Below are 56,188 nucleotides of genomic sequence, written 5' to 3' on the forward strand. Positions count from 1 at the left end.
CCACTCCCGGCAGAAGACGTAGTTGCGCCCGGCGTACAGCTTCCCGCCGTGATCGCGCCCGGTGGCCGTGGCGAAGGTGTTCATCCAGAGTTTGTCGGAGCCGCCGCCCCCGCCGGCGCCACCGCCCCCGCCGCCGCCTCCACCGCCTCCGCCGCCGTTCAGCGGCTGGCTCTTGGGCACGGGGCTGACGTAGCCGTCGATCGCCTCGGTGTTTCCGAACATCGTGCCCGGTGCGGAGTTGAGCGTGTCCTCACGGACCTTCGCAGTGTGCGCGTAGTGCGCCTCTTCGTTGCCCTCGGGGCCCGTGGTGTTCTCCTCGCCGCCCACGTCACCGCTGACGATGGTCACCGAACCGCCGTCGACCGCGACCACGACGGCCACGTGGTGGACCACGCCCTTGGCGTTTCCGTAGACGTCGTGGAACAGGGCCGCGTCACCGACCTGCGGCGCGGAGTGCTCACCGCCGTATCTGGCCCGCTGTTCCTTGAAGCTGCGCGCGCGGGGGTCGAGATACTCGGTGTGGAAGCCGGCCTTGTCCCACACCCAACGGGCGAAGTCGGCGCACCAGTACTCGCCTCTTCCCTTGTTGCCGCTGCAGCTCGTCAGATATCCGGGATCGCAGACGCGTCCCGGCTCGCCGAGGCTCTCGAAGCGGTGGGTCTGGCCGCGCGCGATGTCGGCGATGGTCTGGACGTCTCCCAGCACGATGTCCGCGTGTGCCGGCGGAGCCGGTGCGGCGACGTAGAAGGTCAGGGCGAGCAGCGCGGTCACTGCGATGCCCCAACGGCGCAGGGGCAGGCTTATGTGTGCGAAGTGCATGGCGTCCTCTGTGGGGAGTGGCATCTCCGTCGCAGGTTACGAACGCGCCGCTTGCACCGTCTTGAACGAATCCGATGTGTCCCTGCCCGGCTGCCCGGACCGGGCCGGGGGCTTGGGCGCCGCGTCCAGGCAACCGCACGGCCGGAGCCGGGAGATGTATTGCGAGGGCGACATGCCGGTGAACTCCCGCATGTCCCGGTTGAGATGCGACTGGTCGCTGTACCCGTGCTCGGCCGCGAGTTCGGGCCAGCGCGTCCGGTCCGCGTCGACGCACGCGAGCAGGTTCATCAGCCGCATCAGCCGCGCCGCCGTCTTGGGCGGCAGCCCCACCTGCCGGCGGAACACCCGTCCGAGGTGGTCGCCGCTCCACCCCACGTCCGCCGCGAGCTCCACGATCCGAGCCCGACCGGCGGAGCGGGAGAGCAACTGCCATGACCGTACGATCTCCGCACTGGGCCGAAGGCCTTCGGCGGAGCGGCGCAGCAGGAACGCGTCGAGCAGGGCGAACCGCTCCTGATGGCTGCGCGCGGCCCGGCACCGCTCGGCCAGCACACGCCCCCCAGTCCCGAACACGTCGGCCACGTCGACGACATGCCCGGCCAGGTCGGACGGCGGCATGCCGAGGAGCTGGTAGGCGCCGAGCGGCGTGAGCCGCAGACCGATCCACGCCAACTGCACCGAAGATGTTTCGCGCCCGCCGTACCGGTAGAGAAGACCGGGGCCGGCCGCGTAGGCGGCGGGCAGGCCCGCCAGGCGCTCGCCGAAGTTCAGGTTCAACGACACCGACAGACTCGCCGGCACCGTGACGACCTCCCCGGGAGAAAGGGTCTCCACTCCCACGTGGTAAGCGCCTTGAACCAGTCCTCGCAACGCCGGATGAGGCTGTGCGTACACGTCCACCGTCAGGTCCCCCGTCTTGGCCCGGCCAGCGACTTTAGGGCCGGGGAGAGGAGGAGGGGCGACGGCGGACTCCCCTTTGCGGATACCTGGTCGATTCTTTGATCTGAGCATGCCCATTCGGGGTGCCTGGCGGAGCCCCGGCCAGTGCCGACTTGCCGCCAGCGGCAGGTCGGGGACCACGAGGCAACCGCCGAGAGCGCCGCCGCTCCTGTGTTGACAACCCTCGCGCCGTCGGCTTCCACAGCGCCGCCGACGTGCCTGCCGGGTGCGCGTTCGTGGACGTCAGCAGACACGCACACCCCGCGTCTCCTCCGGGCCGGATCCACGGCATGATCGGTGGGTGGACGGCGATGCCGTGGAGGACCGGACGGGTGGTGGGCTGTGGGTGAGGGGCCGGAGATTTCGTCTGCGAAGGAGGCCGCGGACAACGAGCTGGTGCTCGCGTTCGGGCGGTTGCAGGGGGCGGCGAGCCGGCTGGAGTACATCCTCGGCCGCTCGCTGGAGCGGGAGTGCGGCATCAGCCACCTCATGTACGAGGTGCTGCTCATCCTGGGCCGGGCGGGCGGGCCGGGCCTGTCGATGCGGACCATCGCCCAGGAGCAGGTTCTCACCACGGGCGGGGCGACCCGCCTGGTGGACCGGATGGAGGCGGCCGGGCTGGTCGAGCGGGTAGAGGATCCCGACGACCGTCGTGGCCGGCTGGTGCGTCTGACGCCGGACGGCGAGGAGACCACCGTGCGCGCGTCGCGGCTGCACGTGGAGAACATCCGCCGTTACTTCCTGGCACCCCTGCCGCCGGAGGACCGCGAGCGGTTCGCCGAGGATCTGCGCATACTCAGCCACTCCGCTCGGGACGAGCTGCCCCGCCTGCCCTGACGTAAGCGAGGAGCGTTGCGGTCGGCGTCACACGAGCAGCGAAATATCTGACGAGTCAGTTACTGTTCTGTCAGGTGAAGCGCTCGCAGTGGGCGGGCGCAGCAACCGTTGTCGAGGTACCGATGAAGCTGGTCTACGTCTTCGACGCCTACTGCGGCTGGTCGCACGGGTTCTCCCCGACCCTGCGCGAGGTCGCCTCACGGCACCCCGGCCTGCCGGTCGAGGTGGTCTCCGGCGGGCTGTTCACCGGCTCCCGCCGGGTCCCGATCCGGGAATTCGGCCACGTCCAGGGCGCGAATGCCGCCATCGCCGAGCTGACCGGTGCCCGGTTCGGCGAGGCGTACGAGCGGCTGACAGCCGACGGGTCGTTCGTGATGGACTCCGAGGCCGCCGCCCGCGGCGTGGCCGCCCTGCGCCAGGTCGCCCCCGAGCGGGCGGCGGAGCTGGCCACGGCACTGCAGGACGTCTTCTACGTCGACCGGCTGAGCCTGTCCGACCCGGCCACCTACCGGAAGGTCGCCGAGGACGCCGGGCTGGACGCCGACGCCGCCGTCGCCGCCTTCGAGTCCCCCGAGGCGCAGCAGGCCGCCGAGGCCGACTTCCGCCGCTCGGCCGTACTGGGCGTCCGCGGCTTTCCCACCCTGCTCGCCGTCGACGGTGACCGTGTCACGCCCCTGGCGCAGGGTCGAGCCACGGCCGACGAGATCGACCGACAGTTGACCGCCCTCGGCGCCCGCTGATCACCACCCCTGCCCCCACCCCATACTCACGCCGCCAACTCCCCCTCAAGGAGCCATCGATGAGCACCCTGTCCTTCAAGGTCCTCGACCTCGACTTCCCCGTCGGCAGCGAGAACAAGACCGCCACGCTCGTCACCGGCGAGAGGGAGGCGTTGCTGGTGGACGCCGCGTTCACCCGCGCCGACGGCCACCGGCTGGCCGCCGAGATCCTCGACTCCGGCAAGCGCCTCACCACCGTGTTCATCAGTCACGGCGACCCCGACTTCTACTTCGGCGCCGAAGTCCTCGCCGACGCCTTCCCCGAGGCCAGGTTCGTCGCCACGCCGATCGTCATCGAGCACATCCGGCACTCGTACGAGGGCAAGCTCAAGGCCTGGGCCGCGCTCGGCCCGAACCTGCCCACCCGCCTCGTCGACATCGAGCCCCTGACCGGTGACCTCACCCTGGAAGGGCACCGCTTCGAGCTCAAGGGCGGCCCGGCCGGACTCCCCGACCGCCACTACCTCTGGCAGGCCGAGCACCGCGCCCTCCTCGGCGGTGTGCTGCTCTTCCAGCAGGAGCACGTGTGGGTCGCGGACACGCCCACCCCCGGTGACCGCGCCGCCTGGATCGACCTGCTGGACGAAATGGCCGCGCTCAGCCCGGAGTTGGTCGTCCCCGGCCACCGCCTGCCCGGCACCCCGGCCGACGCATCCGCCATCGCCGCCACCCGCGAGTACCTTCTCGCCTTCGAGGAGGAGCTCGGCAACGCGGCCGACGGAACCGCGCTGACCGAGGCGCTGATCAAGCGCTACCCGGGCAACGGCATGCAGATCGCCGCCCAGATCGGCGCGAAGGTCGCCAAAGGCGAGATGAAGTGGGGCTGACCGAAGTGCCGTACGAGAACAGCGACTTCGCGGCCTCCACCGCGCCCGCCGATGTGGTGCGCCGCCAGTACCTCGCCTCCGCGGCCGGTGACCTGGCGGCCCTGCGGGCCACGCTCGCGCCCGACGTGGAGTGGACGGAGATGGCCGGCTTCCCGCTCGCCGGCACCTACCGCACGCCCGAGGGCGTGACCTCCAACGTCATGGAGAAGCTCGGCCAGGACTGGGACGGCTGGACCGCGCACGACGACACCTATGTCGTCGACGGCGAGAACGTCGTCGTGCTGGCCCGCTACACCGCGACCAACAAGGCGACCGGCAAGTCCATCGACGTACGCGTGGCCCACCAGTTCGTCGTACGCGGCGGCCTGATCGTCCGCTTCGAGCAGTTCGTGGACACCGCGCTCGTCCTCGATGCCATGAGGCGCTGAAGCAGAGGTGTCTCCGCGACCCCGGGCCGCCTTGGCGCGCAGGATGTCGGCCCACAAGCAGTCCTTGACGTTGATCCACAGGGGGCGCGAGATGCCTGCTCGATCACTCCCGCGAAGCCGTCCCCCCGCCTGGTCCTCACTCGGCAAGCGTCGCGGCGAGTTCCTTCGTGGCGTGGACCACGTCGGCATCGCGCTCGGTCAGCAGACGTGCGATCGCGCCGCGCTCGGCGCGTACGGCGCGGCGGGCCGCGTTTTCCCACTCGATGTGGGCGCCGTGATGGCGGTGGAGTTTCGGGTAGACGGCGGCGGTCGTCGCCCACTGCCGGGCTCCGGCGATGTCCCGCAGGAGCCGCAGGATCTCGGCCCGGCAGGTGATCTGGGGACGCTGTGCGAGATCCCAGAGGAAGGGGACGGTGACGGCTGTCGCCTGGCCCACGACGAAGCGGTACTGGCAGATCCTGTGTTGTAGGCGGTCCAGCGCGTCGCGTGCGGCGGGCGCGTCGCCCGAGGCGACGGCGGCGAGGAGGAAGGGGATGGCGGCGGCCGATCCGGAGACGTCCTCGATGTCGCGCCAGGAGACGAGGCCGACGTCGTGGAGTGCTGCCGGGATCTTTCTGTCCGTCGCGGGAAGATCATCGCCGGCAGGTCCCGGTCGTGGTGTCACGTCAGCCGCGCTCCGTGGGCAGCATGGCCCAGACGGTCTTGCCGGTGGAAGCGGTGCGCGTCCAGCCCCAGTGCTGGGCGAGGGCCTCGACCAGGAAGAGGCCCCGGCCGTGCTCCTGGAGCGGGTCGGCGGTGTGCGGGCCGGTCGGCACGCTGGGGCTCTGGTCGGTGACGGCACAAACTAGGTGGGCGGGCCGCCGGGTGAGGCGCAGCCGGACCTCGGAGGCGGTTTCGCCGTCCGCTTCGGGCCGTACCGCATGCAGCAGGGCATTGGCGGTCAGCTCGGAGACGATAGTCAGGGCGTCGTCCAGGCAGTGGTCCAACTCCCAGCCGGTGAGGACGCGTTCGGTGAATGCACGAGCCTGTCCGCAGCCAGAGCGCTCGCTGGGCAGACGCAGTTGGGCCGTCCTCGACGGGACACGTCCCGCGACACCAGGAGCTGCGGCCCGGCCCGGCTGGAGAACAGCGGGGTCGAACCAGGGTGCTGGGTGCGCGGGCAGCGACACGGCTTCTCCTGAGGTGACGTCAGGGTGGGCGTCGGCATGAAGGTTGGCGTCTTGGTTATTATCCACGCTGAGAGCGAACTCGTGCAATTTCACGAGAAATTGCATGCAGTTCCGGCCAGCCGGTGTCACGCGGGACAGGTCGCCCGGGAAGCGGGGGACTCACCGAGTGGTACGACATGCGCGAGGAGACAGTGGTGTCAACGGTTCCGAACGGGGTGCGAGCGAGTTCACTGGACGTCCGCTGGGTCAAGAGCCGGCACAGCAACGCCGAGGGCAACTGTGTCGAGGTGGCCGCCCTGGCGGAGGGAGGTGTGGCGATACGCAACTCCCGTGATCCGCACGGGCCCGCGTTGATCTACACGCCGGATGAAGTGGCCGCTTTTCTCGCCGGCGCCAGGGAGGGCGAGTTCGACCATCTGCTGTGAAAGATGCGGCGACTACTGTGAAGGATGCGGCAACGCAGCGACCACTGTGGCCGCGGGGACCAACTCCCGTGCCCCGCACGGGCCGACGCCTGCGACAGGAGGCAGGTTGGTGCGATAATGCGGTCTGTCGTCCCCAGCCCACAGGGAGTCAGGATGCCCTCCGAGTCACCCCGAATCTCCCGCCTCGAACCGTATCTGAACCGCACCGAGCCCGCGCCGACTTTGCTCAAGATGCTGGTCGGAGCGCAGTTGGTGGGCATCCGCGAAGACGCCGGTCTCGCCCAGGAACAAGCCGCCCGGGCCGTCGGTTTCAGCCCGGCGAAGCTGTCCCGCATCGAGGCCGGAAAGGGACGCAGGCCGCCCACCGAAGGCGACGTCCGGGCGCTTCTGGAGCTGTACCGGGCGGACGAACACGAATCGTCGGTGCTGCTGCAACTGCTGCGGCGCGCCGGGGAGCCCGGCTGGTGGCAGCGCTTCGACAAGCGGCTGATGCCGGAGTGGTTCGACCGGCTGGTCGGCTTGCAGGAGGCGGCCGACGCCATCCGTACCTTCGAGATCCAGTACGTTCCCGGGTTGCTGCAGACTCCGGCCTACACCCGCGCGGTCGTGCAGCGCGGGCTGCCCTCGGCCCCGGACCGCGAGGTGCAGCGGCGCGTCGAACTGCGCATGAAGCGGGCGGAGTTGCTCCAACGGGCGGACGCGCCGCAGCTGTGGGCCATCGTCGACGAGTCCGTGCTGTTGCGTGTCCTGGGCAGCCGTGAGGTCATGCGCGAGCAGCTCGAGCACCTGGCCGCGATGGCTCAACTGCCGCATGTGACCGTCCAGATCGTCCCGCTGGAGGTGACCGACGCCTCCGCGCCGGCCATCCCCGTCACCTACCTCCGCTTCGGCGGCCTCGACCTGCCCGACATCGTCTACCTGGAGCACATCAGGAGCGCCACGTTCCTGGAGGACCGCGACGAGACGGAGCAGTACCGGGTCTCCCTGGACCAACTGGCCGACGACGCCCTCGATCCCCGCGAGTCGCTGGCGCTGCTCCGCGCCACCGCACAGGAGCGCTACGGCGCCGTGTGAGCCCTCGCCCGCTTCCGGTCAGCTGATGCGGGCCACGCCGCCGAACTCGATCCACTCCTGGGTGGCCTGACGGGGCGCCACCTCGTTGTCGGGCCGCCAGGTGGACACCTCCACCAGGCCCGGTTCGAGGATCTCCATTCCCTCGAACCACTCCGCGACGTCCTTCTCCTGCCGCACCCGGCCCCAGTGTCCCTGCGTTGCCTGATCCATGAAGCCGGTCACGAAGTCCCGGACCTCGGGGTCCTCGCTGACCAGCTGACACATCACCAGGCAGCTGCCGGGCACGAGCCGTTCGGTAACGCGGCGCACCACCGCAAGGGGTCCGTCGGTCTCGCTGTCCGGAATGCAGTGGAACACCGAGTTGAACAGCACCGCCACCGGCTGCGAGAAGTCGATCAGCCGCTTGGTGTCCGGGTGGGAGAAGATCTCCTCCGTCTCGCGGAGGTCGGCCTGGATGACCGCGGTGCGATCGTTCTGGTCGAGCAGCGCCCGGCCGTGCACCAGGACCATCGGGTCGTTGTCGACGTACACCACGCGCGACGCCGGGTCGATCCGCTGCGCCACCTGGTGGACGTTGTCCTGCGTCGGCAGCCCGGATCCGTGGTCGAGGAACTGCCGCATGCCGTAGTCCTCGGCCAGCCTTCCGACCACGCGCTGCAGGAAGCGCCGGTTGTTCAGGGCCAGCGCGCGCGTGCTGGGCACGACCTTGTCCAGTTCCTCGCACGCGGCGCGGTCCACGGCGTAGTTGTCCTTGCCGCCCAGATAGTGGTCGTACATGCGCGCGGCCGTCGGCACGGTGGCATCGATCTTGGTGGACAACCGCTTCCCGGACTCCATCGTCTCCCCCAGTCCCACGTCGCGCCGAGCTGTCACGCGCGCCAGGCAACACATCCTAGAGACAAGACACTTGCCCCAGCCACCTCCTTGCGCCGGCGCCTGCGAGCTTGCTCCGGTCGGCGACCAGGACGGCGGCGCGTAGTAGTCTCCTGCGGCCGCTTCACAACTCCCTTACAGAGCAGGGCAGTTGGATCGTGCAGCCAGTCCGACAGAGGAGACTTCCATGATCCGCGCTCGACTCATCGCCGCTTCCTGCGCGGCGATCGCACTGGCCGCCGCATCACTCATCGTCGCGGCTCCCGCCGAAGCCTCCACCACGGTCTGCCAGCTCAAGTACTACGACAATCCGCTCATCCCGGGGAACGAGCAGTTCTTGGTACCCAACTACGACCTCTCGTACGGCAGCAGGGACGCCTGCGTCCCGTCATGGCAGCGCCAGATCAACCACCGGTACGGTGACGTACTCACCGTTGACGGCATCTTCGGCCAGAACACCCGAGCCTGGACCAGGCTCATCCAGAGCACCAGCGAGTACTCCTGGTGCGCGGGAGGCGTCGACGGCATAGCGGGCCCCAAGACGATCAGCTGCTTCGAGTACGAGAACGGCTACACCAGCTGGGGGTGAGCACGGGCGGCGAGTCCGCCGCAGCCGTCTGTCCCGAACCTTGTCAGCCACCCATCTCGAACCTAGACTCAATTGAAATGAAGCTAGTTCAGTTCAGGTTACATGGCGAGCGCTCGGGAGCAGATTCATGGTGGGTTCCTTGGACGGTAAGACCGTGCTCGTCACCGGGGCGGGGCAAGGCATCGGACAGTCGATCGCCGTGGAGATGGCCCGCCAGGGCGCGTCCGCGGTGGCCGTCGCCGACCTCAACGAGAAGACCGCCCATGAGACCGCGGAACTCGTGCGCGCCGCCGGGGCACATGCCGAGACGATCGTCTGCGATCTGCGCGACGGCCACAGCATCGATGAGATGGTCACCCGAACCGCGCGACGCTTCGACGGGCTCGACGTCCTCGTCAACAACGCGGGCGTGATCGAGACCGCATTCACCACCGAACCCGACCGGCGCGTGGACTCGCTGTCCGAGGAGGTCTGGGACGCTGTCTACCAGATCAACCTCAAGGCCGTCTGGCTGACCACCAAAGCCGCCGCACCCCATCTGCGCCGCTCCACACGCGGGCCCGCCATCGTCAACGCGGCCTCCGTCTCCGGCCTCACCGGCTTCCCCGACGCGCCTGCCTACGGCGTCACCAAGGCCGGCGTCATCCACCTGACCAAGGTCACCGCCGTCGACCTGGCGCCGGTGCGCTGCAACTGCTTCTGCCCCGGCGTCATCGAAACACCGCTCACCCGCGACCACCTGGCCGCCGCCGAGGACCCCGCCGCCCTCGAACACGAGCTGACCGCACCCCAGTTGGTACCGCGACTCGGCCGACCGGACGAGGTGGCCAGGCTGGCGTGCTTCCTGGCCTCTGACGACGCCGCGTTCATCACGGGAGCGTCGTACGTGATCGACGGCGGCGCCCTTGCCTGGCTCGGCGTACGGGACTGAGGGCCGGGCACGACGTACCGAGAGGTGAGGGAAGCGATGCGATCGAGACTGGCCGGGAAGACCGCGCTGGTGACCGGCGCCACGGGTGGAATCGGTGACGCCGTCGTACGAAGGCTCGCGGCCGAGGGCGCGACGGTCGTGGTGACCGACCTCGACGCCGGCCGCTGCGAGAAGCTCGCCGAGGAGGTCGGGGGTGGCGCACTGGGCCTGGCCCTCGACGTGTCCCACGAGTCGGCGTGGCAGGAGGTCGTCGCCGCGGCGACCGACGCGCTGGGCGAGCTGTCCGTGCTGGTCAACAACGCGGGCATCGCTTCGATGCGCACCGTGGAGAGCGAAACCCAGGAGTCCTGGGACCAGGTCCTCGCCGTGACGCAGACCGGTGTCTGGCTCGGCATGAAGCACGCCGGCCCGTCTATCGAGCGCGCCGGCGGCGGCTCGATCGTCAACGTGGCGTCGATCTTCGGCACGGTGGGCGGCTTCGGCGCCCAGTTCTCGTATCACGCGGCGAAGGGCGCCGTACGTCTGATGACGAAGAACGCTGCGCTGCACTGGGCCAAGCGCGGTGTGCGGGTGAACTCACTTCACCCCGGATTCATCGAGACGCCCCGCTCACGCGAACTGTGGCGCGACACGCCCCGGTTGACCGCGATGGTCGAGGGGACGCCGCTCGGACGGCTCGGTACGCCGGAGGAAGTGGCAGCCGCCGTGGCCTTCCTCGCCTCCGACGACGCGAGCTTCATGACCGGCTCCGAGCTTTACGTCGACGGAGGATGGACGGCGCGCTGAGCCGTGCCCGGCCCCTCGCCGCCTCAAGCTGCCGTCGCCGCGTACAGTCCGCCAGTCACCTCAAGCAGCCGTAGCCGCGTACGAGTCGACTCCGTCGGCCTCAATGCGACAGGCCCGGCCGCGGGCGACCAGCACGTCCAGGTGCGCCGCTGTCTCGTTGACGGCGAGCATCCGGTCGAAGACGCCCAGCTCCGCGAAGGACACCCTGCGCCGGGTCCAGCCCAGCTCGCCCGCCACCTCGTACGCAGTGCGGGTACGGCCGCCGAGCGCCGCCAGCGTCTCGGCGAGACGGTCGTCGTGGTGGGCCAGCAGCTCGCCGACCCGGGCGTGCACGCTGTTGCCGACCGGGCCGTGGGCGGGCAGCAGCCGGGCGTCGGCGAGGGTCGTCATCAGGTGCAGGGAGTCGAGGTAGTCGCCCAACGGCAGTGCGGGAGCGCCGAGTTCGAAGCCGATGGACGGAGTGATGTGGGGCAGGACGTGGTCGCCGGAGAACAGCAGGCCGCGCGCCTGATCGAGGTAGACGACATGGCCCTGGGTGTGGCCAGGGGTGGGGACCACCGTCAATCGCCTGTCCCCGAAACGGAGTTCCTCCGCGCCCAGCCAGCGGTCCGGCGCCTCCCAGACGGTGACGTCGAAGGCGTCGTCGTACATCGACGCGACCCGGTCGGCGAGGTCGTGCGCGCCGGCCCGGTGCAGTGTGGAGAGCGAGCTGACCGGTTCGTCCGTGCACAGCTCCCCCAGCAGCTCCAGGCCGCGCCGTTCGCCGGCGCCGAGGTAGACCTGTGAGCCCAGCAGCCTGCGCAGTTCGACGGCCTGGGTGTAGTGGTCACGGTGGATGTGCGTGACGAGGACATGACTGATCTCGCCGAGGTCGTGGCCGAGTTGGGCCAGCGCGTCCTCAAGTGCCTTGCGTGACTCGGGGATCGACCAGCCGCCGTCGATCAGGACCAGTCCATCCGTGAGCCCTTCGAGGGCGTAGATGTTGACGGCCCGTAGCCCGTCCTCTGGCAGCGGGAGCGGAATGCGGTGGACACCGGGGTGTACGGTCTCGGGTCCGGCCTGCGCCCAACGGCCTCGGTCGAAGCGGGAGGTTCGGGTCGTGGGGGTGGTCATGCATCTCCTTGGCGGTGCTGTTCGGGGTGTGCGGCGAGTCGCGCGTGCAGGTCGTGGGCGAGCCTGCGGGCTCCCGACCGGTCGAGCTTTCCGACGGTCGTCTGCGGCAACTCGGCGACGATGAAGGCGAATTCGGGCCACTTGGCCTTGGACATGCCGGTGCGGGCGAGGTGGGCGGTGATCTCTTCGAGGCTGAGCTCCGGGCTGCCGTCCTCGATCACGACGAGCACGGCGGCGCGTTCGCCGAGGAGCGGGTCGGGTACGGGGGTCACGCAGACGCGGGCCACCGCGGGATGGGATGCGACGGCGCGTTCGATCTCGGTGATGTCGAGGTTGCGACCGCCGCGGATGATGACGTCCTTCTCCCGGCCCATGACGGTGACCGTGCCGTCCTCGCCGGTCACCAGCAGGTCTCCGGTCGGGAAGAAGCCGTCGGGTGTGAGCGCCGGCGGCTCGACCTTGCCGTCACGGGCGTATCCGAGGAAGAGGGACGGGCCACGCACCTGGGCCTGCCCGGTCACGCCGGGGGCCAGGACGCTGCCGTCGGCGGCGACTGCCCTCAACTCCGTGCCGGGGAACGGCCTCCCGTCACGGCCGAGGCGGATCTCCTCCGGGTCGTCCGGGCTGGGCGATGTGTGCCCAAGACACTCGGACATGCCGAAGACGCGGAGGATCCTCGTACCCAGGGAGCGTTCGGCGCGGGCCAGGGCGCCCCGGTCCATGGGTCCGCCGCCCACGGTGATCGAGCGGACCCCGTCGAGGACCTTCGAGCCGGCCGCCGCCGAGCCCATCTGGAGGGCCATCGTCGGCACGCACATGGTCCACCGCACGTCGTTCGCGGCCATGCGGGCCAGCGCCTCCTCGCGGTCCCAACGGCCGGACAGGACCAGCGGCCCGCCCAGCATGAGCGCGAGGCAGACGCCGAAGCAGTAGGCGGCGGTGGAGGAGAGCGGGACGACGGCGGCCACCGCGTCCCCCGCGTGCAGGCCGTTGACGTCGATCGTGCAGGAGCACGCGTATCGCAGGGCGCTCTCGGACTGTACGACGCCCTTGGGCCGGCCGGTGGAGCCGGAGGTGAGGCCGATGACGCTGCCGCCGGACCAGCGGGAGGCATCGCGGGGACCGCGTCCGGCGAGCACCGTCCAGCCGTCGAGGGCCTCGGCCGACCGCGTGTCCGGGAGGGCCTGGTGGGCCCCCCACTCCTCGATCGCGGACGGCTCGGCGATCAGGACGTCCGGCCGGATGTCCTCGACGGCGGCGGCGAACTCGGCCCGCGTGGTGTGCCGGTTGACCAGCGCCAGGACCCCGCCCGTCCGGCCGACGGCGAGAGTCGCCGCGACCGTGCGCCACGAGTTGTCGGCCTGGAGGAGGACGGTGCCGCTCTGCGTGCCCTCAAGGGAATCACGAGGCGTGCCGTCCGGGCTCATCGCGTCCGCCAACTCGGTTGCCCGCCGCAGCAGTTCGCGCGCACCGTGGCGTCCGTGATCGTCGACGACCGCCGTGAAGTCGCCGCGTTCGGAACGCTCGTAGAACTCCCGCACTGTCTGTCGCATCCACTTCCTCGCCTCGTCGCGAAGGGCCCATGTCGGGAAGGGGCGGACTCAGCCGCCGTACATCTCCATCTCGCCGCCCATGACGGCGATCCGCCGTCCGCGCATGTCGCCTACCTGGGCGACGGCCGCCGCCCACTCGGAGCTCTGCAGGGCCTTGCGCAGGTCCTCGGCGGTGTCGAAGCTCAGGACGGACACGCCGTCCCAGCCCTCTGAGCGCGGTTCGAGGGCCGCGTCGATGTCGGTGTGGCGCCAGGACCTCAGCCCGGGCAGGTGCCGGGTGAGCTCGGCGTGCTCGCCGCGCCACCAGGCGATGAACCGTTCGTGCGTCCACTCGGGCGGCCGAGCGGCCAGCAGGACGAGGTTGTACATCGTGCCCTCCTCACGCGAACAGGACCGCGGGCGATCGTCCGATCAGCAGCCGCCGCACCCGGCCCTGGTCGTCGAGCCGGGCCGAGGCCACGAAGGTCGCCTCCGGTACGCCGGACCGGCGGACCTCGCCTAGGTACAGCTCGTCACGGCCGACGGTGGACGCGGTCAGCAGGTGGTGGGTGCGGGTGCCGACCTCACGCTGGGCGAGGTAGCCCTCCATCGCGGCCCGCCCGCCGTGGAAGTCGGTGCCGACCTCGCCGCCGGTGGAGAACAGGATCGAGAAGGAGAAGTCGTCGCTGATCAGGTCGAGGATGCGGTCGGCGTCGTCGCTGTCCAGGATCCCGAACCAGGTAGTCAGGAACGGGGCGGCCGACGTGGCCGGGGCGCTCACGGCCGGTCCACGAGGTCGAAGTCGGGCGTGAAGAACGACTGATAGCTCGCCATCAGCCCGCCGGGCGACACCTGCACGGCGGACAGGAACGCGCCGGTCGTCACTCCCCCGTCGACGACGAAGCCGTACGCCGTCTCGACGTCGCCGTCGACCGCGTACCGCACGATCTCGTGCCTGCGGTCCACCGCGTTGCGCCCGGCGATGTAGCCGGCGAAGTCCGCGCGGGAGGCGCCGGCGCGTTGACCGCCGGGCAGGGAGATCAGGAACCGGAAGCCCGGTTCGAGGAGTTCGAGGGCCTTTTCCGGGTCCTGGCCGTCCATGCGGGCCATGTATTCGCGAAGCACCATTGCTTGTCGCTCTCCCTCAGCACCTAAGCAACCTGAGTTCAGTTCAATTTCACGGTACGGCAGCGGCCCCGCCGCCGACAAGAGGCGGGGCCTGGGTCTACTCGGCGACCATCCGCACCACGCACCCTTCGATCATCTCGCTGATCTCGGAAAGCGGGATCGCACCGGTGGGGCGGTACCACCGCCAGACGCTGACGATCATGCCGAGGACGGCGAGACCGAGGGTGTGCGCGTCACGGACCGGGAAGGCGCCCTTCGACATGCCGCGCATCAGCAGGGTCGTCCAGTCCCGCTCGACCATCTGCACCAGCTGGCGGGCCGCGACCCGCTCGGTCTCCTCGCGCTTGGACTTGCGCGGAGTGGCGAGCAGGGACATGTTGGCCTGCAGGATGCGCATCTGGCGGATCTCCTGCTCGGTCACCGCGAACGCGGTGCGGACGGCCGCGCGCAGTTCCTCGACCGGGTCCGTCTCCTCGCTCGTGGCCTCGACGAACTGGTCGTGGGAGCGCTGCAGTTCCAGGCGCATGATGGTGAGCAGGCAGTGGGCCTTGGACTCGAAGTAGTGGTACAGGGCCGTCTGCCCGATGCCGACCCGGTCCGCGACCTCCGACCACTTGGTGTTCTCGTAGCCGTCCTCCCCGAACCGCTCCACGGCGGCCACGAGGATCGCGCCGCGCTTCGACCTGGGCCCCTCCTCCGGATCCACGATCCGCGCCCTCGCCATCGTCTCTCCCTCTCCTCCGTGGACGGTACCGATCACCGTTCGGTCGTCCGAGAGTAGACCCAAGTTCAAGTCGGGTACGAATCGAGCACCGGGCGGGTCCATCAGGCACCGTCCCGAGGGGTGGGGCCGGGCCGCATCGGGCGCGGCGGCGCGGAGCCCGGTGGTCCGGGGCGTGGCGGTTCGAGGTGCGGCGACTCGGGCGATGCCGACCCAGGCGGTCCGGTCTTGAGCGGTACGCTCGCGCGCCGCGTGAAATCGGGCCGACGCCCGGCCAGAAACGCCGCCACACCTTCCCGCCCCTCCCCCGACACCGCCGCGGCGCCCAGCTCACGCGCCTCCGCGTCGAGGTGTTCGTCGAGGCCCGTGGCGAGCGCCCGCCGGACCAGCCTCCGTGTCGCCCCGTACGCCGCCGTGGCGCCGCGGGCCAGCGCCCCCGCCGTCTGCACTGCCTCCGCCAGCAGCCGCTCCGGCTCGACGACCCGGCTCACCAGACCCATCTGCAGAGCCTCGGCAGCCGTAACGGGGCGATTGGTCAGTAGCAGGTCCGCGGCCCGTTGGGGCCCGACCAGCCGGGGCAGCGACCAGCTGACCCCGGCGTCCGGCGTGTACCCGATCGCGGTGTACGCGGCCGTGAAGCCGGCGTCGGGCGCTGCGATACCGACGTCCGCCGCGGCCACGAGCCCCACCCCGGCCCCGGCGACGGCCCCCTGCACGGCGACCACCAGCGGAGCGTCCAGCCCGGCGAGGATCCGCAGCGCGCCGTGAAGTGCGTCGGTGACCTCCGCGAGGTGTCCCGTCAGGCGCTCCTCGGGCAGCGCGGCGAACTCCTTCAGGTCACCGCCGACGCAGAAGGACCGCCCCCGCCCGGTGAGCAGTACCGCCCGCGCCCCCGCCTTCTCGCACTCCCGCGCGGCCTCCAGCAGTGCCCGGGCCATCGCCAGGTCGATCGCGTTGCCCGACCCCCGGCACATCTCGACCCGCGCCAGCCCGTCGCCGTCGACCTCGACACAGACCCTCATCGCAACGTCGTCGGCCTTCATCGCGCCGTCCACCCGCCGTCCACGGTGAGGACGTGTCCGGTGCAGTACGAGGACGCGTCCGACGCCAGATAGAGCAGGGCACCGTCCAGTTCTCCCGGCTCGCCCCCACGCCCCACCATGGCTCCCCGCTCGACCCACCGCCGGGACCGCTCGTCGGCGAACAGTTCCTCGGTCATCTCCGAGCGGAACCAGCCGGGCGCCAGCGCATTGACCCGTACTCCCGACCCGCCCCACTGTCCCGCCAGCTCACGGGTGAGCCCGATGAGCCCGGCCTTGGAGGCGGCGTAGGCCGCGCCGCCCATGGGGGCACCGGAGACCAGGCCCAGCACGGACGAGACGTTCACGACCGATCGCGTGCGACGGTTGTCGTGCTCCGGCGCTTCGGCGAGGAGCCGTGCCAGGTGGAAGGGCGCCACAAGGTTCACGGCCAGGACCTTCGCGAAGTCCTCGGCGCTCTCCTCCTCGGCACGTACGGCACCGGGCGCGCCCGCGTTGTTGACGAGGACGTCGAGGCGGCCGCTCTCGTCGCGCGCCGTCTCCATCAGCCGCACCCGGTCGGTCTCCCGCGAGACGTCGCAGACCACCGGATGGATACGCGGATCCTCGTCGGCGAGCTCCTTCAACCGCTCCAGTCGGCGGGCCGCGGCGAAGACGGTGGCGCCGGCCGAGGCGAGGACAGCGGCGAACCGGGCCCCGAGCCCGGACGACGCCCCGGTGACCACGGCGGTCCGCCCACGCAGCGAGAACAACTCCGCCGCCGCAGCCGGGGCCGGAGCGGGGGTCACTCGTCCACCCCGATCGGCAGCACGGTCGCCCCGCCGTCCAGTACCAGCGTCTGCCCGGTCATCCAGGACGAGGACTCGGACGCCAGGAAGAGGGCCGCGTGAGCCACGTCCTCCACGGTTCCCAGCCTGCGCAGCGGCAGCTTCCCCGTCAGGATCGGCTCTCTCGGCTCCCAGACGGCCCGCGCCAGTTCGGTCTTGATCAGCCCGGGCGCGATCGCGTTCACCCGCGCCTTCGGCCCGAGTTCGTAGGCGAGTTGCCGCGTCATGTGCAGCATGGCCGCCTTGGTGGCGTTGTACCAGCCGATGTGAGGGTCGACGATCAGTCCGCCGACGGAGGCGATGTTGACGACCGCACCGCCGTGCTCCCGCATCCACGCCCGCCACGCGCACCGGGTCCAGGCGACCATGCCGTACTGGTTGACCCGTACCGTCTTCTCCGCGCGCGGCAGGTCGAGGTCGAGGAGATCGCCCATGTAGGGGTTGGTTGCAGCGTTGTTGACCAGGACATCGACGCGGCCGAAGCGGGTCACGGTCTCCTCGACACAGCGTTCGGCGTCCTCCGGTTCGCCGGCGTTGGCGACGACCTCGTGGACCTCACCGTCGCCTTTGATCCTCAGCAGTTCCTCCCGCGCCGAGGCCAGGCCGTCCGGTTTCCGGGCTGCGATCACCACATGCGCGCCCGCCTCCCGGTAGGCCCGCGCGATGCCGAGTCCGATGCCCCGCGAGCCGCCGGTGATCAGGGCGACCTGTCCCTCCAGTTCCTGCCCGTTCACGCCGACTCCTCGGGATACTTGGCCAGTTCACGCCGGGCGACCGTCCGCAGATGCACCTCGTCCGGGCCGTCGGCGATCCTCAGCGCCCGCGTGATCGCGTACAGCCGGGCCAGTACGGTGTCGTCGCTGACCCCGGCCGCGCCGTGCGCCTGGACGGCCCGGTCGACCACCCGGTGCGCGACCTCCAGCGCCGCCACCTTGATCGCGGCGACCTCGGTGCGGGCGGCCGCGTTGCCCGATGTGTCCATCAGCCAGGCCGACTTGAGGACCAACAGCCGCAGCTGCTCGATCTCGATGCGGCTGCGGGCGATCCACTCGCGCACGACACCCCGTTCGGCGAGGGGGCCACCGAAGGCGGTGCGGGTCAGGGTGCGGCGGCACATCAACTCCAGTGCGCGCTCGGCGAATCCCACGGCACGCATGGCGTAGTGCATGCGGCCCGGCCCCAACCGCCCCTGCGCCAGGGCGAATCCCTCCCCCTCGCCGCCCAGCAGCGCCGACGCAGGCACTCGTACGCCCTCGAAGAGCACGTCACCGTGGCCACAGCGGTCGGTGTAGCCGAACATCGGCAGGTCGCGCAGCACGGTGATGCCGGGGGTGTCCCGGGGGATGAGCAGCATGCTCTGCTGCCGGTACGTCGGTGCGTCCGGGTCGGTGACGCCCATGAGGATGATCAGCCGGCAGTCGGGGTCGAGGATCCCGGACGTGTACCACTTGTGGCCGTTGACGACGTACTCGTCGCCGTCGCGGGTGATCCGGGTACGGATGTTGCGGGCGTCGGAGCTGGCAACCTCGGGTTCGGTCATGGCGAAGCAGGACCGGATCTCGGCGTCCAGCAGCGGCCGCAGCCAGCGGTCCTGCTGCTCGGGTGTGCCGAAGAGCGCGAGCAGTTCCATGTTGCCGGTGTCGGGGGCGGAGCAGTTGAACACCTCGGGGCCGATGATCGACCGTCCGGCCAGCTCGGCGAGCGGCGCGTATTCGAGGTTGGTGAGGCCGGCGCCCCGGTCGCCGTGCGCGAGGAAGAGGTTCCACAGGCCCTCGGCGCGCGCCTTCTCCTTCAACTCGTACATCACCGGCGGCAGTTGATGCGGATCGTCCGCCTCGGCGAGCTGGCGGTCGTAGACGGGCTCGGCGGGCAGGACGTACTCGTGCATGAACGCGGCCATGCGCGAGCGGAGTTCGTCGGCCCTCGGCGAGAGTCCGAAATCCATGACGGTACTCCTTCAGGACCGTGGGGCGAGGATGTCGCCGGCCGCGCGGATCATCGCCGCGATGGTCGGGGGCAGCCGCTCCTGGTCGGGGTCGTGGTGCTTGCCCTCGCGGTGCCTGCGCAGGTTGTGGCCCATGATCGCGGCCATCTTCGTGCGGGCCAGGGCGCGGAACCAGTCGAAGGCGGGGGGCTCGGGTCGGCCGTCGAGATAGGCGGTGAGCAGTTCTTCCTCGCCGGGCAGGCCGGGGACGGCACGGCCCACCCGGGGGAAGTTGCGGTGGTCGGCGAAGAGCAGGAACCAGGCGAGGTCGATGCGCGGGTCGCCGTATCCCCAGATCTCCCAGTCGATGACGGCGGCCGGGCGGTCGCCCCGGCACAGGACGTTGCCGAGGCGGAAGTCGCCGTGGACGAGGGTGGGCGGGATGCTGTCGGGGATGCGGGCGGCCAGGGCTTGCAGGACGTCCTCGGCTCCGGGGCGGAGTTCGGACGGCACCGCGCGCATGGTGCGGCTCCATCGCTCCAACTCCCCTGCCGGGTCCAGCGGTTCGACGGCCTCGGTCTTCGTCCAGCCGTGCAGGTCCCGTAGGACGTCAGGCAGGGCCAGCATCCGGCTGCGGCACAGCTCGGGATCGAGTCGGTGCTCGTCGAGGACCGGCTCGATCGCCTCTCCGTCCACGAACTCCATGGCGAACCAGGCCGGTTCGCTCTCGTCGACGGCGACGACGCCGGGGACGGGCACCGGTGAGTCGGCGAGTGCGCGCAGGATGCGGGCCTGGCGCAGGACGTCGTTGCGGCCGACGGGGCGTTGGCCGGGTGGTACCGCTTTGACGACGTACGACGCCGGTCCTGCCGTGATGGAGTAGGTGAGCCCGGAGTGGCCGCCGGGCAGGGGGTGCAGTTCGCCGAGGGACTGGTGTCGGTCGGCGAGTCGCTCACGGACCCGTCGCGCGAGTTCGTTCGTCTCGGTTGTGGTGCTCAACGCCCCTCTCCCTTCGGCTCCTTGGGCAGCCCCAGTACGCGCTCGGCCAGGATGTTGCGCTGGATCTCGTCGCTGCCGCCCGCGATGCGGTAGCCAGGCGCGCCGAGCAGGTGCTCGGTCCAGGCGTAGGTGCCCCACTCCCCCGTGTCGGCGGCCAGGCGTGGCCCCAGGAGTTGCTGGACGAGGTCGGTGGTGGCGCGCATGGTGGCGGTGGCGTGGAGCTTGCCGACGGAGGCCTCGGCGCCGGGTTCGCGGCCGGCCGCGAGTGCCGATGTCACGCGCAGTCCCGTGAGCCGTTGCACGAGGGCGCGGACGTACAGGTCGGCCGCCTGCTGCTCTTCGCCGCCGGTGAGCGGGCGGGGCAGGTGCCGGGCGAGTGCGAGGGCGCGGTCGGCGTTGTCCAGGCCGAGGACGCCGGAGTCGAGGCGTTCGGCGGCCAGCACGGTGAGAGTGACCCGCCAGCCTTGGCCGACCGGGCCGAGCCGGTCAGCGTCGGGGACGAACACGTCGTCCAGGTAGACCTCGTTGAAGCTGGAGCCGCCGGTCATCTGCCGGATGGGCCGTACGGTGACACCCGGCGCGTCCATGCGAACCAGGAAGACCGTGATGCCCGCGTGCTTGGGCACGTCCGGGTCGGTGCGGCAGACCGCGACGCCCCAGGTGGCGACCCGGGCGCCGGACGTCCAGACCTTGTGGCCACTCAGGACCCACCCGTCGCCGTCCCGTACGGCACGGGTGCGGACGGCGGCGAGGTCCGAGCCCGCCTCGGTCTCCGAGAACAGCTGGCAGGCGAGTTCGTCGGTGCGGAGCATGGGCCGCAGCCAGCGCCGCCGCTGCTCCTCGGTGCCCCAGATACGGACGGCGGGGGCGACGAGCTGCTGGGTGACCGGGAAGACCTCGGTGCGCCGCGGCACGTCGAAAGCGGATTCCTCCGAGCGGTACAACCGCTCGTAGTGGACTGGCAGTTCGCGCCCCCCGTACTCCGGCGGCCAGGCGAGCGCACCCCACCCCTGGTCGTAGCGGGTGCGCTCCCAGTCCCGTGTCCGGTCCGTGTGCTCGCGCTCCTCGGCCTCCGTCCGGTTCTCGAAGACGGCCACCGAGTCGTCGCCGCTGCCCCACTCCTGGCGGGCGGAGCGCGGTGGTGCCACGCCCTTGAGCCAGCGGCGGGCCTCGGCGCGGAACTCGTCCAGGCCGGGTATGCCGTCCATGATCCTCCTCTCAGCGGGTCAGCACGGTGCAGGCGCTGACGCCCGGGGCTCCGTACACGTGGGTGAATCCGGTCGACGGCTCGTCCGAGACCTGGCGTTCACCGGCTCGGCCGCGCAACTGCTGTACGACTTCGTAGACTTGGCGCAGGCCGGAGGCGCCGATGGGTTCACCGTTGGCGATGCAGCCGCCGTCGGTGTTGACCGGCAGCGAGCCGTCGATGCGGGTCGCGCCGTAGGGGATGAGCGATTCCTGTTCGCCGTGCTCGCAGAATCCGCACTCGGCCAGGTGCATCACCTCGGCACCGCTCTCGGTGTCCTGCAGCTGGCAGACGTCGATGTCGCCCGGGCCCAGTCCGGCCTCCTCGAAGGCGGCTTGAGCGGCGTCCGCGCTCACGCTGGTCGGTGTCCCGGTCGGTGCCCAGGGGCTGAACACCTCGAAGGAGCCGAAGCGGCGGGTGCGTACGGCCGCCGCACGCAGCGTGATCGGGGTTCCGGCGAGTTCGCGGGCCACGGCGCGGTTGCAGAGGATGAGGGTGACGGCGCCTTGGCCGGGCGAGCAGAACATGTAGCGGGTCAGGGGGTCGTTGACCAGGCCGGACGCCAGGATCTCGGCCGCGTCGAGCGGTTTGCGGCGCCAGGCGTGCGGGGTGAGCACGCCGTTGGCGTACGCCTTCTCGGCGACCATGGCGAGGGTGCGGGCGCTGATGCCGTGGTCGTGCATGTAGCGCTGGATCTTCATGGCGAAGAACTGGGTGGTGACCATCAGTCCGTCGTGGCCGTAGGCCTCGTCGAGCCCCCAGTCGGCGGGCCGCGGGTCGAAGGCGCCGCGCGGGTGTTTGTCGAAGCCGACGGCGAGGGCCACGTCCGCTGCCCCGGAGCGGATCGCGTTCGTGGCCGCGACCAGTGCGCTGCCGCCGGTCGCGCAGCCGTTGCGAACGTTGGTGAACGGCACTCCGGTCAGGCCGAGTTCGGCGACCAGGGTGTCGGCGTTGCCGGCGGCATCGCTGCCGCCGTAGGCGGCCCGCACCCGGGACCAGGGCAGTCCGGCGTCGGCGAGAGCGGCTCGCACGGCCTGCACGGCCAGCTGCCGGCCGCTCGCCTCGGTGCGGGCGAAGGAGGTGATCCCGGCGCCGCAGACGAGCACCTCCTCGCCGCTCATACGACGCTCCGGTGGCCCCGGGGAACGCCGGTGCCCGCGGCGAGCGTCACCGGCATGCCGATCTCGGCGTCCTCGGGCCGGATGTCGAGGGCGGCCAAGACCCGTACTCCTTCAGGCAGTTCGACGTATCCGACGGTGAACGGGGTGAAGCCGGCGGCGGGTGGGACGTACGGCGGCGACTTGGGCGCGTACCGCTGCACGGTCCAGGTCCACAGGGTGCCCGTGCCGGAGAGCTCGACCGGTTCGGCCTCTCCCCCGCAGCGCGGACACGCAGGGCCTGCCGGGTAGGTGGCCACCGCGCAGTCGGCGCACCGGGAGCCGTGCAGCCGGCCCCCGCTCTCCGGCTGTGCGGTCAGCGGCCCTTCCACTGCGGCTCCCGCTTCTCCAGGAAGGCCGACACACCTTCCGCAGCGTCCTCGGAGTTGAGCATCACGCCGACCGCGAGGTGCTCCATGACCATGAGCGACTGGATGTCGGCGTCGAGGCTGCGGTCGATGGTCATCTTGGTGATCCACATGGTGAAGGGGCTCTTGTCGATGAGCTGGTCGGCGAACTCCTCGACGGTGGCGTCGAGTTTGTCCGCGGGCGCCGAGGCGTTGACGAGGTCGAACTCGGCGGCCTCGACGCCGGTGAGCAGCTTGCCGGTGAGCATCAGCTCCTTCGTCTTGCGCACTCCGATCATGCGCGGCACCCGGTAGATCGGTCCGGCGCCGCCGAACAGCGCGCGGCGGATGTGGAAGTCGCCGATCAGGGCGTCGTCCGCGGCGATCGCAAAGTCGCAGGAGATCATCAACTCGAAGCCGCCCGCGGTGACATGGCCTTCGAGCACGGCGATCGACGGTGTCTTCATCGAGTAGAGCCGGTCGCAGACCTTGGCCGACAGCACGGCGACGTCGATGGCGTTGGACCTGCCGACGAAGTCGGCCTTGAGGCTGTCCAGGTCGAACCCGGAGCAGAAGGTGTTGCCTCGGCCGCGCAGGATCAGCACGCGCAGCTCGGGGTCGGCGTCGACCTCGGTGATGATCTCGTCCAGCCGATTGAGGATCGACACGGTCACGCAGTTCTTCTTGTGCGGGCGGTTCAGCCAGACCCGCGCCACGTGACCGTCGCGCTCGAACTGGATCTCGTCCTCGACTGCCATGAGCTCCTCCAAACTGAACTGAATTGAGTTCGATTCTGTGGGCGATAGATGCCCCTGTCAATGGATCGGGAGCGGCAACCGCTGCGAGCGGTGCCGAGCGGTCAGCCGGTTCGGCCGGTGAGACCGAGCAGCCCGGCCAGGCGCCGCCGGTGGTCGTCACCCGTGCCGAACAGGGCCTCGTCGGCGCGCGCCCGGCGGACGTAGAGGTGGGCCGGGTGCTCCCAGGTGAAGCCGATTCCGCCGTGGAGCTGGACGTATTCGGTGGCGGCCAGTCGGTAGGCGCCAGTGCAGGCCACCGCCGCCGCGCTCGCCGCCACGGGGAGTTCCGGCGCCGCTCCGGCGAGGCAGGCGGTCGCATACGCCGCTGCCGACCGCGCTCCCTCGACCTCGACGAGCAGGTCGGCGAGCCGGTGCTTGACCGCCTGGAAGGAGCCGATGGCGCGGCCGAACTGGGTCCGCTGGGAGAGGTGGGCGAGCAGCTCGTCCAGTGCGTGCGCGCTGCCGCCGACGTGCTCGGCCGCCAGCGCCACCCGTCCGACGTCGAGGACGGCGTCGACGATTTCCGCCGCCTGTCCGGGCTCGCCGACCGGTTCGGCGGACTGCCCCCGGAGGCGTACACATGCTTGGCGGCGGGTGGGGTCGAGGACCTTGCGGGCGATCCGGTCGCAGGTCGCTCCGTCCGGCTCGCAGGCGAACAGCCGCTCCCCGTCCGGTGCCCGCGCCGCGACCAGGAGTAGCCCGGCGTCCTCTCCGTCGGGCACGAAGTCGGTCTCGCCCCGCAGTACCCAGCCGTCCGGGCCGCGTTCGGCGGTGACGTCCGCGGGCTGCAGGAACCCGGCGACCGTCGCCGTGAGCGCTCCTGCGGCGATGCCCGGCAGCCAGCGCGCGCAGGCCTGCCTGTCGCCGGCGGCGAGCAGGGCGTGTCCGGCGAGTACGACCGTGCTGAGCAGCGGCGCGGGGCACAGCACGCGCCCGGTCTCCTCCAGCGCCACGGCAAGCTCGGCGAAGGTGTAGCCGGCACCGTCGTACTCCTCGGGCACGGCAAGGCCGTGGACGCCTATCTCGGCGGCGAGGCGGTCCCACAGCACCCGGTCATGTCCGCGAGGGCTGTCGATCTGCCGGCGGACCTCCTCGGGCCCGCAGGTCTCGGCGAGGAAGTCCCGCAGGACAGCCCTCAGTTGGCGTTGCTCTTCGGTCTCCGCCAGCATCGCGGGATCCGCAACGAGCTGGAACATCCAAGCCTCCTTCGATTGCACCCACCTGGGGAGCGCGGGGCCGGGTCCATGTGCGGCTTCGCCGCGACGGACCAGGACCGCCCGGAGCGATCCACGAGCAGATGAGCTCTCAAACCGTGAACCGCCCGCCATTCGCCAGCAGCACGGCCCCCACGAGGTTCGCCGCCTCCTCGCTCGCCAGAAACAGAGCGATGTCGGCGATCTCCTCCGGTGTCGCGTACGGCCGGACCCGCGGATCGGCAAAGCCCTGCCTCAGCGCCGCGGGTGTCCGCGCGGCCATGCCCGTCTCGGTCGGCCCCGGCGCGACGGTGTTGACGCGGACGCCGAACGCGACGGCCTCCTTGGCGACGGACCGGCTCAGCGCGTGCGCGCCCGCCTTCGAGGCCGCGTAGTGCGAATAGCCGGCCTGTGCGTCGAAGGCCGAGGAGGAGCCGACGGTGACGACGGCTCCGGATCGGCGCGGCGCCATGACCCGCAGGGCCGCCCGCAGAACGTGGAAGGTGCCGTCCAGGTTGACGCGCATGACGCGCCGCCAGGCTTCGTCGCCGAGCCGGGCCGTCACCTCCGGCGGCCGGTCCGCGACCAGGGCCTCGGCGATCCACTCCTTCGCCGTGGGGTCATCGACCCCGGCCGCGTGCACCAGGACATCGAGCCGCCCGTGCTGCCGTACGACCTCATCGAAAGCCTGGTCGACCTGTGCGGCTTCGGCCACGTCGAGCATCAGCGGGCGGGCTTTGCGCAGTTCCTTCGCGACGGCCTCCGCAGCCGGGCCGTCGATGTCCGCGGCGAAGACTTCAGCCCCCTGCTCGGCGAGTCGTCGGGCGACCGCCGCGCCGATGCCGGATCCCGCGCCGGTGACGAGTGCGATCCGCCCGTCGAAGCGTCCCGTGTGCTCATCGCCCATGCACGTCCACCACCCCGCATCCGTTTACTGAACTGACTTCATTTTTGTTACTGTGCCTTGTATGTCAACAGGCAGGACGAGAGCACTCCGACTCACCCGCTGGGGCGGCCCGCCGACCCTCACCGAGTCGACCCGGTCCGTTCCCACGGGCGAAGAGGTCCTGATCGAGGTGGAGGCGGCCGGCATCTGTCGTTCGGACCTCCACGTGATCGACGCACGCGACGGCGTTCTCCCCTACCGGCTTCCCTTCACGCTCGGCCACGAGGTCGCAGGCCGGGTGGTGGAGCGAGGCCCGGAGGCCGCGGGTCCGACCATCGGCGAGCGCGTGGTCGTCTACGGCCCCTGGGGCTGCGGCACTTGCGCACGCTGCGCGGCCGGGGCGGAGAACTACTGCGATCGACGCACGGCGCTCGACGCGGACGGCGTCGGTACGGGAGCGGGCCTCGGGCGCAACGGCGGGATGGCCGACCTGATGCTCGTACCGTCCAAGCGGCTCCTCGTACCGGTGGGCGACCTGGCCGCCGCCCAGGCGGCACCACTGTCGGACGCCGGGCTCACCGCGTATCACGCCGTCGCGTCGGTCCGGTCCGCGCTCGGCGACGACCCCTGTGCGTGCGTGGTGATCCTCGGCGTCGGCGGGCTGGGGCATCTGGCCGTCCAGATCCTGCGCGCCACGACGAACGCGCAGGTGCTGGCGGTGGACGTACGCGCGGAAGCCCTCGCACTCGCCGGCGAGTGCGGTGCGCACTTCGCGACACTCCTGCGACCCGACACCGCGGCGGTCCTGCGGGGCCGGACGGGCGGGGTCGGGGCCGCGGCCGTACTCGACTTCGTCGGGAACGGTTCCACCATGGAACTGGCGGCGGGGGTACTGCGAGCGGGCGGGGAGCTGGCCGTGGTGGGCAGCGGCGGCGGGCAGCTGGTGATCCGCAAGCCCGGCGCACTGCCTCCAGGGACACGGGTCTCACTCCCCTTCTGGGGGACCCGGCCCGAGCTGGAAGCGGTGGTCGCCCTGGCCCGTGCGGGTTCCCTGCGGGTGCGCGTCGAGGAGTTCCCGCTGTCCGGCGCGGCGGAGGCGATCGCGAGGCTCCGCTCCGAGGCGGTGCGGGGGCGGGCAGTCCTGGTCCCCGACTGAGGCTGTCCCGGCCGGCCGACACCACCGATGCGGCCGAAAATCATACTGTCCAACCCCGCGCCCGCCGACCTCTCGACTCCAGAAGTGAGTTCAATTAGCGTCTTGTTGCGTTCGACGACACGCGAAGGTGGTGGGACCCGCTATGGGTGCGGAGACTGTGGATCTGCTGGTGATCGGCGGCGGCATGGCCGGCCTGTCGGCGGCCGCCCGGGTGGCTGCCGAGGGCGGCACCGTGGCCCTGGTGGAGAAGGCGGAGCGTACCGGCGGCTCCGCGCGCTTCGCCGGTTTCGTATGGACGGCGCCGAGCCTCGAGGAGATGCGCCGCGTCAACCCGGACGGCGACCCGGATTTGACCACCGCCCTCGTGGACGGGTTCGCCGATGGCGTCGACTGGATCCGGTCGCTGGGCGTGGAGTGCCGGCCGCCGGTGCCGGTGCTGGGCTTCGGCCGCGGTCACCAGGTCGACACGAACCACTACCTGGACACCTGCGAGCGGCTGATCCGCGACCGGGGCCAGGAAGTGCTGACGGGCACCTGGACCAGCTCCCTCCTGATGGAGAACGGCGTGGTCAAGGGTGCGGAACTCCTTTTGCCGGACGGCTCCGCGCGCCGGGTCGAGGCCACCTGGACCCTGCTGGCGAGCGGGGGTTTCCAGGGCGATCCCGGCCTGCGCGCCGAGCATGTGCATCCGCAGGCCGCTGACATCGGGCTGCGCGCCAACCCGCACAGCCGGGGTGACGGTCTTCGGCTCGGCCGTACGGCGGGCGCGGCGTTCGGCAGGAAGGATGCGGGCTTATACGGCCATCTGATGCCGGCCGGGGTCTGCCTCGCCGACCCGGCGCGCTTCGTGGACCTGGCGCTCTACTACAGCGAGCACGCCCTGCTGTTCGACACGACGGGCGAGCGGTTCGTGGACGAGACGATCGGGGACCACCTCACCACGATGGCGTTGCTCGAACGGCCCCGGGCGCGCGGCCTGTTGGTCGCCGACGCACGGGTGCACCGGGAGTGGATCAGCGCCTCGTACGTGGAGGGTATCCCCGGCGTGGACAAGTTCCAGCTGTGCCATCGCGCCGGTGCCCGTGCCGCGGTCGCGGAGAGTCTGGAGGACTTCGCGTCGATGCCCGAGGAGTGGGGCTATCCCGGCGCCACGATCCGGGACCGGATCGAGGAGTTCAACGCCGCCGTGAGCGGTGGCGGGAGCCTCGCCCCCGGCCGCCTCCTCGACCGCCTGCCTCTGGACGAGCCGCCGTTCTATGTCGTCGAGGCGGCTCCGGCGATCACGTTCACCTTCGGCGGCCTGCTGATCGACGCCGGGGCGCATGTCCTGTCCGCGGAGTCGTCCGGCCAGGCTCCGGTTCCGGGCCTGCTCGCGGCGGGCGCCGACGCGGGCGGGCTGTACCGGCGCGCCTACGCGGGCGGCCTCGCCCCCGCCCTGGTCTTCGGCCTGGCGGCGGCCCGCACCGCGCTCGGCGAGACGCCGGCGCCCGTCGGCCGCTGACCTCTCCGGCCACCGGCTTCGGATGGCCGCACAAATCCCGTGCACGAGTCTTGCCCACCCGGCGCCCGCGCGCCTAGCTTACTGAATTGAGTTCACTTTAACTCTGTGGTCCGTGAGGTGATCATGCTTCCCGCACGCATGGCGCGAACGCGCCCTTCTCGGAGGGAGCGACTGTGAGTCAGTTCCTGCTTGTCCTGGTCAGTGGAGTGGCCAGCGGAGCCGTGTACGGCCTCATGGGCCTCGGGCTGGTGATCATCTACCGGGCCACGGACGTCGTGAACTTCGCGATGGCCTCGCTGGCGACCCTGGGCCTGTACGTGGCGCTCTCGCTCCACGACCGCGGGGTGGCGACGCTGCTCGGCGTCCTCGCCGCCGTCGTCATCACCGTCACTGCGGGCCTGGTGGTACGGGAGGCGGTGATCCGGCCGCTGGGGCAGGGCCAGTTGTTCTCCGCCCTCGTCGTGACGATGGGCGTGTCCCTGATCGCCGAGAGCGTGGCTGGATCGATCTGGGGCAACCAGCCGAAGTCGTTCCCGAACCTGATCGACGGGTCGGTGCGCTGGTCCGGTGCCGCGCTGCCGGTCCAGAGCCTGCTGACGATCGCCGTCGCCGCCGTCGCGATGGCCCTGGTCGGCTATCTCTTCACCCGCACCACGCTCGGCTCCGCCATGCGCGCCGCGGCCGAGTCCGCCGACACGGCCCGCGTGGTCGGCCTGAGCTCGCAGCGCCTGGCCAGGATCTCCTGGGCGCTGGGCCTAGGCCTCGCCGCACTCTCCGCCTGCCTGTACGCACCTCGCTCAGGCCTGGTGCCCACCGCGCTGGTCGCACCCCTGTTCCGGGCCTTCGCCGGCATCTTCCTCGGCGGCCTGACCAGCATGTACGGCGCTGTCGTAGGCGGTCTGACCATCGGCGTGCTGGACAACATGGCGGCGAACTACATCTCCGCCAGTTTCCGGGACACGTTCGTGTTCTCGTTCACCGTGCTGGTCCTGCTGATCCGGCCCCAGGGCATGTTCGGCACCCGCACCTTCCAACGGGTCTGAGGGGTCGCGTCCATGGTCTTCAACCGTTCCCTCCTGGCGAGGGCCGCCCTGGGCCCGGCGGCCGGCGCGGTGCTCATGGTGTTCATGGCCTCCGGCGCCATCCCCGCCTACCAGATGTACTCGGTGGGACTCGCGGCCGTGTACGCGGTCGTCGTGCTGTCGGTCGGCCTGCTCGCCGGCTGGTCCGGCATCTGGTCGGTGGGCCACCCCGCGTTCTTCGCCATCGGCGCCTACTTCGCCGCGTACGGCAGCGGCCACGACTGGCCCCTGGAAGCGGTGATCCTCGGCGCCGTCGCCACCGGCGCCGCCCTGGGCGCCTTCCTCGGATACGCCGGTGCCCGCTTCTCGGTGCTCTACATCGCCCTGCTGACCCTCGCCTTCACCATGGTGACCCTGGAACTGATCAACCGCTGGAGCAGCGTCACCGGCGGCGACCAGGGAGTACCGGTCCTCCAACTGCGCAGCGGACTCGGTCTGGGCACGGTCCTGGGTGGCAGCACGGAGGCGCAGTACCTCGCGGTCGGCGCCGCGGCCGTCGTCCTCGCGCTCGCCGTACCGGCCGCCGCCTCGGGGCTGCGGATGCGGCTCGTGGCCGCCAAGTCGCATCCCCTGGCCGCCCGTACGATCGGCATCGCGCCGGAGGCCCAGTCCTCACTGTCCTTCGCGGTGAGCGGGGCGTGCACCTGCTTCGCGGGCGTACTGCTCGGGCTGCTCACCGGCTTCGTCAGCCCTGATCCCTTCTCGCTCAACTTCGGCATCTCGCTGATCGCGGCCTGCGTCCTCGGCGGGGTCGGCACGATCCTCGGCGCGGTGGCCGGCGGGATCTACCTCACCTGGAACCCCTCGCTGTCCTCCGCGGTCGGACTGCCCCAGCCGGTCGTGCAGGGCATCGTCCTGATCGCCGTACTCCTGTTCCTGCCCGGTGGGGTCGTACCGTTCCTGGCCAAGCCGGCGCGCACTCTGTTGCGGCGCGTTCCGCGACGGCCGCACGCCGAAACGCCTGCGGACCCCTCTCCGAACCAGGCTCCGGCCCCGACCGGTGGCCCCGTACTGCTGAACCTGGAGCATGTGTCCGTCTCCTACGGCGGCCTCAAAGCTCTTGAGGACGCCTCCCTCACCCTTCGTCAGAACGAGATCTTGGCTGTCATCGGTCCCAATGGGGCCGGAAAAACTACCCTGTTGAACGCCCTGTCAGGGCTGACCGGCAACGGGCGGGTGAGCGGGACCGCCGACTTCGCCGGCCGGCCGCTGCTCAAGGCCAGGGCGACCGCGCGGCGGCGGATGGGCATCGGCCGCACGTTCCAGCACGCCGAGGTCTTCTCCGAACTCACCGTCGCGGAGAACGTGTTGTGCACCCGCCGCCGGATCACCCCCCGGCGCCGGGCCGAGGTCGCGCGGCTGCTGCACTCCGTCGGCCTGGCGGACGTCGCCGACCGCCGGCCCGCGGAGCTTCCCTTCGGCCTGCAAAAGCGCCTCGACCTGGCCCGCGCGATGGCCGAGGAACCTCAACTCCTTGTCCTGGACGAGCCGTTCGGCGGCCTCGACGCGGGCGAACGGGCCCTGCTGGCCGGGCACATCCGGCGACTGCACGCCGACGGCACCGCCGTCGTCGTCATCGACCACGTCCTCGACGACCTCTTCTCCGTCGCCCACCGGGTGCTCGCCTTCGACTTCGGCCGCACGATCGGCGAGGGCACCCCGGACACCGTCCTGCAGGATCCCGAGGTGCGCTCGTCGTACCTGGGCAGTGTCGAGGGCCGGACCCGGCCGCCCGAGCACACCGGCGGGCGGAGCATGGTCCGGCTGCACGGTGTCGGCCACGCCTACGGCGGTGTGGTCGCCCTGCGTGACGTCGACCTCGACGTCCGCCAGGGGGTCGTGCTGGGCATCGCCGGCGCCAACGGAGCGGGCAAGAGCACCCTGGCCGGCATCCTGCACGGCTCCCTCGCGCCGACCCACGGCAACCGCGAGACCGCCGGGGCCCTGCGCACCAGCCTCGCACCGGAGGGGCGGGCCCTGTTCAAGACGCTGTCGCTGCGCGAGAACCTCGAAGTCGCCGCCTACGCGGCCGGCATCACCGGCGCCCCGCTGCGCGCACGGCTGGAAGAGACCATGCAGTGGCTGCCGCCGCGGCTGCGCGACCGCATGTCCGCACCGGCCGGCGGGCTGTCCGGCGGGGAACAGCAGATGCTCGCCATCGCCCGGGCCCTGATCGTGAGCCCGGACATCCTGATCGTCGACGAACCGGCACTGGGCCTGGCCCCCGCGCTGGTCGACGAGGTGTACGACCGGCTGTCCGGGCTGGCCCGCGACGGCCTCACCGTCGTCCTGCTCGAACAGCTCCTCAGCCGGGCCCTGTCCGTGTGCCACGAGGTGGCCGTGCTGCACGAGGGCGTCGTCGCGGTCCACGGGCGGCCGGGCGACCCGGCGTTCGAGGCCCTGGCTGAAGCGGCCTACTTCAACGGCGGCCCGACCCTCGCCCCCGGCACGGCGGCCACCGCCCAGACCTCCCAGGTGAACTGACATCCCGTTGCGAACGAGGTAAACCATGTTCCGAACCACGAGAAGGTACCGCCGCGCCGCGGGATCGCTGGCCGTCCTGGCCGCGGTGGCGCTCACCGCCAACGCCTGCGCCGGCCAGGACTCCGCCGGTGCCACCGGCGGCAGCTCGTCGGAGATCCACATCGGCGCATGGCTCCCGCTCACCGGCGCCACCGCCACCTACGGCGTGGCCGAAAAGGTGGGCGCCGACGCCTACTTCAAGATGGTCAACGCGCAAGGCGGCATCAACGGCCGCAAGATCAAGTGGACGGTGAAGGACAACGCGGCCGACCCGCAGCAGACCGTGCAGATCGCGCGTGAACTGGTCGGCCAGGACAAGGTCGTGGCGATCGTGAACGCCAACGGGACCTCGCAGGCGGAGGCGGCCTTCCCGTTCGTCCTCAACCAGTCCAAGGTGCCGGTGCTCAACGAGGTCGGCGGCGCCGAGAACTGGTACGAGCCGCCGCGCCCGGGCCTGTTCGGCACGCAGACCCTGTACGAGGACCAGGCCGCGGCCGTCGCCTCCTGGGCGGTGCAGGACGGTGCGAAGAAGATCCTCGTCGTGCACAGCGATCCGGCCGCCTTCGTGAACGTGGCCAAGCAGGTGGAGCCCGTCGCGAAGAAGGTGGACCCGTCGGTCCGGGTGGACCGGCTGGCGGTCAAGTACCAGACCACCGACTACACGCCGGTGATCAGCAAGGTGAAGGCCGACAAGCCCGACGCCGTCATCGTGATCCTCACCTCCCCCGAGGCGGCGGCCTACCTCAAGGAGGCCAAGCTCCAGGGACTCTCCCTGCCCACCTACGCGTACGCGCCCGTGGCCGCCGAGTCGACGATCGCGCTGGCCAAGGACGCCGCCGAGGGACTCAAGGCCGTGCAGCTGGTGAAGGCTCCCTCGGACCCGGATCCCGCGGTCAAGGAGTTCCGGACAGCGATGGCCAAGTACGAGCCCGGTCAGGACGCCGGCTTCCTCGCCCTGTGGGGCTGGAGCAACGCGAAGGTGTTCGCCGAGATCGCCAAGACCATCAAGGGACCCGTCACCTCCCAGGCCCTGACCGCCGCGTACCAGAAGGCGTCCTCCGTGGATCCCGGGGTCTCCCCCGTGATGAAGTTCAGCGCGGGCGACCATCTCGGCACGCGCAGTGTCCAGCGCGTGGTCGTGAAGAAGGGCGTCTGGACATCGGTCGGCGACTTCTACACTCCGCCGGCCCGCGACTGAACACCCCCTCGTCCTCTGCCACTTCGCCTCAACCGCGTCCTCCCGCCCCATTGTGTTGAGCCTTGCCCAGCTTTACTGTTCGACTTTGCCTGAGTCTGTTCGATCCTGATTGCTCAGGCGAGAGGGAGGCCGCGGTGCGGAGTGACCGGATCGATTCACAGGCTGCGAGACCCGTCCGGCGTCGGTGGTGGCAGGCGGTCCTGTCGGCGGCCGCGACCATCGCCCTCGCCGCGGGCATGACCGCGCCCGCCGCGGCACGGGACACCGGCGGGCAGGCACCCGCGACCGTGGCCGGGGCAACTGCCCAGGCGCACACGGTGAGTTTCGACGGCTACTCGTTCCTCGTCGACGGCAAACGCACCTACCTGTGGTCCGGCGAGTTCCACTACTTCCGGCTCCCGAGCCAGGACCTGTGGCGCGACATCTTCCAGAAGATGAAGGCCGCCGGCTTCAACTCCACCTCGCTGTACTTCGACTGGGGCTACCACTCGCCGAAGCCGGGGGTGTACGACTTCACCGGCGTGCGTGACGTCGACAAGCTGCTCGACATGGCCGAGGAGGCGGGGCTCTACGTCATCGCCCGCCCGGCGCCCTACATCAACGCGGAGGTCGACAGCGGCGGTCTGCCCGGCTGGCTGACGACCAAGGCCGGGCACAACCGCAGTGACGACCCGGAGTTCCTGAAGTACGCCGACGAGTGGCTGACGCAGATCGACCGGATCATCGCCCGGCACCAACTCACCAACGGCACCGGGTCGGTGATCGCCTATCAGGTCGAGAACGAGTACTACGACGGCTCGGCCGCGGGCCGCTCGTACATGAAGCATCTGGAGGACAAGGCCCGCGCCGACGGCATCACCGTACCGCTGACCGGCAACAACAACGGCACCTTCAACTCCGGTACCGGCGCCCTGGACGTCGACGGCCCGGACTCCTACCCGCAGGGCTTCGACTGTTCCAACCCGACGAAGTGGAACGGCGTCCCCGACATCAGCTACGACCACCCGGCCGGAAAGCCGCTGTACTCCCCAGAGTTCCAGGGCGGCGCCTTCGACCCGTGGGGCGGGCCGGGCTACGACAAGTGCGCCCAGCTGATCAACGAGCAGTTCGCCAACGTGTTCTACAAGCAGAATATAGCCGTCGGCGCCACCGCGCAGAGCTTCTACATGACCTACGGCGGCACCAACTGGGGCTGGCTGGGCATGCCCCAGAATTACACGTCGTACGACTACGGGGCCGCGATCCGCGAGACCCGCCAGCTCGATCCGAAGTACTACGAGGACAAGCTGATCGGGTACTTCACGCAGGCGGTCGCGCCGCTGACCAAGACCGACGCGATCAGGGCCACGCCACCGGACGACTCCGCCGTCGTCGACACCGCCCGCATCAACCCGGACACCAAGACGCAGTTCCACGTCCTGCGGCACGGCAACTCCACCTCCACGGCCGTCGACAAGGCGCACATCTCGCTGGACTTCAACGCCCAGCCCGTCACGGACACCACCTACACCTGGGACGATCCCGACTCCGCACTGCAGTACAGCGGTTCGTGGTCGCACGTGGCCGACACCAGCTACACCGGCGGGGACTACAAGCACACCGAGTCGTTCTCCAACAAGGCCGGCGACTCGCTCACCGTCCCCTTCGACGGCACGGCGATCCGCTGGATCGGCTCGAAGACGAACAACCACGGCTACGCCGACGTGTACCTGGACGGCGACAAGGTGGCCACGGTCGACGACTCCGGCTCCGAGAACCAGGCGGTGCTCTTCCAGAAGACCGGCCTGGCCGGCGGATCCCACACGCTGAAGATCGTCGTCACGGGGAGCCACAGCTCGGGATCCACGGACAACTACGTGGCCATCGACGCCATCGACGTGCCGACCGGCACCGCAGCCGAGGAGCCGACCTATCCGGTCGTGCCGCAGCAGCCCGGCACCGCGATCACGCTGGACGGACGCGACTCGCACGTGATCGTGGCCAACTACCCGCTCGGGGACCAGCAGTTGCAGTACTCGACGTCGGAGATCATGACCGACGCGACCATCGCCGACCGTGACGTCGCCGTCCTGTACGGCGATGCGGGCAGCGACGGCGAGAGTGTCCTGCGCTACTCCTCCAAGCCCACCGTCACCGCCGACGGCGGCACCGTCACGACCACCTGGGACCCGGACAGCGGCGACCTGCGCCTCAACTACACCCACAAGGGCCTGATCCGCGTCAGCGTCACCGGCGGCGGAAAGCGCCCGCTCCTCCTGCTCGTCGGCGACAAGGCGACGGCCGAGACGTTCTGGCGCCAGGACACCGCGAGCGGCCCGGTGCTCGTGCGCGGCACCCACCTGCTGCGGACGGCCACCAGCCGGAACGACGGCCGCACCGTGGCCCTGACCGGCGACAACGCCGACGACAAGAACATCGAGGTGTTCACCTCGGCCCGCCAGGTCACCTGGAACGGACGGGCGGTGAACACCCGCACCACTGACACAGGAAGCCTCACCGGGACGATCCCGGTGGCCGCCGCGGTCCACCTTCCGGCCCTGACGAACTGGAAGCACGCCGACGAGTCCCCCGAAGCGGCCCCCGGCTTCGACGACACCACCTGGCAGGTGGCCGACAAGACGACCACCAACAGCGTCTCCGGCATCAACAAGCTGCCGGTCCTCTACGCGGACGACTACGGCTTCCACACCGGCAACACCTGGTACCGCGGCCGCTTCCACGCCACCGGCAAGGAGACCGGCGTCCACCTGGTCTCGGACTCCGGCGGCGGCGCACAGGCGTTCTCCGCCTGGCTCAACGGCACGTTCCTGGGCAGCTCCACCACGGGCAGCGCCGACTTCACCTTCCCGGCCGACGCGGTGAAGGCCAAGGGCGACAACGTCCTGTCCGTGCTCACCGTGAACATGGGGCACGAGGAGGACTACAACTCCACCAACGGCAACAAGACCGCACGCGGTCTGACCAGCGCCTCCCTCGTCGGGGCCCCGCTGACCTCCGTCACCTGGCGGGTGCAGGGCGTACGCGGCGGCGAGGACCTCCTGGACACGGTGCGCGGCCCGCTGTCGACGGGCGGCCTGTACGGCGAGCGGGCCGGCTGGTCCCTGCCGGGCTACCCGGACGACACCTGGAAGAAGGTGTCCCTGCCGGCGACCGACACCCGCCCCGGCGTCTCCTGGTACCGCACCGACGCCGAACTGGACCTGCCGCGCGGCCAGGACACCTCGCTCGGTCTGACCTTCACCGACGACCCGTCACGCAAGTACCGGGCCACGATCTTCGTCAACGGCTGGCAGGTCGGCAACTACGTCAACTACCTCGGCCCGCAGGACACGTTCCCGGTCCCCAACGGCATCCTGAACCCGAACGGCCACAACAGCATCGCCATCGCCGTGTGGAACCTGGACGGCAGCACCGGCGGCCTCGGCAAGGTCTCCCTCACCGACTACGGCAGCTACGCCTCCTCCCTGCGCGTCGCACAGAACGACAGCCCGCGCTACGACGCCCGCACCTACGCGATGCCGAAGCGTCCGGGAGCGGACGTCACCCTGGACGTGCCGGACACCGCCCAGCCCGAACAGGCCTTCACGGCACGGGCGACGGTACGGGTGCCCAAGGACCGGCCGGCCGCCTCCCAGCTGAAGGCCGCGCTCTCGGCGCCCGACGGCTGGGACGTGAGCGCCGCGAGCCCCACGTCCGTCGACCGCCTGCGCTCCGGTCAGTCGGCCACCTTCACCTGGAAGGTCCGGCCACCGGCCGGGACTCTGCCCTCCGCCTCGGCGCTCACCGCCACGGTGGACTACCGGCAGGCCGGACGGCAGGCCACCGGCTCCGACGAGCGGATCGTCGGCGGCATCCCACCGGCCCCGCCGGCCGGGAAGAGCGCGGTGAGCGACCTGCCGTTCCTGTCCTCCACCAACGGGTGGGGCCCGGTGGAACGCGACACCAGCGTCGGCGAACAGGCGGCCGGCGACGGCCGCCCCATCACGATCGCCGGTGTCGGCTACACCAAGGGCCTGGGCACCAACTCGGTCAGCGACGTCGAGCTCTACCTCGCCGGAAACTGCTCGCGGTTGACGGCGAACGTCGGTGTCGACGACGAGACGGGTGGCGCGGGAACGGTCACGTTCTCCGTGATCGCCGACGGCAAGACCCTGGTGACCACGCCGACGATCCGCGGCAAACAGGCCGCGGTGCCGATCGACGTCGACATCAGCGGCGCCCAGGTCGTCGACCTGAAGGTCGGTGACGCCGGGGACGGCAACGGCAACGATCACGGCGACTGGGGGACGCCTACGCTGACGTGCGGCTAGCCGCGCGACCGTAACTCGCCTGCGGCGGAAGGGCTTTGCTCCTCCGCCGCAGGCGTTCAACTGGGGCCGGGCGTCAACCGTCCCGACGGGCGGTGAAGTCGTGCGTGCCCGGGGGCAGTTCGGAGATCGTGACGCGGCCGTCGACGACGCCGACCGTGGCGTCGCGGCCATGGCGTCCGTCCCACACCTGACGGTTCCCGGCCCGCACGGTCAGGTGACGACCCCCCGGTACGGCGATCGTCGCTCGGGTGCCGTGGGGGACGACGACGGTGAGGTGGAAGGTGCCCCCGGAGTTCTCCCAGGCGACGCGCAACGGGCCGTGCGGGGTGGGGAGTTGGCCCTGCGCCCAGGCGACGTCGCCGGGATGCGGGCGTACCTCCCAGGTGGCGTAGCCGGGGGAGGTCGGGCGGGCGCCCAGCAGGTGGTGCGTGAGCGCGGGCAGGACGCCCGTGGACCAGCCGTGCGCCATGCTCGTGTACGCGTCCTCGTACAGGGAGCCGTTCGGGCCGATGCCCTCCCAGTTCGTGATGCCGGGGTCGTGGGTGTCCATCCAGCCGTAGGTACGCCGGATCTGGTCCAGCGCCGAGTCGGCGCGCCCGGCCTCGAAACGGGCCACGATCTCCGGGTACGAGGTGAAGGCGTACACGCGCTGTGAGGCGCCGTCGAAGATCGTGTCGTTGTCCATGAACGCGTTGCCGTACGGGCGGCGGGTCGTGGCGTCGAGGTGGGCCAGGGCCGATGCCGCGCGGTCGGCGTCGGCGACGCCCGCGGTGACGGCGAGGGCGTTGCCGTCCTGGGCGTGGCGGGCCGCGCCGGTGCCGGAGTCGAGGTAGGCGCCGGCGGCGTCGTCCCACAGGTGCGTGTTGACCGCGTCCTTCACGGTCGCGGCCCGTGCCGTCCAGCGGGCGGCGTCGGCCTCGTGGCCCAGCAGGCGGGCCAGCCGGGCGGCGTCCGTGAGGGCCTGGACGTACAGGACGTTGTAGTAGGTGATGCGTCCGGTGCGCGGCAGGAAGGCGTAGTCGCCGTATCCGCCGGTGTTGTTGAGGCCCTTGCTCAGCAGGCCCGCGTCGTCGGTGACGCTCGGGTACCAGACGTCGAGGACCTTCAGCAGCTGGGGGTAGTAGCGGGCGGCGTAGGTGCGGTCGCCGGTGTAGAGCACGTAGTCCCAGCTGCAGGTGACCCACCACAGCGGATAGTCGAACAGGGCGAGGGTGTACGAGGCGATCGACGCCGGTGGGATCCAGCCGTCGGCGCGCTGGTGTTCGGCGAGGTCGGCCAGGACGTTGCGGGCGGCGGCCGCGGCGTCGTCGTGGGTGAGGTACAGGGTGGGTGCAGAGACGGCCAGATCGCCGACGTACGGGTCGCGGTCGCGTTTCGCGCCGTCGTGCAGGACGAGTCTGCCCTCCAGGGAAGCGGTCCAGGCGTTGCGCGGGTCGACGTCGTCCTGGCGGAAGGTGTCGGTGACCAGTTCGTTGGTGTAGGCGGCCCCGTACCAGTAGCGGTTGAGGTCGTCGTCCGAGCACAGGAACCAGCCGCGGTAGGTGGCGGGGGTGCCCAGGTAGGCGGTGAAGTCGAGGCTGACGGCGTCGATCTCGACCGTGCCCCAGGGCTGGGCGGCGGGGGCGTCGGAGGCCAGGGCGTCGAGGGTGACGCGCAGATAGCGGAAGCCGTGCAGGCCGTCGGCGTAGACCTTGTCGCCGCTCTGGAAGCCCTTGCGGTCGCTCCAGTCGGCGCCCTGGGCCGGGACGGCGAACTGGTCGCAGCCCTGGCCGGCGCCGCCGGCCTGGTCGGATCGAGTGAAGTCGGAGCGGTCGGTGAGGAACTGGCGGGTCTCGGAGAAGGCCAGGCGTACGCCCGGTGAGTTGTCCGAGGCGGAGGTGAAGCGGATGCGCGGGTATCCGACGACGACCTTGCCGAAGTCGATCGTGACGCTGGGGGCAACGACCGGTTCGACCGGCTCGGGCCACACCTCGTTGATCCGGGTGAAGGCGCCGCGCGGGGTGTCCTGGACGCCGGTCACGGTGATGCGGACCTGGTTCGTCGACACGGGTGCGGTGAAGGGCACCGCCCGCTGGATGACATCGTTGTCGGCAACTGTCGCGGCGGTCTGCCAGCCGTCGCCGGCCAGGACGTCGACCGTGAAGTCGGTCGGCACGCCGTCGCTGTTGGAGATCACGGTGATCCCGGACAGCTCCTGCGGCTCGGGCAGGGTGATGGTCAGGGTGTCGGGGAAGGCGCCGAGCGTGTCGTCGTTCCAGAAGGTGTCCGGGTTGCCGTCGACGGCGTTGGCGGCGTCGTAGGTGCGTGGTTGCCCGTCGTTGCCGTTGTTGCCGGCGTGCGTCGAGGAGGCCTGGGCCGTGGTGCCCTGCGGCCAGCGCGGGGCGGGGGTCGGCTGCGGGCGGTGCAGGACCGTTCTGGCGCCGCCGGGTTTGAGCAGGGCGTCGGGGTTGCGGACGTCACCGGTCGGGGCGAGGGCGCGCGCAGGTCGTACCGTGCGGGACGCGGGTCCTTGGACATAGCGCTGCCAGCCCGTGCCGAGGCGTGGCACGCCGGGGGCTTTCGCCGCGGCCGTGTCCGCGCCGGGGGTCGCCGCGGCCGGGGTGGCACTCAGGGGGCCGGCGGTCAGGGCGGCGGCTCCCGCACCGGCTCCGGCCGCCAGGACCGTGCGACGGCCGGGGCCGGGTTGTCCGGTGTTCGGCGTTGTGCTGCTGGAAGTCATGGCACCTCGTCCCTCGAAGGCGATTGAAACGGCGGCTTGAAACGATTCAATATGCTGAGGCAGGGAGACGGTATCCCAAGACCTTGACTGCGTACAGACACCGCGCAGCTCCTCCACCGGGGCCACGGGGCGGACGGGACGCCCGGGCCGACGGGCGCCGGGAATCTCCGTCCGCCCCTCTGTACATACATCCGGGATGGATGTTTTCTGGAAGTCCAGCCCCCAACCGGTCCCCCACGGGGAGGTCGACATGGCGCACAGCGAAGACCTCGGAGTCGCCCGCACGGTGCACTTGCCGCAGGGGGTGATCGCCTACCGGGAACGCGGCGACGGGCCGCCCGTGCTGTTCGTGCACGGGCTGCTGGTCAACGCCGACCTGTGGCGGCACGTGGTGCCGGCCGTCGCGAACGCCGGATACCGCTGTCTGGCCCCGGACTGGCCGCTGGGCTCGCACGAGCACCCCATGAACCCGCGGGCAGACCTGAGCCCGCCCGCTCTGGCCGCGCTCGTCGCCGACTTCCTCGCCGCCCTCGACCTCACCGACGTCACCGTGGTCGCCAACGACACCGGCGGGGCGCTGGTCCAGATCATGATGGCCCGCCATCCGGAGCGGATCGGCCGGGTCGTGCTCACCGACTGCGACAGTCTGGAACGGTTCTTCCCACCTCTGTTCGCCTACCTGCCCGTGCTGGCGCGGCTGCCGGGATCGGGGTGGCTGATCGCCCAGTTCCTGCGGCCCCGGATGCTGCGCCGGCTGCCGTTCGCCTTCGGGCTGCTGTCCAAGGCGCCGATTCCGGCGGAGGTCATGGACTCCTATCTGCGGCCCGCCCGCCGGCATGCGGGTGTGCGCCGCGATCTGCGCCGCTTCCTCACGGGCGTCCACTGCCGGCACACCCTGGCCGCGGCCGAGTCGTTCCCCTCCTTCGACCGGCCCGTCCTGCTGGCCTGGGCCGAGGACGACCGTCTCTTCCCGCTCTCCCTGGCCCACCGGCTCGCCGCCCTGCTCCCCCACGCCCGACTCGCCCCGGTCGCCGACTCCCGCACCTTCATGCCCGAGGACCAGCCCGCCGCGCTCGCCGACCTCATCGCGGCCTTCGCCCAGACCCCCGCGCCAGAGCACCGATGACCGAGCGGCGACGCCAGCAGGACCGCACCCGGGCGACCCGACAGGTGCTGATCAGCACGGCTCGGCGGCTGTTCGCGCAGCGCGGATTCGCCGCCGTGCCGGCCGAGGAGATCGTCGCCGAGGCCGGTCTGACGCGCGGTGCGCTGCGCCATCACTTCGGCGACAAACGCGAGTTGTTCCGCGCCGTGTTCGAAGAGCAGGAGCGCGACATCACCGACCGCGTCGCCGCCGCGCTCGCCGACGCCGACGGGTCGTGGAGCGCCGCCACCAAGGGGCTGTCCGCGTTCCTGGACGCCTGCGAGGACCCCGAGGTGATCCGCATCGCGCTGACGGACGCCCCCGCCGTCCTCGGCTGGGCCGAATGGCGCGCCATCGAGGCCCGGCACGGGCTGGGCCTGGTCATCGCCGGGCTCGACCAGGCCATGGCCGAGGGCATTCTCGTACGACAGCCCGCCGACGTCGTCGGCCATCTGCTCCTCAGCGCCGCGATCGAGGCCGCCCTGCTCATCGCCCAGGCACCCGATCCCCGCGCCGCGCGCGTCGAGGCCGAACAGGCTCTCCTCGCCCTGTTGGGCGGACTGCGGACGCCGAGTGAATGACCGTCAGCGCAGCCGACTGCTGCCGTCGTCCTGCTCGCCTACCCCGGCAGGTTGAGTCCGCCGTCGGCTACCGCAGGAGTTGACTCCCGACGTAGGCCACTCGTTTGACGACGCCCGCCGCTTGGGCTGGGAGGCTCGCCGCACAACGAGAACCGAGGGGGAACCCAGTGAGCATCCTGAGGAAGGCGGCGGCCGGGGCTGCCGCGGCGACGCTCTGTCTGACCGGGGTCGTCGCATCGGCGGGCAGCGCCCAGGCGTCGAGCTGCACCATCACGAAGTGGCACTACACCGGCACCTACAAGTGCGGGACCAAGGTGCTGTCGGCCGACTGGACGGCGAACGGCAGCGTCGACGAGGTCTTCGTCATCGCACCCAACCGCCACATCTGGCACGTGTGGAAGAACGCCGGCGGGTGGAAGGAGATGCCCGGAGGAGGACGGGCCGACAACACGACCGGCTACACGTTCTGGGACGGGATCGAGCGTTGCGTGATCGTCTACGTGAACAGCGCCCCGCACTACTACCAGAACTGTTTCCGCAACGGGGCATGGCACACGTGGACCGTCGCGGGCGGGTGACAGGCCGCGCTCAGGACGCCGGTTTCGCCTCCTGCTGCGTGGCCTGGAGGTCGGCGAGGAGTTCCGCCTGGCCCGCCAGCACGCCCGAGAGGATGGTGCGGGCGACTCGCAGCAGCTCGGCGACGTAGGGGCTGGTCAGCGAGTAGTAGACGGTCGAGCCCTCCTTGCGGGTCACGACGAGGTTCGCGCGCCGCAGGACCGCGAGCTGCTGGGAGAGGTGGGCGGGCTCGATGCCGACCTCGGGCAGCATCTCGGAGACCGCGTGCTCGCGCTCGCTGAGCAGCTCCAGGACGCGGATACGGGCCGGGTGGCCGAGGGTCTTGAAGAACTCGGCCTTCAGTTGGTACAGCGGCGTACTCATCGTGCCGTCGCCTCCCCGGCCCGACAGCACGGCCCCATCGGCCGGACCTCGGCGCATCGCTTCCATCCACCCGTCGACAACATACGGCCATCCCCGCCCGCGGCACCGGGCGGACCGGCGTCGCACCGAGGAACCGAGCCGCCAAGTCCACCGGTGACGACCTCAGGAATTGCCAATGTTAGCAATTCCTGAGGTACCGGCGACAGGACCGGGCGGGCGGCTCATCGCAGGGCTTCCTCGGTCGGCGCCGCGGGCTGCGGGGCGGGTAGGGCGGGCAGCAGTCCGGCCGTCTCCAGGTGGTCGCGGGCGGCGCGGATGGCCTCGGGCGTGGTGGCGTACTCCCTGCCGTCACGGCACAGCAGGTCCAGCGCGCCGACCGATTCCAGGACCTGCCGCTGTCCCGGGCGGATCCCGGAGGCGAGGACCGTGATGCCACGGCGTCGCAGCCTCCGCACCGCGTCCTTGAGGACCAGGGCGCCGGTTGCGTCCATGGTTGTCACGCGGGACATGCGCAGGATCACCACCCGGACGTCGGCCACTTCCGTCAGCTCCAGCAGGAAGCGGTGGGCGGCGGCGAAGAAGAGCGGACCGTCGATGCGGTACGCCACGATGTGCTGCGCCAGCAGTGCGTGTTCCTCGGCGCTGTGGTCGCCCCGGTCGAGCGGGACCTCGTCGAAGCGGGCCTGCTTGGCCACGGCACGCAGGGCCAGCGCGCCTGCCACGGCCAGGCCGATGACGACGGCGTACACGAGGTCGAGCGCGAGGGTCGCGGCGGCGGTCAGCACCAGGATCAGGGCGTCGGACCGGGTCGCCTTGGCCATGGCCTTGAGGGATCCGACCTCGACCATGCGCACGGCCGTGGCCAGCAGCACGCCGGCCAGGGCGGCCAGAGGGATCCGTGAGACGAGGGGTGCCGCCGCGAAGACGATCACCGTCAGGATCGCGGCATGGGTGAGGGAGGCGAGGCGGGAGCTCGCGCCGGTGCGGACATTGACCGCGGTGCGGGCGATCGCCCCGGTCGCGGGGACGCCGCCGAACAGCGGGGCGGCGATGTTGGCCAGTCCCTGGCCGAACAACTCCCGGTCGGGGTCGTGCTGCTGACCGACCGTCATGCCGTCGGCGACCGACGCCGACAGCAGCGACTCCAGGGCCGCCAGGGCGGTGACCGCCACGGCCGGGGCGGCGAGCGAGCCGAGTGAGCCGAGGTCCAGGAAGGACAGCGAGGGTACGGGCAGTCCGGACGGCAGGTCGCCGATCGGTTTGGCCCCGTCGAGATGAGCGACCTGAGCGACCACCGTCGCGGCGATCACGGCCAGGATCGAGAACGGCACGGTCGGCCGCCACCGGGCCCCGGCCAGCATGACCGCCGCCACGGCGACGGCGAAGCCGACGGCGGTCCAGTTCGGGGACTGCGCGAACTCCTCTACCGCCCGCCAGGTGACCACCAGCACCTGGTCGCCCGCGGGCTTGGGCACGCCCAGCGCGTTCGGGATCTGCTGGAGCCCGATCACGCAGGCGATGCCGAGGGTGAAGCCCTCGACGACGGGAGCCGGGATGTACCGCATGTAGCGTCCGGCCCGGGACAGAGCCAGCGCGACCAGCAGCACGCCGGCCATCAGACCGACCGTGAGCACGCCCGTCGGCCCGTACTCGCCGACGATCGGCACGAGGACCACCGTCATCGCGCCGGTCGGCCCCGACACCTGCAGATTCGATCCGCCGAACAGGGCGGCGAACGCGCCCGCGACCACGGCGGTCGCCAGGCCCGCCTCGGCGCCGAGCCCGGAAGAGACCCCGAACCCGAGCGCGAGCGGCAGCGCGACGACGGCCACGGTCAGCCCGGCCAGCAGATCCCGGCGCGGGTCGCGCCGCATGTCGACAAGGTCGGCGCGCCGGGGCAGCACCGCCACCAGCCGGCCCCTCACCGCCCTGACTGCCGACGTCATCGCCCGGTCACCCGGAGGGAACGGAGCCGAACGGACAGGACTCCGGCCTGATACAGCGGAACGGACACGACCCCTCGGCCTCCCTACGAGCACCACCCCGTGGGTGACGCGAAAAGCCGTGTCCGCGGCTACCTGCGAACACAGCCAACAAAGCATCTAACCAATTGCGAAATTTTGCAATTCCGCATCACGCCCTGAGACACGACCAAGGCCTGCGTGACCGGCTACGGGCCGACGCGGTAGACGTCCTTGACCTTCACCTCGGTGACGCCGCGGCCTTCGGGGAACACGGTGCGCCAGTCGCCGATGACGTGGAGCTCGTCCGTGCCCATCGCGCGAACGACCATCAGACCCTCGTCGTACGCGCGATGGGCCTTCCACCAGAGGTTGGCGAAGGCCTGGCTGCGGATGAGGTGCATCCAGTCGGTGCGGTACAGCTCCCGGTTGTAGTTCGACTCGCCGAGCGTGGAGACGAACTTCGAGTACATCGCCTTGACGTACTCCAGCGTCACCTCGTCGTCCTCCGCGATGGCCCGGTCCCGGGCGTCCTTGAGGGCGACGCGGAACTTCTCCAGCAGGCCCTCGGTGGCCCCGGAGGTCCACGACTCGTGGATCTCCGGCGGGTCGCACAGTCCGTACTTCGGGCCGGAGATGCGCAGCAGGAGCCGCAGGGTCGACTCGGTCACCCACAGCGGACCCGGCTCGTCCCGGCTGCCGATCGGGTTGGGCAGGTAGGCGTCGTGGTCCCAGTCGGGCGGGGTGATCAGGTGGACGCCTGCGCGGCGCGGGTTGTGGTGGTTGCCGGTGGAGTGTTCCAGTTGGCCGAGCGGCAGATGGGTCTTCAGCGCGCTCAGGTAGGCGCCGTTGACGTCGAGCGCGGTGATCTCGTGCTCTCCGGGCGGCAGTTCGGGCCGTGCCCACTTGGGTCGGGCCTCCCAGATCTGGTCGGCGCCGCGGGCGGACTGCTTGCGCAGGACGTCGGGCAGCCACGGGTGGGCGATCACGTCGTAGCGGCCGCCCTTGCGGGTGTGGTCCAGCAGCGCCATCGCGTCCGGGATCGCCCGCTTCACCAGCGCGGCGGTCGCCCTGTCCACGTCGCCGGAGTGCTCGGCGAGCGCGGCGGCGACAGCGGTGGCGATCAGGTCCGGGTCGTCGACGGCCTTCATACGACGGCCGACCGGGACGACCCGGACGCCGCGTCCGTCCTGCCGCTGCCGGCCGGAAGACTGCGCGCGCTGGGGTGATGTACGGGAAGCGGCCCTCTCCGGCGGGGAAGGCTCGGGTGTCCGCGCGGTCTCGGCGTGCTCGCACTCGGCGGGGTCCAGATGCTGAGGGAATCCGGCGACCTGGTGCCGGGCGGGCTGTCCGCACAGCACGCACGGCTGGGGCGCGGCGAGGACGTCGACATCGTCGTCCTGCGCGGCCGTCGGCTCGGCATCAGCGTGCAGCTCGGCATCGGTGTGGGACTCGTCCTCCGGCTCCTCGCCCGGAGCTGCCTCCCCGGCCGTCTCCGATGCCTCGGCGGCCAGTTTCGTCCGCGCTCCTTCGAGGAAGTACGCGTACTTCTCGCGTACTTCGCCACTTGGGTCCCGTCCCGACTCCCAGCCCCCGACCGTGGACGGGCTGACTCCCAGCGCCTGGGCGAGCTGTGTGCGCGAGAGGTTCAGTTCCTCGCGCAGGGTGCGCCGCTCCTCGGCCGACGGCAGCGCCACCTCCTTCTTCGCGCCTGCGAGCAGCGCGTCGATCGCGCCGAAGTCCGTCATGACGTACGCCCCTCGGTGGCAGCGGAACGGTGGGGGCCGGCCTGGCGGCCGAGGGCGCGGCGGCGCGCGGCGGGCAGCGCCTCCGTGGCCCGGGTGGGGCCGGCGAGCAGGTCGAGGACGTCGATGCCGTAGTGCGCGGCGACGGCCTCGCAGTCGGCGAGGCTCCAGCCGGCGCTGCCGGACTGACGGCGGCTCACCTGGGCCTGGCTCACGCCCAGGACGGCGGCGAGTTCGGTCTGCGACTCGCCGGTCGCGTGCAGGAGCGCCGCCACCGCCGATCGCACCCGATCCTCAAGGCTCATACCCATGAGGGGGAAGTTACCACTCTCACCTCATGAAACATGCGTTTTACGCAACACCTGGCGATCAACAGGAGTCGAGCGGTCAACTGCCGCTGCCCACAGGGCACATGACTCGTCCGGCGTACGATGATCGAGTACTCGGCCCACCCTGACTCATCGGCGTGATGGAGCTGCAATGACGACCGACCCACAGCCGTCCGTGCGCATCGACACCGGCAAGGCGCATCCCGCGCGGGTCTACGACTGGCTGCTGGGCGGCAAGGACAACTACCCCGTCGACGAGGCCGTGGGCGCGCTGCTGCCGCCCGAGGCCAGGGATGCGGCGCGGCAGAACCGGCAGTTCATGCACCGGGCCGCGGCCTGGCTCGCCGCACAGGGCGTCGATCAGTTCCTGGACATCGGGACCGGGATCCCCACCGAGCCCAATCTGCATCAGATCGTCCAGGGCATCGTGCCGACGGCGAAGGTCGTGTACGCCGACAACGATCCGATCGTGCTGCGGCACGCCGAGGCGCTGCTGGTCAGCAGTCCGGAGGGGGTCACCGACTACATCGAGGCCGATGTGCGCCGACCCGACGGCATCGTCGAGCACGCGCGGCACGTCCTGGATTTCGAGCGGCCCATCGCGCTGTCGCTCATCGCGCTGATGCACTTCATCACCGACGAGCAGGGGGCCGGGGACATCGTCCGCGATCTGGTCGCCACGCTGCCGCCGGGCAGCTATCTGGTGCTCTCGCACGCGGCTTCCGACCTGTATCCGGAACTCGCCGAGCAGGTCACCGAGCAGTACGCCAAGGGCGGTATCCGGCTGGCGTTCCGTACCCGGCCCGAGGTCGAGCGCTTCTTCGACAGTCTGGAGCTCGTCCCGCCGGGTCTGGTCACCGCGACCGAGTGGACAACCCCCGACCTGCCCGCCGACCCGGAGGGCAGCGGCATCTACGCGGGAGTGGCACGCATCGGCTGAATCCGCCCCCGCGGGGGTGTCCCGCGGGGGTGTCCGATCGGCCTTACAGGGTCGCGGTCGTCTGCTCCCCGGACGCGCTGCCGGAGAGCCACTGGTTCCAGTCCAGGTTGAAGTCGGCGTAGCCGTTGTCGGCCGGGGCCTTGCCGCGGGGAGAGCCGGTGATCGTGACGGGGTCGCCCTGCTTGACCTGGCCGTAGAACCACTTGGCGTCCGACATGGACAGGTGGACGCAGCCGTGCGAGCCGCGGGCGCTGCCGCTGCCCGGGTTGGGGTCGCCGGTCGAGTAGTGCACGTACGTGCCGGACTGGGTCAGGTGGACATCCCAGGGCAGCGTCAGGTCGTAGTAGTTGGCGCTGCCCTTGTCGCAGCTGATGCCGACGCTGCAGGAGGTCATGTGGACCTTCTCCTGCTTGTCGATGACGGCCATCGTGCCGTCCCACGTCGGGTACTGGGCGCTGCCCGCGTTGATGGACAGCGTGCGCACCAGCGCGCCGTTCTTGGTCACCTTCATGGTGTGGTTGGTGACGGAGACGTCCGCGCGGACATCGTCGCCGATCTTGAAGGTGTGCGTGTAACCGTGCACGCCGTAACGGCCGTTGCCGTTGCTGACGCCGGTCATGTCGGCGTCGATCTTCACCGTCGTACCGGAGGGCCAGTAGGTCTTCGGCCGCCAGTCGGCGCGCCGGTCGCCCATCCAGTGCCAGGCACCCTCCACGGGCTGCGAGGCGCTCACCTTCATGTGCTTCTCGACGTTGGCGCGCGCCTTGGCCGCCACCGGGTTGGTGAAGACCACCGAGATCGGCATGGCCACGCCGACCGTGGTCCCCGACTGCGGCATGATCGTGTCCAGCAGCATGGGCGGGCCCGCGGGCTTCGTCGGTGACGGCGAGGCACTCGCGCTCGCCTTGCCCGACGCCTTGGCGTCCGCCCCGCTCGCCTTGTCGCTGCCGCCTCCGCCGCAGGCGCTCGCGCCCATCAGCGTGGCGACCGTGACGAGTGCGATTCCTATGCCACCCCTGCGCCGTCCCACGACCCGACCCGCTCTCTCGATCCCGACCCCTGTAAGGTCCGCCTCCTTGTCAGACAGGGATCCCCCGGGTCGCAGTTCCATGCGGCACACACATGTTTAGTGATCCACATCACTCGCGCTTGGCGTTCCGCGGACGCGCGAACCGGTGGCGCTTCGGTGTTCTCGCGCCGATGCGCAAACCCTCAGGCAGGTGTGGGGCTCTTGTCGTCCGTGCTGTCCGTGTGTCCCTCTTCCGGCTGTGCCGTCGGCGCCGGGTGGGTGCGGCTGAGGGCCTCGCCCTCCACGTCGAGGTGCGGCAGGATCCGGTCCAGCCAGCGCGGCAGCCAGGCGACCTTGTCGCCGAGGAGGGCGAGGACCCCCGGGACGAAGGCCATGCGGACCACGAACGCGTCGAACAGGACGGCGATCGCGAGGCCGAAGCCGATCATCTTGATCATGGAGTCGTCGGCGGTGACGAAGCCCGCGAACACCGCGATCATGATGAGCGCGGCCGCGGCCACCACCCGGGCGCTGTAGCGGAACCCGGTGGTGATGGACTCGCCGGCCCCCTGCCCGTGGACGTACGCCTCACGGATGCGGGAGACGAGGAACACCTCGTAGTCCATGGCGAGGCCGAAGACGATGCCCACGAGGAAGATCGGCATCATGCTCATGATCGGCCCGGTGGACTCGACGCCGATCAGCGAGGCGCCCCAGCCCCACTGGAAGACCGCGACCACGCAGCCGAGGGCCGCGAGCACCGAGAGCAGGAAGCCCATGGCCGCCTTCAGCGGGATGAAGATCGACCGGAAGACCATCATCAGCAGGACGACGGCCAGGCCGACGACGACGATCAGATACGGGATCAGGGCGCCCTGGACCTTCTGGGCGACGTCGATGTTGAGCGCGGTGGTGCCGGTGACCTCGAAGGTCGCGCCTGTGCCGGCCACGGTCGCCGCTCGCTCGTCGCGGATCGTGTGGACGAGGTCCTCGGTCTTCTTGTCGGTCGGCGCCCACTGCGGTACGGCGGAGAAGACCGCGGTGTCGCCCGCCTGGTTGAAGCGGGGTGCGGTGACCGACACGACGCCCGGGGTGGCACCGATCTTCTTCTCGATCGTCGCCACGGCGGCCTTGGGGTCGCCGGTTCCTTTGGCGTCGACCACCACGGTCAGCGGGCCGTTGAAGCCGGGGCCGAAGCCCTGGGCGAGGTCGTCGTAGGCGCGGCGCTCGGTGGTGGAGGTGGGCTTGGCCTCGTCGCCGGGCATGCCGAGCTGGAGGTCGAGGACCGGGATGGCCAGCACGATCAGGGAGACCATCGCGGTGAACCGTACGGGGAAGGGGTGGCGCTGTACGAACTCGGCCCAGCGGCTTCCGCGGTTGCCCAGCACGCCCTGCACGCGCCGCCCGGTCAGCCGGTAGCGGCGGGAGAGGACCGCGCGCGGCCAGAAACCGATCAGGGCCGGGACGAGGGTCAGGCACACGCACACGGCGATCACGACCGCGCCGGCCGCGCACAGGCCCATCTTGGTGAGCATGGGGATGCCGACCACGGACAGCCCGGCGAGCGCGATGACCACGGTGAGCCCGGCGAAGACGACCGCCGAGCCCGCCGTGCCGACGGCGAGGCCAGCCGCCTCCTGCTCGTCGTGGCCGTTGGCCCGTTCCTCGCGGTAGCGGGAGACGACGAACAGGGCATAGTCGATGCCGCAGGCCAGGCCCAGCATGGTGGCCAGCGTGCCGGTCGTCGAGGACAGCCCGAACGCGCTCGCCAGCGCCGTGATGGCGGTCATGCTGATGCCCACGCCCAGTACCGCGGTCAGCAGCGGCAGCCCGGCCGCGGCCAACGAGCCGAAGGTGACGAGCAGGACGACGGCGGCGACGACGATGCCGATCACCTCGCCGACACCGCCCGCCTCGGGTGTGCTCGCCAGCGCGGTGCCGCCCATCTCGACAGTCAGGCCCGCGTCACGGGCGGACTGTGCGGCGCCGCGCAGGGTGTTCTTGGCGGCGTCGGTGAGGTCGTTGGCCGCCTCGGTGTAGGTGATGGTCGCGAACGCCGTCGAGCCGTCCTTGCTCACCGCCTGCGCCTGGAAGGGGCCGACGGCGGAGGCGACCTGCGGCCCGTCGGCCGCCTGGGTCACGGCCTTGTCGATGGCCGCCCGGTTGGCGGGCGAGGTGACCTTCTGCCCGGTCGGGGCGACGAACACCATCCGGGCGGTCGCGCCGTCGGCGGTGGCTCCCGGGAAGCGCTGCTCCATCAGGTCGAACGCGCGCTGGGCCTCGATACCGGGTGCGGAGAACGTGCTGTCGGGTGCCGCGGGCGCCTTGGCGGAGGCGAAGCCGAGGGCGGCGAGGACCGCGACCCACAGGAGAGTGACGTACCAGCGCCGCCGGAAGGCGAAGGAACCCAGCCGAAACAGCAGCGAAGCCATGAACTGCACCCCTTACGGTCGGCCCCCGGTGATCAAAGTGTGGAGCCGGGGTGGGCCGTCCGCACGCCGGGGCGTCGGGGAGCCGGAGATCTCCGGCCGGCGGCGCTGGAGCCGGCTCAGCGTCCCCCCATCCTGGCCAGTTCCTTGCCGTCGGCGCCGTACACGATGAAGACGGCGTCGCCCAGGAAGCCGCGGCTGTCGTCCGACGGCCGTGGCTCGCCGACGGCGTGGGTGCTCACATAGGCGGGCCGGCCGGTCAGCCGCACGATGGGGAGATCGGTGGTACGGCCGTTCTCCGTCATCGTGATCCGGGTGGCGGGCGTGTGCCCGGTGTAGGCCAGGACGTACACCGTGCCCTGGGGCCGGGGGTGGACGTTGGCGGTCATCGGCACGGCACCCGGCTGGTTCACGTCCAGCGGCCCCACGCAGATCGGCTTCGTGTCGGCCGGGTCCGCGTCGCAGTACTCGCGCTTCTTGAGCATGTACCAGACGCCGAGTCCCGCCTCGATCCGCTCCCCGGGCCGCACGACGCGTACGGGGGAACGGTCGTCGTGGCTCGGCGTGTGGGAGACGGGCGGGCGGGTGCCGGTGACCGTGTGCGAGTCCGCGGGGCCGTGGGACAGGACGAGATTGCCCGCCAGCGGGGTCAGGAGGGCGACGGCGAGGGTGCCGGTCACCAGTCTGCGGCGCCGCCTGATGAGCTTGGCCCGGTGGACGATCCGGTCGTGCGGGAACACCGTGGGGGCGCAGCCCCGTGCGGCCTCGTCCAGGGTCCGCCACAGTTCGGGCGACGGCGGCTGGGGCGAAAGGTCGGTACTCATGTCTGGCATACCCCTCAGTCCCGGTCCGCCGTCGTGGCGGCGTACTCGGACAGTGCCGCACTGCAGCGCAGCTTCTTCAGCGCACGGCTGGCCTGGCTCTTCACGGTGCCGGTCGCGCAGCCGAGGATGCGCGCGGTCTCCTGTTCGCTCAGGCACTCCCAGTAGCGGAGCACGACGATGGCGCGCTGGCGGGGCGGCAGCGTGGCGAGCGCGGCGAACAGTTCCGACCTGATGTCGTGGTCGTCGTCCCCGGACTCGCTTCGAGGCTCGGGCAGTTGAGGGGTCAGGAAGTGCACGACCCGGCGTTTCCGCTGCCGGGTGATGTTGTTGTTGATCAGCGCGCGCCGAACGTACTGGTCAGGTGCGTCCAGGGTGCGTATGTGATGCCAGCGCAGATAGATCTTGGCCAGCGTGGCCTGGACGAGGTCCTCCGCCTCGTGGTGGTCGCCGTTGGTCAGCAGGTAGGCGATGCGCAGCAGCCGGGGCCACCGCATCGCCGCATAGGTCTCGAAGTCCCCCACCTCGGACGCGCGGAGGTCGTCCCCGTCGTCCTGTCCCGTGCCCGCACCTGGTTCTCCGCCCGAGTCCCGCACCGCGCCTCTTCGAGAGGCGCTCGGCGTTGGGCTGGTCATCACACGCACCCCGGTCTACCCCGTTTCCTTCCCCTGTGTGCGCGCTGGTCGGGGCGCGCACGAAGTCCTCCCTGTAACACCACGCGCACGCGGATCGGGTTGCACGTGCCGGGGAACGGATGCGGGGCGTCGCCGGGCCGCCGGGCCCGCTCAGACGTCGTCCAGGCGGCGGAGGTCGGACTCGTCCCACGAGCGGGTGTCGCGGGGCTGGGTGTAGGGCTCGGCCTGGGGTGGATGTCCGCCGGCGATGGCCCGCTGGCGCACGCTCTCCGCGTCGAACTCCAGGCCCAGCAGGACCGCGAGGTTGCTGATCCACAACCAGACCAGGAAGACCACGGCTCCGGCCATGGCGCCGTACGTCTTGTTGTAGGAGGCGAACCGGGCGACGTAGAACGCGAAGCCCGCGGAGGCGGCGAGCCAGATCAGCAGGGCCAGCAGGCTGCCGGGGGTGATCCAGCGGAAGCCCTTCACCTTGGCGTTGGGGGTGGCCCAGTACAGGATCGCGAGCATCACCGTCACCAGCACCACGAGGACCGGCCACTTGGCGATCGCCCAGACCGTCAGCGCGGTGTCGCCGATCCCGAGGGCCTGTCCGGCCTGGCGGGCGATGCCGCCGGTGAAGACCACGATCAGCGCGCTGATCACCGCCAGCACCATGAGCACCACGGTCACCCCGAGCCGCACCGGGAGGATCTTCCAGACCGGCCGGCCCTCCGGCATGTCGTAGACGGCGTTGGCGGCGCGAATGAACGCGGCCACGTACCCGGACGACGACCACACCGCCACCACGATGCCCACCAGGGCCATCACCGAGCCGGTCCCCGCGCTGTTCTGCAGCTGCTCCACGGCTCGCGTGATGATGTCGCGCGCCGGACCGGGGGCCAGCTGCTTCAGGTTGGACAGCACCTTGTCGGTGGTCGAGGAGCCGGCGATCCCCAGCAGGGAGACCAGCACCAGCAGGGCCGGGAAGAGGGACAGCACTCCGTAGTACGTCAGCGCCGCGGCCCGGTCGGCGAGCTCGTCGTCCCTGAACTCCTTGAAGGTGCCCTTGAGCACGGCGGCCCGGGCCCCCTTCGGCAGCTTGGTCGGCGTGTCGGGGGCGGCCCGCTCGACCTCCTCGTCCGGCCCGGCCTCCTGCGGTGCCGGCACCCGGGTGTCCGGGTGGTCGTCGCGGGCGTTCTGGGGCTTCCGGCCCGGAAGATGCAGCTTCGCCATTGTCGTCGGGTATCCCACCGGCGCGAGCCCAACCCGGTGCGTCGCGGCCGTCGCGTAAGGCCGGGGCGTTGTCAGACCCGCGTGAGAACGTGAGGACGAGCGTTCTGCGAGTGCGGCGGAGGCGAGGAGGCGCCGGTATGACCCGCATCGACACGCAGTTCCTGCGCGCCCTCTTCGACGAGGAGGGCAGCCTTCACACCGCGGGCCGGACCGCCCTGTACCGGCTCTACGGCCCCGAGGGGCTGCTCTACGTCGGCATCTCGGTGAGTCCGCTCACGCGGGTGCGTACCCATCTCAGGGATCAGGCGTGGGCCTCCGAGGTCATAGGGGTCCGGATCGACTACCCCGACGATCCCGAAGCGGCCGAGCGGGAGGCCATATGGGCCGAGCGTCCCCGGCACAACGTGGTCTTCAACGGGTCGCTGCCTCCTCCGCCGCCGGATCGTGTGCAACGGCTCCGGGTTCAACTCGCCCACGCCCGGCAGCAGTTGGAGGGGCTGGAGAGCGCGGTGCCCGAGTCGTCGGCCCATCTGCGACTGATCATGCGCGGGATCGACTCGAAGCGGGCGAAGATCGCGAGGCTGGTCGGGGAACTCGCGGCTCAGCCCGGCAGCAAAGGCCGGAGCGGGACCGGCGGTTGACGGCCCGCCGCGCCGAAGAGTTCCTCGGACACCGACCGCACCGCGCCCACCACCAGCGGTGCGATCCGTTCCACCGCCGAATCGCCCGTGCCCACCGCCGAGATCGCCGCCACCGGACCGTCCGGGCCGCGGATCGCGAGGCCGACGCAGGCGATGCCCGGGAAGCACTCGCCACGGTCGACGGCCAGGCCGTTGCGGCGGCGGATGATGCCGAACTCCCGGTGCAGGGCATCCAGATGGCCGATGCTCCGCGGGGTGCGGCGCTCGATGACCCGGGCGTAGCGGGCGTCGATCTCCTCGGGGCTCAGCCACGCGAGCATCGCCTTGCCGAGTCCCGTGCAGTGGGCGATCGCCCGGCCGCCGACCCGCGAGGGGATGTCGACGGCTGCGCGGCCACCGATCTTGTCGAGGTAGTAGATCTCGGGACCGTCCAGCACGGCGAGGTGCACCACCATCCTGGTGCGGACGGCCAGTTCGAGGAGCTGGGGCGCGGCGGCGGCACGCAGGGTGCTGTGGGCGATCTCCCGCCCGCCGAGGCCCAGGGCGCGCGGGCCGAGGAGGTAGCCGGAGACGGTGTGGTGCAGCCAGTCCAGGCGGACCAGCTGGTCGAGTATGCGGTGGGCGGTGGACCGGGGCAGGCCCGTGCGGCGGGAGACGGTTTCGAGCGTCAGCCTGGTCTGCGGGTGCTCGAAGAGGTCCATGATCAGCGTTACTCGTTCCATCATCGACGGGGGCAGCGGGTGCTGTTCCACGTCGATTCCCGGGTCAGGGCGAAGGGCAGACGTCATCGTCGGTGCCTCCCTGCTGAAACTGAAATGTATTTCAGTTTGGCGCCGGCGCCAAGGTACCAACGCCGTCGTCCGGGGACCAAGAGGCGTGCAGGATCAGTTTGTCGGGGTCGTGTGGAGACGCGGTGGTCAGTCGGCGGCGTACGGCGCGAGGATCAGCCGTACCGCCAACCGCAGGTCCGCCTCGACCCGTTGGACGGAGATCTCCTCGGTCTGGGCCGCCACGAACAGACCCCACCAGCAGTAGATGAGGAGCCGTACGGTGCTGCGGTCGGCTTCGCCGGGGTCGTGGACGCCGAGCAGTTTCAGGACCGTGCGTCCCAGGTAGCTTCCGGCGATGTCGTAGCGGGTCGGGGTGGTGCCGGCGTACTCGGTGAAGGAGGACATGGCCACCGCGGAGGCCAGCAGTGGGTTGTCCAGGAGCTTCAGGGTCAGGGCGGTGAGGGTCTCGGCGACGTCCTGCACCGGGTCCGCCGTGCCGGCGTCTGCGGCGGTTTCGTCGTGACCTTCCAGGAACGTCTCGATGTGCCATTCGAGGACCGCGGTGAACAGGTGCGTCTTGGACGGGAAGTAGCGGTACAGCGTGGCGATCGCGACGCCCGCCTCCTTGGCCACGTCCAGCATCTGCACCCCGGCGAGGCCGTCGCGCGCGGCCAGTTCGCCGGCGGCGCGGAGGATGGCCACCCTGCGGGCCTGCTGTCGGCGCGACACCGGTGCGGCGGGCTGTCGCGGTTCAGCGGTCCTCGGCACACCGTCCCCCTGGTCCTCGGGTTCTCCCCACGTTAGCCCAACCCGGGCCGATCCCGGTCAGCGGGATGAGGTGGGCGCCCGTGCCGGGCGGGGCGTTCAATCACCGGGGTGACCTCGGGTGAGCGCGATCCGCGTGCGCCCGCAGGGAATTGAGTTGTCGGCCGTGGAGCACGGCGTTCGTCACGGCTGAGCCGCGCGGGTTCCCGCGGTGTCCAGCACCGGGGAGCCCGCCTGCCTGTCGCAGTTGCGACCTTCCCCGATCAGTCCGTCCCCACGGGAGTCCCCCATGTCCCGTAATTCCGCTCATTCCCCATCTGCCGAAGGCATCAGCCGCCGCCGGCTGCTCAGCGCGTCCGCGGCCGTCGGTGCCCTCGCGCTCGGCGGTG

General features: G+C 70.8%; 55 protein-coding genes (2 of these 55 only partly in view). 21 read left to right on the top strand and 34 right to left on the bottom strand.

The annotated features are described in order from the left end of the window. Together MQP27_RS51705 and MQP27_RS21110 are read right to left on the bottom strand one after the other, a co-directional pair. Positions 1–843, bottom strand: the 5' portion of a protein-coding gene (locus MQP27_RS51705; RefSeq protein WP_372511263.1) for a hypothetical protein. The gene continues 708 nt to the left of window position 1, outside the view; 843 of the gene's 1,551 nt are visible here — the first part of the coding sequence; it begins with the start codon at positions 841–843; its stop codon lies beyond the left edge, outside the window. 12 nt (positions 844–855) lie between these two features. Then, the gene (locus MQP27_RS21110) at positions 856–1,653 is read right to left on the bottom strand and encodes a helix-turn-helix domain-containing protein (RefSeq protein ID WP_242766844.1); all 798 of its coding nucleotides are present in this window, start codon (positions 1,651–1,653) and stop codon (positions 856–858) included. Between the two features lie 447 nt (positions 1,654–2,100). On the opposite strand from MQP27_RS21110, the gene MQP27_RS21115 reads away from it, so the two are divergent. The 4 genes from MQP27_RS21115 (at position 2,101) to MQP27_RS21130 (ending at position 4,629) form a co-directional block, all read left to right on the top strand. Further along, positions 2,101–2,595, top strand: a complete 495-nt coding sequence (locus MQP27_RS21115; RefSeq protein WP_242766845.1) for a MarR family winged helix-turn-helix transcriptional regulator — start codon at positions 2,101–2,103, stop codon at positions 2,593–2,595. Between the two features lie 122 nt (positions 2,596–2,717). Beyond that, complete coding sequence (locus tag MQP27_RS21120) at positions 2,718–3,335, top strand: DsbA family protein (protein WP_242767146.1); 618 nt, start codon at positions 2,718–2,720, stop codon at positions 3,333–3,335. A 59-nt stretch (positions 3,336–3,394) separates the two neighbouring features. Further along, on the top strand, positions 3,395–4,201 hold the full coding sequence (locus MQP27_RS21125; RefSeq protein WP_242766846.1) for an MBL fold metallo-hydrolase: 807 nt from the start codon (positions 3,395–3,397) through the stop codon (positions 4,199–4,201). Further along, the gene (locus MQP27_RS21130; RefSeq protein WP_242766847.1) at positions 4,192–4,629 is read left to right on the top strand and encodes a nuclear transport factor 2 family protein; all 438 of its coding nucleotides are present in this window, start codon (positions 4,192–4,194) and stop codon (positions 4,627–4,629) included. Before MQP27_RS21125 ends, MQP27_RS21130 begins: the two co-directional genes overlap by 10 nt. 136 nt (positions 4,630–4,765) lie before the next feature. Here MQP27_RS21130 and MQP27_RS21135 read toward each other — a convergent pair whose 3' ends face one another. After that, positions 4,766–5,293 carry a hypothetical protein gene (locus tag MQP27_RS21135; RefSeq protein ID WP_372511264.1) on the bottom strand — a complete coding sequence of 176 codons (528 nt, stop codon included), beginning with the start codon at positions 5,291–5,293 and terminating at the stop codon, positions 4,766–4,768. A 1-nt stretch (position 5,294) separates the two neighbouring features. Further along, complete coding sequence (locus tag MQP27_RS21140) at positions 5,295–5,798, bottom strand: ATP-binding protein (RefSeq protein ID WP_242766848.1); 504 nt, start codon at positions 5,796–5,798, stop codon at positions 5,295–5,297. Between the two features lie 194 nt (positions 5,799–5,992). Here MQP27_RS21140 and MQP27_RS21145 point away from each other — a divergent pair, with 194 nt between their 5' ends. Then, positions 5,993–6,223: a DUF397 domain-containing protein gene (locus tag MQP27_RS21145; protein WP_242766849.1), complete on the top strand. Its 231-nt coding sequence runs from the start codon at positions 5,993–5,995 to the stop codon at positions 6,221–6,223. A 153-nt stretch (positions 6,224–6,376) separates the two neighbouring features. Continuing rightward, complete coding sequence (locus MQP27_RS21150) at positions 6,377–7,297, top strand: helix-turn-helix domain-containing protein (RefSeq protein WP_242766850.1); 921 nt, start codon at positions 6,377–6,379, stop codon at positions 7,295–7,297. A gap of 18 nt (positions 7,298–7,315) precedes the next feature. Here MQP27_RS21150 and MQP27_RS21155 read toward each other — a convergent pair whose 3' ends face one another. Further along, on the bottom strand, positions 7,316–8,134 hold the full coding sequence (locus MQP27_RS21155) for an SAM-dependent methyltransferase (RefSeq protein WP_242767148.1): 819 nt from the start codon (positions 8,132–8,134) through the stop codon (positions 7,316–7,318). Between the two features lie 223 nt (positions 8,135–8,357). On the opposite strand from MQP27_RS21155, the gene MQP27_RS21160 reads away from it, so the two are divergent. The 3 genes from MQP27_RS21160 (at position 8,358) to MQP27_RS21170 (ending at position 10,476) form a co-directional block, all read left to right on the top strand. Next, positions 8,358–8,759, top strand: coding sequence for a peptidoglycan-binding domain-containing protein (locus tag MQP27_RS21160; RefSeq protein WP_242766851.1), 402 nt, complete (start codon positions 8,358–8,360; stop codon positions 8,757–8,759). Between the two features lie 130 nt (positions 8,760–8,889). After that, the gene (locus tag MQP27_RS21165; RefSeq protein WP_242767149.1) at positions 8,890–9,690 is read left to right on the top strand and encodes an SDR family NAD(P)-dependent oxidoreductase; all 801 of its coding nucleotides are present in this window, start codon (positions 8,890–8,892) and stop codon (positions 9,688–9,690) included. A 36-nt stretch (positions 9,691–9,726) separates the two neighbouring features. Beyond that, on the top strand, positions 9,727–10,476 hold the full coding sequence (locus tag MQP27_RS21170) for an SDR family NAD(P)-dependent oxidoreductase (RefSeq protein WP_242766852.1): 750 nt from the start codon (positions 9,727–9,729) through the stop codon (positions 10,474–10,476). Positions 10,477–10,536: 60 nt separating this feature from the next. Here the strand turns inward: MQP27_RS21170 and MQP27_RS21175 are convergent, their stop codons facing one another. From MQP27_RS21175 to MQP27_RS21255, 17 genes are all read right to left on the bottom strand, one after another. Continuing rightward, a complete protein-coding gene (locus MQP27_RS21175) occupies positions 10,537–11,589 on the bottom strand; it encodes an MBL fold metallo-hydrolase (protein WP_242766853.1) in 1,053 nt (350 codons plus the stop codon). Continuing rightward, a complete protein-coding gene (locus MQP27_RS21180) occupies positions 11,586–13,142 on the bottom strand; it encodes a class I adenylate-forming enzyme family protein (RefSeq protein WP_242766854.1) in 1,557 nt (518 codons plus the stop codon). Before MQP27_RS21180 ends, MQP27_RS21175 begins: the two co-directional genes overlap by 4 nt. Before the next feature lie 48 nt (positions 13,143–13,190). Continuing rightward, positions 13,191–13,511, bottom strand: coding sequence for an EthD family reductase (locus tag MQP27_RS21185; protein ID WP_242766855.1), 321 nt, complete (start codon positions 13,509–13,511; stop codon positions 13,191–13,193). Positions 13,512–13,521: 10 nt separating this feature from the next. Then, the gene (locus MQP27_RS21190) at positions 13,522–13,902 is read right to left on the bottom strand and encodes a nuclear transport factor 2 family protein (RefSeq protein ID WP_242766856.1); all 381 of its coding nucleotides are present in this window, start codon (positions 13,900–13,902) and stop codon (positions 13,522–13,524) included. Then, positions 13,899–14,249 carry a nuclear transport factor 2 family protein gene (locus MQP27_RS21195; RefSeq protein ID WP_242766857.1) on the bottom strand — a complete coding sequence of 117 codons (351 nt, stop codon included), beginning with the start codon at positions 14,247–14,249 and terminating at the stop codon, positions 13,899–13,901. Before MQP27_RS21195 ends, MQP27_RS21190 begins: the two co-directional genes overlap by 4 nt. Positions 14,250–14,346: 97 nt before the next feature. Beyond that, on the bottom strand, positions 14,347–14,973 hold the full coding sequence (locus MQP27_RS21200; protein ID WP_242766858.1) for a TetR/AcrR family transcriptional regulator: 627 nt from the start codon (positions 14,971–14,973) through the stop codon (positions 14,347–14,349). A 101-nt stretch (positions 14,974–15,074) separates the two neighbouring features. After that, positions 15,075–16,013 carry an enoyl-CoA hydratase/isomerase family protein gene (locus MQP27_RS21205; RefSeq protein ID WP_242766859.1) on the bottom strand — a complete coding sequence of 313 codons (939 nt, stop codon included), beginning with the start codon at positions 16,011–16,013 and terminating at the stop codon, positions 15,075–15,077. Beyond that, positions 16,010–16,798, bottom strand: coding sequence for an SDR family NAD(P)-dependent oxidoreductase (locus MQP27_RS21210; RefSeq protein ID WP_242766860.1), 789 nt, complete (start codon positions 16,796–16,798; stop codon positions 16,010–16,012). The genes MQP27_RS21205 and MQP27_RS21210 overlap by 4 nt, the downstream gene beginning before the upstream one ends. Continuing rightward, positions 16,795–17,571, bottom strand: coding sequence for an SDR family oxidoreductase (locus MQP27_RS21215; RefSeq protein WP_242766861.1), 777 nt, complete (start codon positions 17,569–17,571; stop codon positions 16,795–16,797). The genes MQP27_RS21210 and MQP27_RS21215 overlap by 4 nt, the downstream gene beginning before the upstream one ends. Beyond that, positions 17,568–18,782 (bottom strand): acyl-CoA dehydrogenase family protein, encoded by a 1,215-nt coding sequence (locus MQP27_RS21220; protein WP_242766862.1) that lies wholly within the window; start codon positions 18,780–18,782, stop codon positions 17,568–17,570. The genes MQP27_RS21215 and MQP27_RS21220 overlap by 4 nt, the downstream gene beginning before the upstream one ends. A 12-nt stretch (positions 18,783–18,794) precedes the next feature. Further along, positions 18,795–19,760 (bottom strand): phosphotransferase family protein, encoded by a 966-nt coding sequence (locus tag MQP27_RS21225; protein WP_242766863.1) that lies wholly within the window; start codon positions 19,758–19,760, stop codon positions 18,795–18,797. Further along, on the bottom strand, positions 19,757–20,968 hold the full coding sequence (locus tag MQP27_RS21230) for an acyl-CoA dehydrogenase family protein (protein WP_242766864.1): 1,212 nt from the start codon (positions 20,966–20,968) through the stop codon (positions 19,757–19,759). Before MQP27_RS21230 ends, MQP27_RS21225 begins: the two co-directional genes overlap by 4 nt. 10 nt (positions 20,969–20,978) lie before the next feature. After that, on the bottom strand, positions 20,979–22,127 hold the full coding sequence (locus MQP27_RS21235; protein WP_242766865.1) for a thiolase family protein: 1,149 nt from the start codon (positions 22,125–22,127) through the stop codon (positions 20,979–20,981). Beyond that, the gene (locus tag MQP27_RS21240) at positions 22,124–22,495 is read right to left on the bottom strand and encodes a Zn-ribbon domain-containing OB-fold protein (protein ID WP_242766866.1); all 372 of its coding nucleotides are present in this window, start codon (positions 22,493–22,495) and stop codon (positions 22,124–22,126) included. Before MQP27_RS21240 ends, MQP27_RS21235 begins: the two co-directional genes overlap by 4 nt. Then, entirely contained in the window at positions 22,480–23,268 is a 789-nt protein-coding gene (locus tag MQP27_RS21245) for an enoyl-CoA hydratase/isomerase family protein (RefSeq protein WP_242766867.1), read from the bottom strand. Before MQP27_RS21245 ends, MQP27_RS21240 begins: the two co-directional genes overlap by 16 nt. Before the next feature lie 101 nt (positions 23,269–23,369). Continuing rightward, positions 23,370–24,503: an acyl-CoA dehydrogenase family protein gene (locus MQP27_RS21250; protein WP_242766868.1), complete on the bottom strand. Its 1,134-nt coding sequence runs from the start codon at positions 24,501–24,503 to the stop codon at positions 23,370–23,372. A gap of 109 nt (positions 24,504–24,612) precedes the next feature. Then, positions 24,613–25,407: an SDR family NAD(P)-dependent oxidoreductase gene (locus MQP27_RS21255; protein ID WP_242766869.1), complete on the bottom strand. Its 795-nt coding sequence runs from the start codon at positions 25,405–25,407 to the stop codon at positions 24,613–24,615. A gap of 61 nt (positions 25,408–25,468) precedes the next feature. Here MQP27_RS21255 and MQP27_RS21260 point away from each other — a divergent pair, with 61 nt between their 5' ends. The 6 genes from MQP27_RS21260 (at position 25,469) to MQP27_RS21285 (ending at position 37,156) form a co-directional block, all read left to right on the top strand. Continuing rightward, on the top strand, positions 25,469–26,542 hold the full coding sequence (locus tag MQP27_RS21260) for an NAD(P)-dependent alcohol dehydrogenase (RefSeq protein WP_242766870.1): 1,074 nt from the start codon (positions 25,469–25,471) through the stop codon (positions 26,540–26,542). Positions 26,543–26,684: 142 nt separating this feature from the next. Next, complete coding sequence (locus MQP27_RS21265; RefSeq protein ID WP_242766871.1) at positions 26,685–28,043, top strand: FAD-dependent oxidoreductase; 1,359 nt, start codon at positions 26,685–26,687, stop codon at positions 28,041–28,043. Between the two features lie 173 nt (positions 28,044–28,216). Next, positions 28,217–29,086: a branched-chain amino acid ABC transporter permease gene (locus tag MQP27_RS21270; RefSeq protein WP_242766872.1), complete on the top strand. Its 870-nt coding sequence runs from the start codon at positions 28,217–28,219 to the stop codon at positions 29,084–29,086. A 12-nt stretch (positions 29,087–29,098) separates the two neighbouring features. Beyond that, on the top strand, positions 29,099–31,609 hold the full coding sequence (locus MQP27_RS21275; RefSeq protein ID WP_242766873.1) for a branched-chain amino acid ABC transporter ATP-binding protein/permease: 2,511 nt from the start codon (positions 29,099–29,101) through the stop codon (positions 31,607–31,609). Positions 31,610–31,634: 25 nt separating this feature from the next. Beyond that, the gene (locus tag MQP27_RS21280; RefSeq protein WP_242766874.1) at positions 31,635–32,846 is read left to right on the top strand and encodes an ABC transporter substrate-binding protein; all 1,212 of its coding nucleotides are present in this window, start codon (positions 31,635–31,637) and stop codon (positions 32,844–32,846) included. A gap of 134 nt (positions 32,847–32,980) precedes the next feature. Then, positions 32,981–37,156, top strand: coding sequence for a beta-galactosidase (locus tag MQP27_RS21285; protein ID WP_242766875.1), 4,176 nt, complete (start codon positions 32,981–32,983; stop codon positions 37,154–37,156). 73 nt (positions 37,157–37,229) lie between these two features. Here the strand turns inward: MQP27_RS21285 and MQP27_RS21290 are convergent, their stop codons facing one another. Further along, entirely contained in the window at positions 37,230–39,875 is a 2,646-nt protein-coding gene (locus tag MQP27_RS21290; RefSeq protein ID WP_242766876.1) for an alpha-L-rhamnosidase-related protein, read from the bottom strand. A 250-nt stretch (positions 39,876–40,125) separates the two neighbouring features. Between MQP27_RS21290 and MQP27_RS21295 the strand changes: the two genes are divergently transcribed. The 3 genes from MQP27_RS21295 to MQP27_RS21305 all read left to right on the top strand — a co-directional run bounded on the left by MQP27_RS21295 (position 40,126) and on the right by MQP27_RS21305 (position 42,178). Beyond that, complete coding sequence (locus MQP27_RS21295) at positions 40,126–41,001, top strand: alpha/beta fold hydrolase (protein ID WP_242766877.1); 876 nt, start codon at positions 40,126–40,128, stop codon at positions 40,999–41,001. After that, complete coding sequence (locus tag MQP27_RS21300) at positions 40,998–41,600, top strand: TetR/AcrR family transcriptional regulator (protein ID WP_242766878.1); 603 nt, start codon at positions 40,998–41,000, stop codon at positions 41,598–41,600. Before MQP27_RS21295 ends, MQP27_RS21300 begins: the two co-directional genes overlap by 4 nt. Before the next feature lie 167 nt (positions 41,601–41,767). Beyond that, positions 41,768–42,178 (top strand): PLL family lectin, encoded by a 411-nt coding sequence (locus tag MQP27_RS21305; protein WP_242766879.1) that lies wholly within the window; start codon positions 41,768–41,770, stop codon positions 42,176–42,178. Positions 42,179–42,188: 10 nt separating this feature from the next. Here MQP27_RS21305 and MQP27_RS21310 read toward each other — a convergent pair whose 3' ends face one another. The 4 genes from MQP27_RS21310 to MQP27_RS21325 all read right to left on the bottom strand — a co-directional run bounded on the left by MQP27_RS21310 (position 42,189) and on the right by MQP27_RS21325 (position 46,556). Next, complete coding sequence (locus MQP27_RS21310) at positions 42,189–42,539, bottom strand: ArsR/SmtB family transcription factor (protein ID WP_242766880.1); 351 nt, start codon at positions 42,537–42,539, stop codon at positions 42,189–42,191. Positions 42,540–42,760: 221 nt separating this feature from the next. Further along, positions 42,761–44,485 carry a SulP family inorganic anion transporter gene (locus MQP27_RS21315; protein WP_242766881.1) on the bottom strand — a complete coding sequence of 575 codons (1,725 nt, stop codon included), beginning with the start codon at positions 44,483–44,485 and terminating at the stop codon, positions 42,761–42,763. Positions 44,486–44,709: 224 nt separating this feature from the next. Continuing rightward, positions 44,710–46,248, bottom strand: coding sequence for a helix-turn-helix domain-containing protein (locus tag MQP27_RS21320; RefSeq protein ID WP_242766882.1), 1,539 nt, complete (start codon positions 46,246–46,248; stop codon positions 44,710–44,712). Continuing rightward, positions 46,245–46,556 (bottom strand): helix-turn-helix domain-containing protein, encoded by a 312-nt coding sequence (locus tag MQP27_RS21325; RefSeq protein ID WP_242766883.1) that lies wholly within the window; start codon positions 46,554–46,556, stop codon positions 46,245–46,247. Before MQP27_RS21325 ends, MQP27_RS21320 begins: the two co-directional genes overlap by 4 nt. A 169-nt stretch (positions 46,557–46,725) precedes the next feature. Here MQP27_RS21325 and MQP27_RS21330 point away from each other — a divergent pair, with 169 nt between their 5' ends. After that, positions 46,726–47,514: an SAM-dependent methyltransferase gene (locus MQP27_RS21330; RefSeq protein ID WP_242766884.1), complete on the top strand. Its 789-nt coding sequence runs from the start codon at positions 46,726–46,728 to the stop codon at positions 47,512–47,514. Positions 47,515–47,557: 43 nt separating this feature from the next. On the opposite strand, the gene MQP27_RS21335 is transcribed toward MQP27_RS21330, so the two are convergent. From MQP27_RS21335 to MQP27_RS21355, 5 genes are all read right to left on the bottom strand, one after another. After that, entirely contained in the window at positions 47,558–48,544 is a 987-nt protein-coding gene (locus tag MQP27_RS21335; protein WP_242766885.1) for a L,D-transpeptidase, read from the bottom strand. 182 nt (positions 48,545–48,726) lie between these two features. After that, positions 48,727–50,955, bottom strand: a complete 2,229-nt coding sequence (locus MQP27_RS21340) for an MMPL family transporter (protein ID WP_242766886.1) — start codon at positions 50,953–50,955, stop codon at positions 48,727–48,729. 116 nt (positions 50,956–51,071) lie between these two features. Then, positions 51,072–51,776 (bottom strand): hypothetical protein, encoded by a 705-nt coding sequence (locus tag MQP27_RS21345; RefSeq protein ID WP_242766887.1) that lies wholly within the window; start codon positions 51,774–51,776, stop codon positions 51,072–51,074. Between the two features lie 14 nt (positions 51,777–51,790). Next, complete coding sequence (locus MQP27_RS21350) at positions 51,791–52,408, bottom strand: SigE family RNA polymerase sigma factor (protein ID WP_242766888.1); 618 nt, start codon at positions 52,406–52,408, stop codon at positions 51,791–51,793. Positions 52,409–52,558: 150 nt separating this feature from the next. Next, complete coding sequence (locus MQP27_RS21355; RefSeq protein WP_242766889.1) at positions 52,559–53,623, bottom strand: YihY/virulence factor BrkB family protein; 1,065 nt, start codon at positions 53,621–53,623, stop codon at positions 52,559–52,561. A 137-nt stretch (positions 53,624–53,760) separates the two neighbouring features. On the opposite strand from MQP27_RS21355, the gene MQP27_RS21360 reads away from it, so the two are divergent. Continuing rightward, on the top strand, positions 53,761–54,264 hold the full coding sequence (locus MQP27_RS21360) for a GIY-YIG nuclease family protein (protein ID WP_242766890.1): 504 nt from the start codon (positions 53,761–53,763) through the stop codon (positions 54,262–54,264). Here the strand turns inward: MQP27_RS21360 and MQP27_RS21365 are convergent. Further along, a complete protein-coding gene (locus tag MQP27_RS21365) occupies positions 54,225–55,052 on the bottom strand; it encodes an IclR family transcriptional regulator (RefSeq protein ID WP_372511265.1) in 828 nt (275 codons plus the stop codon). The two genes, MQP27_RS21360 and MQP27_RS21365, sit on opposite strands and share 40 nt — an antisense overlap. Before the next feature lie 129 nt (positions 55,053–55,181). After that, positions 55,182–55,736: a TetR/AcrR family transcriptional regulator gene (locus MQP27_RS21370; protein ID WP_242766891.1), complete on the bottom strand. Its 555-nt coding sequence runs from the start codon at positions 55,734–55,736 to the stop codon at positions 55,182–55,184. A gap of 352 nt (positions 55,737–56,088) precedes the next feature. Here MQP27_RS21370 and MQP27_RS21375 point away from each other — a divergent pair, with 352 nt between their 5' ends. After that, positions 56,089–56,188, top strand: partial view of a GMC oxidoreductase gene (locus MQP27_RS21375; protein ID WP_242766892.1) — the beginning only. Its footprint extends 1,520 nt past the window's final position; only the first 100 of its 1,620 coding nucleotides appear in the window; its start codon is at positions 56,089–56,091; its stop codon lies off the right edge, out of view.

The organism is Streptomyces cylindrosporus (assembly GCF_022698165.1).
Taxonomy (GTDB): Bacteria; Actinomycetota; Actinomycetes; order Streptomycetales; family Streptomycetaceae; genus Streptomyces; species Streptomyces cylindrosporus.

Coding starts and splice junctions, on each gene's coding strand:
- MQP27_RS21120 (WP_242767146.1), top strand. CDS start 2,718: ATGAAGCTGGTCTACGTCTTCGACGCCTACTGCGGCTGGTCGCACGGG.
- MQP27_RS21125 (WP_242766846.1), top strand. CDS start 3,395: ATGAGCACCCTGTCCTTCAAGGTCCTCGACCTCGACTTCCCCGTCGGC.
- MQP27_RS21150 (WP_242766850.1), top strand. CDS start 6,377: ATGCCCTCCGAGTCACCCCGAATCTCCCGCCTCGAACCGTATCTGAAC.
- MQP27_RS21155 (WP_242767148.1), bottom strand. CDS start 8,134: ATGGAGTCCGGGAAGCGGTTGTCCACCAAGATCGATGCCACCGTGCCG.
- MQP27_RS21160 (WP_242766851.1), top strand. CDS start 8,358: ATGATCCGCGCTCGACTCATCGCCGCTTCCTGCGCGGCGATCGCACTG.
- MQP27_RS21170 (WP_242766852.1), top strand. CDS start 9,727: ATGCGATCGAGACTGGCCGGGAAGACCGCGCTGGTGACCGGCGCCACG.
- MQP27_RS21175 (WP_242766853.1), bottom strand. CDS start 11,589: ATGACCACCCCCACGACCCGAACCTCCCGCTTCGACCGAGGCCGTTGG.
- MQP27_RS21180 (WP_242766854.1), bottom strand. CDS start 13,142: ATGCGACAGACAGTGCGGGAGTTCTACGAGCGTTCCGAACGCGGCGAC.
- MQP27_RS21185 (WP_242766855.1), bottom strand. CDS start 13,511: ATGTACAACCTCGTCCTGCTGGCCGCTCGGCCGCCCGAGTGGACGCAC.
- MQP27_RS21195 (WP_242766857.1), bottom strand. CDS start 14,249: ATGGTGCTTCGCGAATACATGGCCCGCATGGACGGCCAGGACCCGGAA.
- MQP27_RS21200 (WP_242766858.1), bottom strand. CDS start 14,973: ATGGCGAGGGCGCGGATCGTGGATCCGGAGGAGGGGCCCAGGTCGAAG.
- MQP27_RS21205 (WP_242766859.1), bottom strand. CDS start 16,013: ATGAAGGCCGACGACGTTGCGATGAGGGTCTGTGTCGAGGTCGACGGC.
- MQP27_RS21220 (WP_242766862.1), bottom strand. CDS start 18,782: ATGGATTTCGGACTCTCGCCGAGGGCCGACGAACTCCGCTCGCGCATG.
- MQP27_RS21230 (WP_242766864.1), bottom strand. CDS start 20,968: ATGGACGGCATACCCGGCCTGGACGAGTTCCGCGCCGAGGCCCGCCGC.
- MQP27_RS21235 (WP_242766865.1), bottom strand. CDS start 22,127: ATGAGCGGCGAGGAGGTGCTCGTCTGCGGCGCCGGGATCACCTCCTTC.
- MQP27_RS21245 (WP_242766867.1), bottom strand. CDS start 23,268: ATGGCAGTCGAGGACGAGATCCAGTTCGAGCGCGACGGTCACGTGGCG.
- MQP27_RS21250 (WP_242766868.1), bottom strand. CDS start 24,503: ATGTTCCAGCTCGTTGCGGATCCCGCGATGCTGGCGGAGACCGAAGAG.
- MQP27_RS21255 (WP_242766869.1), bottom strand. CDS start 25,407: ATGGGCGATGAGCACACGGGACGCTTCGACGGGCGGATCGCACTCGTC.
- MQP27_RS21260 (WP_242766870.1), top strand. CDS start 25,469: ATGTCAACAGGCAGGACGAGAGCACTCCGACTCACCCGCTGGGGCGGC.
- MQP27_RS21265 (WP_242766871.1), top strand. CDS start 26,685: ATGGGTGCGGAGACTGTGGATCTGCTGGTGATCGGCGGCGGCATGGCC.
- MQP27_RS21275 (WP_242766873.1), top strand. CDS start 29,099: ATGGTCTTCAACCGTTCCCTCCTGGCGAGGGCCGCCCTGGGCCCGGCG.
- MQP27_RS21280 (WP_242766874.1), top strand. CDS start 31,635: ATGTTCCGAACCACGAGAAGGTACCGCCGCGCCGCGGGATCGCTGGCC.
- MQP27_RS21290 (WP_242766876.1), bottom strand. CDS start 39,875: ATGACTTCCAGCAGCACAACGCCGAACACCGGACAACCCGGCCCCGGC.
- MQP27_RS21295 (WP_242766877.1), top strand. CDS start 40,126: ATGGCGCACAGCGAAGACCTCGGAGTCGCCCGCACGGTGCACTTGCCG.
- MQP27_RS21300 (WP_242766878.1), top strand. CDS start 40,998: ATGACCGAGCGGCGACGCCAGCAGGACCGCACCCGGGCGACCCGACAG.
- MQP27_RS21310 (WP_242766880.1), bottom strand. CDS start 42,539: ATGAGTACGCCGCTGTACCAACTGAAGGCCGAGTTCTTCAAGACCCTC.
- MQP27_RS21315 (WP_242766881.1), bottom strand. CDS start 44,485: ATGACGTCGGCAGTCAGGGCGGTGAGGGGCCGGCTGGTGGCGGTGCTG.
- MQP27_RS21320 (WP_242766882.1), bottom strand. CDS start 46,248: ATGACGGACTTCGGCGCGATCGACGCGCTGCTCGCAGGCGCGAAGAAG.
- MQP27_RS21325 (WP_242766883.1), bottom strand. CDS start 46,556: ATGGGTATGAGCCTTGAGGATCGGGTGCGATCGGCGGTGGCGGCGCTC.
- MQP27_RS21330 (WP_242766884.1), top strand. CDS start 46,726: ATGACGACCGACCCACAGCCGTCCGTGCGCATCGACACCGGCAAGGCG.
- MQP27_RS21340 (WP_242766886.1), bottom strand. CDS start 50,955: ATGGCTTCGCTGCTGTTTCGGCTGGGTTCCTTCGCCTTCCGGCGGCGC.
- MQP27_RS21345 (WP_242766887.1), bottom strand. CDS start 51,776: ATGAGTACCGACCTTTCGCCCCAGCCGCCGTCGCCCGAACTGTGGCGG.
- MQP27_RS21350 (WP_242766888.1), bottom strand. CDS start 52,408: ATGACCAGCCCAACGCCGAGCGCCTCTCGAAGAGGCGCGGTGCGGGAC.
- MQP27_RS21355 (WP_242766889.1), bottom strand. CDS start 53,623: ATGGCGAAGCTGCATCTTCCGGGCCGGAAGCCCCAGAACGCCCGCGAC.
- MQP27_RS21360 (WP_242766890.1), top strand. CDS start 53,761: ATGACCCGCATCGACACGCAGTTCCTGCGCGCCCTCTTCGACGAGGAG.
- MQP27_RS21365 (WP_372511265.1), bottom strand. CDS start 55,052: ATGACGTCTGCCCTTCGCCCTGACCCGGGAATCGACGTGGAACAGCAC.